The sequence below is a fragment of the Arenimonas sp. genome (assembly GCF_036275555.1).
Lineage (GTDB): Bacteria > Pseudomonadota > Gammaproteobacteria > Xanthomonadales > Xanthomonadaceae > Arenimonas.
Genome location: NZ_DASUDO010000010.1, coordinates 1 through 55702, shown reverse-complemented (window position 1 = coordinate 55702; position 55702 = coordinate 1). Strand labels below are relative to the sequence as shown.

56 protein-coding genes and 1 pseudogene (1 of these 57 cut by a window edge) are annotated in these 55702 nt (G+C 70.2%); 32 read left to right on the top strand and 25 right to left on the bottom strand.

What is annotated here, in order from left to right:
- A protein-coding gene (locus VFV21_RS03415) for a hypothetical protein (RefSeq protein ID WP_329668084.1) crosses the window boundary here: on the top strand, positions 1–121 show its final stretch. The gene continues 698 nt to the left of window position 1, outside the view; only the last 121 of its 819 coding nucleotides appear in the window; its start codon lies beyond the left edge, outside the window; its stop codon occupies positions 119–121.
- 20 nt (positions 122–141) lie between these two features.
- Here VFV21_RS03415 and VFV21_RS03410 read toward each other — a convergent pair whose 3' ends face one another.
- The 7 genes from VFV21_RS03410 to VFV21_RS03380 all read right to left on the bottom strand — a co-directional run bounded on the left by VFV21_RS03410 (position 142) and on the right by VFV21_RS03380 (position 4531).
- Positions 142–948, bottom strand: coding sequence for a hypothetical protein (locus VFV21_RS03410; RefSeq protein ID WP_329668083.1), 807 nt, complete (start codon positions 946–948; stop codon positions 142–144).
- Positions 949–1038: 90 nt separating this feature from the next.
- Positions 1039–1905, bottom strand: coding sequence for a rhodanese-like domain-containing protein (locus VFV21_RS03405; RefSeq protein WP_329668082.1), 867 nt, complete (start codon positions 1903–1905; stop codon positions 1039–1041).
- Between the two features lie 176 nt (positions 1906–2081).
- Positions 2082–2531 carry a 50S ribosomal protein L9 gene (gene rplI / locus VFV21_RS03400; RefSeq protein WP_329668081.1) on the bottom strand — a complete coding sequence of 150 codons (450 nt, stop codon included), beginning with the start codon at positions 2529–2531 and terminating at the stop codon, positions 2082–2084.
- A 101-nt stretch (positions 2532–2632) separates the two neighbouring features.
- Complete coding sequence (gene rpsR, locus VFV21_RS03395; RefSeq protein ID WP_329668080.1) at positions 2633–2863, bottom strand: 30S ribosomal protein S18; 231 nt, start codon at positions 2861–2863, stop codon at positions 2633–2635.
- A 20-nt stretch (positions 2864–2883) separates the two neighbouring features.
- On the bottom strand, positions 2884–3279 hold the full coding sequence (rpsF, locus tag VFV21_RS03390; protein WP_329668079.1) for a 30S ribosomal protein S6: 396 nt from the start codon (positions 3277–3279) through the stop codon (positions 2884–2886).
- A 371-nt stretch (positions 3280–3650) separates the two neighbouring features.
- Positions 3651–4067, bottom strand: a complete 417-nt coding sequence (locus tag VFV21_RS03385; protein WP_329668078.1) for a hypothetical protein — start codon at positions 4065–4067, stop codon at positions 3651–3653.
- A gap of 122 nt (positions 4068–4189) precedes the next feature.
- Complete coding sequence (locus VFV21_RS03380) at positions 4190–4531, bottom strand: iron-sulfur cluster assembly accessory protein (RefSeq protein ID WP_329668077.1); 342 nt, start codon at positions 4529–4531, stop codon at positions 4190–4192.
- A gap of 123 nt (positions 4532–4654) precedes the next feature.
- Between VFV21_RS03380 and asnS the strand changes: the two genes are divergently transcribed.
- The 20 genes from asnS to VFV21_RS03280 all read left to right on the top strand — a co-directional run bounded on the left by asnS (position 4655) and on the right by VFV21_RS03280 (position 23182).
- Complete coding sequence (gene asnS, locus VFV21_RS03375; protein WP_329668076.1) at positions 4655–6055, top strand: asparagine--tRNA ligase; 1401 nt, start codon at positions 4655–4657, stop codon at positions 6053–6055.
- A 3-nt stretch (positions 6056–6058) separates the two neighbouring features.
- Positions 6059–6355, top strand: a complete 297-nt coding sequence (locus VFV21_RS03370) for a hypothetical protein (RefSeq protein WP_329668075.1) — start codon at positions 6059–6061, stop codon at positions 6353–6355.
- 12 nt (positions 6356–6367) lie between these two features.
- Positions 6368–6715, top strand: a complete 348-nt coding sequence (locus tag VFV21_RS03365) for a hypothetical protein (protein WP_329668074.1) — start codon at positions 6368–6370, stop codon at positions 6713–6715.
- Positions 6712–7497 (top strand): SDR family oxidoreductase, encoded by a 786-nt coding sequence (locus tag VFV21_RS03360; protein WP_329668073.1) that lies wholly within the window; start codon positions 6712–6714, stop codon positions 7495–7497. Before VFV21_RS03365 ends, VFV21_RS03360 begins: the two co-directional genes overlap by 4 nt.
- Positions 7498–7508: 11 nt before the next feature.
- Complete coding sequence (locus tag VFV21_RS03355) at positions 7509–7799, top strand: PilZ domain-containing protein (RefSeq protein ID WP_329668072.1); 291 nt, start codon at positions 7509–7511, stop codon at positions 7797–7799.
- A gap of 42 nt (positions 7800–7841) precedes the next feature.
- Positions 7842–8654: an endonuclease VIII gene (gene nei, locus VFV21_RS03350; RefSeq protein WP_329668071.1), complete on the top strand. Its 813-nt coding sequence runs from the start codon at positions 7842–7844 to the stop codon at positions 8652–8654.
- Positions 8655–8780: 126 nt separating this feature from the next.
- The gene (locus tag VFV21_RS03345; protein WP_329668070.1) at positions 8781–10226 is read left to right on the top strand and encodes an aldehyde dehydrogenase; all 1446 of its coding nucleotides are present in this window, start codon (positions 8781–8783) and stop codon (positions 10224–10226) included.
- A gap of 4 nt (positions 10227–10230) precedes the next feature.
- Positions 10231–10893, top strand: a complete 663-nt coding sequence (gene can / locus VFV21_RS03340) for a carbonate dehydratase (protein ID WP_329668069.1) — start codon at positions 10231–10233, stop codon at positions 10891–10893.
- Positions 10890–11324: a RidA family protein gene (locus VFV21_RS03335; protein ID WP_329668068.1), complete on the top strand. Its 435-nt coding sequence runs from the start codon at positions 10890–10892 to the stop codon at positions 11322–11324. The genes can and VFV21_RS03335 overlap by 4 nt, the downstream gene beginning before the upstream one ends.
- The gene (locus VFV21_RS03330; RefSeq protein WP_329668067.1) at positions 11321–11848 is read left to right on the top strand and encodes a 3-hydroxyanthranilate 3,4-dioxygenase; all 528 of its coding nucleotides are present in this window, start codon (positions 11321–11323) and stop codon (positions 11846–11848) included. Before VFV21_RS03335 ends, VFV21_RS03330 begins: the two co-directional genes overlap by 4 nt.
- 3 nt (positions 11849–11851) lie before the next feature.
- The gene (locus VFV21_RS03325) at positions 11852–12811 is read left to right on the top strand and encodes a sodium-dependent bicarbonate transport family permease (RefSeq protein WP_329668066.1); all 960 of its coding nucleotides are present in this window, start codon (positions 11852–11854) and stop codon (positions 12809–12811) included.
- Positions 12812–12835: 24 nt separating this feature from the next.
- A complete protein-coding gene (locus VFV21_RS03320) occupies positions 12836–13843 on the top strand; it encodes an amidohydrolase family protein (protein ID WP_329668065.1) in 1008 nt (335 codons plus the stop codon).
- Entirely contained in the window at positions 13840–15108 is a 1269-nt protein-coding gene (gene kynU / locus VFV21_RS03315) for a kynureninase (RefSeq protein ID WP_329668064.1), read from the top strand. Before VFV21_RS03320 ends, kynU begins: the two co-directional genes overlap by 4 nt.
- Before the next feature lie 2 nt (positions 15109–15110).
- On the top strand, positions 15111–16118 hold the full coding sequence (locus VFV21_RS03310) for a GGDEF domain-containing protein (RefSeq protein WP_329668063.1): 1008 nt from the start codon (positions 15111–15113) through the stop codon (positions 16116–16118).
- An 18-nt stretch (positions 16119–16136) separates the two neighbouring features.
- Positions 16137–17492 carry an NAD(P)/FAD-dependent oxidoreductase gene (locus VFV21_RS03305; RefSeq protein WP_329668062.1) on the top strand — a complete coding sequence of 452 codons (1356 nt, stop codon included), beginning with the start codon at positions 16137–16139 and terminating at the stop codon, positions 17490–17492.
- Positions 17492–18928 (top strand): exodeoxyribonuclease I, encoded by a 1437-nt coding sequence (gene sbcB, locus VFV21_RS03300; protein WP_329668061.1) that lies wholly within the window; start codon positions 17492–17494, stop codon positions 18926–18928. The genes VFV21_RS03305 and sbcB overlap by 1 nt, the downstream gene beginning before the upstream one ends.
- Entirely contained in the window at positions 18925–19608 is a 684-nt protein-coding gene (locus tag VFV21_RS03295) for a DUF2461 domain-containing protein (protein ID WP_329668060.1), read from the top strand. Before sbcB ends, VFV21_RS03295 begins: the two co-directional genes overlap by 4 nt.
- Positions 19609–19848: 240 nt before the next feature.
- Positions 19849–20688: a hypothetical protein gene (locus VFV21_RS03290; RefSeq protein ID WP_329668097.1), complete on the top strand. Its 840-nt coding sequence runs from the start codon at positions 19849–19851 to the stop codon at positions 20686–20688.
- Between the two features lie 3 nt (positions 20689–20691).
- On the top strand, positions 20692–21951 hold the full coding sequence (locus tag VFV21_RS03285; RefSeq protein WP_329668059.1) for a DUF4785 domain-containing protein: 1260 nt from the start codon (positions 20692–20694) through the stop codon (positions 21949–21951).
- 79 nt (positions 21952–22030) lie between these two features.
- Positions 22031–23182, top strand: coding sequence for an MFS transporter (locus tag VFV21_RS03280; RefSeq protein ID WP_329668058.1), 1152 nt, complete (start codon positions 22031–22033; stop codon positions 23180–23182).
- Here the strand turns inward: VFV21_RS03280 and fosX are convergent.
- The 6 genes from fosX to VFV21_RS03250 all read right to left on the bottom strand — a co-directional run bounded on the left by fosX (position 23155) and on the right by VFV21_RS03250 (position 31983).
- Positions 23155–23568, bottom strand: a complete 414-nt coding sequence (gene fosX / locus VFV21_RS03275; RefSeq protein ID WP_329668057.1) for a FosX/FosE/FosI family fosfomycin resistance hydrolase — start codon at positions 23566–23568, stop codon at positions 23155–23157. The genes VFV21_RS03280 and fosX overlap by 28 nt on opposite strands.
- A complete protein-coding gene (locus VFV21_RS03270; RefSeq protein ID WP_329668056.1) occupies positions 23565–23927 on the bottom strand; it encodes a hypothetical protein in 363 nt (120 codons plus the stop codon). The genes fosX and VFV21_RS03270 overlap by 4 nt, the downstream gene beginning before the upstream one ends.
- A gap of 2 nt (positions 23928–23929) precedes the next feature.
- Positions 23930–24856, bottom strand: a complete 927-nt coding sequence (locus VFV21_RS03265; RefSeq protein ID WP_329668055.1) for a 5'-nucleotidase — start codon at positions 24854–24856, stop codon at positions 23930–23932.
- Positions 24857–24859: 3 nt separating this feature from the next.
- Positions 24860–25630: an NAD kinase gene (locus tag VFV21_RS03260; RefSeq protein WP_329668096.1), complete on the bottom strand. Its 771-nt coding sequence runs from the start codon at positions 25628–25630 to the stop codon at positions 24860–24862.
- Between the two features lie 111 nt (positions 25631–25741).
- Positions 25742–30652 (bottom strand): NAD-glutamate dehydrogenase, encoded by a 4911-nt coding sequence (locus VFV21_RS03255; RefSeq protein WP_329668054.1) that lies wholly within the window; start codon positions 30650–30652, stop codon positions 25742–25744.
- A 134-nt stretch (positions 30653–30786) separates the two neighbouring features.
- Entirely contained in the window at positions 30787–31983 is a 1197-nt protein-coding gene (locus VFV21_RS03250; RefSeq protein ID WP_414638467.1) for an acyl-CoA dehydrogenase family protein, read from the bottom strand.
- A 124-nt stretch (positions 31984–32107) separates the two neighbouring features.
- Here VFV21_RS03250 and VFV21_RS03245 point away from each other — a divergent pair.
- From VFV21_RS03245 to VFV21_RS03235, 3 genes and pseudogenes are all read left to right on the top strand, one after another.
- Positions 32108–33034: pseudogene (locus VFV21_RS03245) on the top strand (ArsR/SmtB family transcription factor); the annotation flags it as partial.
- The gene (gene metH, locus VFV21_RS03240) at positions 33034–36792 is read left to right on the top strand and encodes a methionine synthase (protein ID WP_329668052.1); all 3759 of its coding nucleotides are present in this window, start codon (positions 33034–33036) and stop codon (positions 36790–36792) included. The pseudogene VFV21_RS03245 and the gene metH, both read left to right, overlap by 1 nt.
- A 59-nt stretch (positions 36793–36851) precedes the next feature.
- Complete coding sequence (locus VFV21_RS03235) at positions 36852–38501, top strand: hypothetical protein (protein WP_329668051.1); 1650 nt, start codon at positions 36852–36854, stop codon at positions 38499–38501.
- Here the strand turns inward: VFV21_RS03235 and VFV21_RS03230 are convergent.
- The 10 genes from VFV21_RS03230 to VFV21_RS03185 form a co-directional block, all read right to left on the bottom strand.
- The gene (locus tag VFV21_RS03230) at positions 38488–39507 is read right to left on the bottom strand and encodes a hypothetical protein (RefSeq protein ID WP_329668050.1); all 1020 of its coding nucleotides are present in this window, start codon (positions 39505–39507) and stop codon (positions 38488–38490) included. The two genes, VFV21_RS03235 and VFV21_RS03230, sit on opposite strands and share 14 nt — an antisense overlap.
- Entirely contained in the window at positions 39504–40619 is a 1116-nt protein-coding gene (locus tag VFV21_RS03225; protein WP_329668049.1) for a GNAT family N-acetyltransferase, read from the bottom strand. Before VFV21_RS03225 ends, VFV21_RS03230 begins: the two co-directional genes overlap by 4 nt.
- Positions 40616–41827 carry a hypothetical protein gene (locus VFV21_RS03220; protein WP_329668048.1) on the bottom strand — a complete coding sequence of 404 codons (1212 nt, stop codon included), beginning with the start codon at positions 41825–41827 and terminating at the stop codon, positions 40616–40618. The genes VFV21_RS03225 and VFV21_RS03220 overlap by 4 nt, the downstream gene beginning before the upstream one ends.
- Entirely contained in the window at positions 41820–42695 is an 876-nt protein-coding gene (locus VFV21_RS03215) for a ThiF family adenylyltransferase (RefSeq protein ID WP_329668047.1), read from the bottom strand. Before VFV21_RS03215 ends, VFV21_RS03220 begins: the two co-directional genes overlap by 8 nt.
- A 5-nt stretch (positions 42696–42700) precedes the next feature.
- Positions 42701–43621 (bottom strand): hypothetical protein, encoded by a 921-nt coding sequence (locus VFV21_RS03210; RefSeq protein WP_329668046.1) that lies wholly within the window; start codon positions 43619–43621, stop codon positions 42701–42703.
- A gap of 39 nt (positions 43622–43660) precedes the next feature.
- Entirely contained in the window at positions 43661–44473 is an 813-nt protein-coding gene (locus tag VFV21_RS03205; protein WP_329668045.1) for a DUF2058 domain-containing protein, read from the bottom strand.
- A gap of 13 nt (positions 44474–44486) precedes the next feature.
- The gene (locus tag VFV21_RS03200; protein ID WP_329668044.1) at positions 44487–44720 is read right to left on the bottom strand and encodes a SlyX family protein; all 234 of its coding nucleotides are present in this window, start codon (positions 44718–44720) and stop codon (positions 44487–44489) included.
- 10 nt (positions 44721–44730) lie between these two features.
- Positions 44731–46071, bottom strand: a complete 1341-nt coding sequence (locus VFV21_RS03195; protein ID WP_329668043.1) for a UDP-glucose/GDP-mannose dehydrogenase family protein — start codon at positions 46069–46071, stop codon at positions 44731–44733.
- Positions 46072–46154: 83 nt separating this feature from the next.
- Entirely contained in the window at positions 46155–46937 is a 783-nt protein-coding gene (locus VFV21_RS03190) for an FKBP-type peptidyl-prolyl cis-trans isomerase (RefSeq protein WP_329668042.1), read from the bottom strand.
- 96 nt (positions 46938–47033) lie between these two features.
- Positions 47034–47492: a DUF3429 domain-containing protein gene (locus tag VFV21_RS03185; protein ID WP_329668041.1), complete on the bottom strand. Its 459-nt coding sequence runs from the start codon at positions 47490–47492 to the stop codon at positions 47034–47036.
- A 34-nt stretch (positions 47493–47526) separates the two neighbouring features.
- Here VFV21_RS03185 and VFV21_RS03180 point away from each other — a divergent pair, with 34 nt between their 5' ends.
- Positions 47527–48024, top strand: a complete 498-nt coding sequence (locus VFV21_RS03180) for a nuclear transport factor 2 family protein (RefSeq protein WP_329668040.1) — start codon at positions 47527–47529, stop codon at positions 48022–48024.
- 18 nt (positions 48025–48042) lie between these two features.
- Here VFV21_RS03180 and VFV21_RS03175 read toward each other — a convergent pair whose 3' ends face one another.
- Positions 48043–48615 (bottom strand): glutathione peroxidase, encoded by a 573-nt coding sequence (locus tag VFV21_RS03175; protein WP_329668039.1) that lies wholly within the window; start codon positions 48613–48615, stop codon positions 48043–48045.
- Positions 48616–48756: 141 nt separating this feature from the next.
- Between VFV21_RS03175 and VFV21_RS03170 the strand changes: the two genes are divergently transcribed.
- The 5 genes from VFV21_RS03170 (at position 48757) to VFV21_RS03150 (ending at position 51816) form a co-directional block, all read left to right on the top strand.
- Positions 48757–48990 carry a hypothetical protein gene (locus VFV21_RS03170; RefSeq protein WP_034210939.1) on the top strand — a complete coding sequence of 78 codons (234 nt, stop codon included), beginning with the start codon at positions 48757–48759 and terminating at the stop codon, positions 48988–48990.
- Position 48991: 1 nt separating this feature from the next.
- On the top strand, positions 48992–49357 hold the full coding sequence (locus tag VFV21_RS03165) for a GntR family transcriptional regulator (protein ID WP_034210938.1): 366 nt from the start codon (positions 48992–48994) through the stop codon (positions 49355–49357).
- Positions 49357–50214 carry an ABC transporter ATP-binding protein gene (locus VFV21_RS03160; protein WP_329668038.1) on the top strand — a complete coding sequence of 286 codons (858 nt, stop codon included), beginning with the start codon at positions 49357–49359 and terminating at the stop codon, positions 50212–50214. The genes VFV21_RS03165 and VFV21_RS03160 overlap by 1 nt, the downstream gene beginning before the upstream one ends.
- Positions 50211–51164, top strand: a complete 954-nt coding sequence (locus tag VFV21_RS03155; RefSeq protein WP_329668037.1) for an ABC transporter permease — start codon at positions 50211–50213, stop codon at positions 51162–51164. Before VFV21_RS03160 ends, VFV21_RS03155 begins: the two co-directional genes overlap by 4 nt.
- Positions 51165–51225: 61 nt before the next feature.
- Positions 51226–51816, top strand: a complete 591-nt coding sequence (locus VFV21_RS03150; protein WP_329668036.1) for a hypothetical protein — start codon at positions 51226–51228, stop codon at positions 51814–51816.
- Positions 51817–51831: 15 nt separating this feature from the next.
- Here VFV21_RS03150 and VFV21_RS03145 read toward each other — a convergent pair whose 3' ends face one another.
- Positions 51832–53238: a class II fumarate hydratase gene (locus tag VFV21_RS03145; RefSeq protein WP_329668035.1), complete on the bottom strand. Its 1407-nt coding sequence runs from the start codon at positions 53236–53238 to the stop codon at positions 51832–51834.
- A 184-nt stretch (positions 53239–53422) separates the two neighbouring features.
- On the opposite strand from VFV21_RS03145, the gene purB reads away from it, so the two are divergent.
- Entirely contained in the window at positions 53423–54790 is a 1368-nt protein-coding gene (gene purB / locus VFV21_RS03140) for an adenylosuccinate lyase (RefSeq protein WP_329668034.1), read from the top strand.
- A 71-nt stretch (positions 54791–54861) separates the two neighbouring features.
- Positions 54862–55692, top strand: coding sequence for an orotidine-5'-phosphate decarboxylase (gene pyrF, locus VFV21_RS03135; protein WP_329668033.1), 831 nt, complete (start codon positions 54862–54864; stop codon positions 55690–55692).
- Positions 55693–55702: the final 10 nt, after the last annotated feature.

The window sequence follows — 55702 nt, the reverse complement described above, 5'->3', positions numbered from 1 at the left end:
CGGGCAACCGCCCGGGAACGAGCGACGCATCGACATGGCGGAGTTCGACGCAGGCAGTTTCGCCAGGCTGTACCTCGACGAAGCGCAGACCCTGCTGGACTACGAAAGCCTCGACCCCTGAGCCGGGCGCGACCGAAGCCCTCAGCCGGCCTTGCAGGCCTGGCGCAGGCGCTCGAAGGCGCCGAGCAGGCTGTAGGTGTAGTCCGCATAGAAGGAAGCGAACGGCTGTTGGTCGACCGCAGACACCAGGACCGTGGCGGCCTTGGGCGAGTAGTTCGAGCCCACGGCACTCACCTGGCGCCAGTCCACCGTGAACTCGCTCCCCTTCACCTCGGCGATGCTTGAGCGACGGGTGCCCCAGACCTCTTTCACCCGGAACACGCTGAAGCAGCCGGACTGCCGCTCGTAGGTGAGCGTCACCGTGGAATCCAGCGTGGTGATGTCCGCCGAGAAGTTGTCCCCGGGCGTCGACTGCAGGCTCTTCACCGCGAGGTCGACGGTCGGCGGGATCACGCCCGCCGGGCGCCAGCGCGTGCGGTTCAGGAGTGAATCCATCGTGTCGAACGGGCCATTGGGATCGGCGACGTAATCGATGGCCGCCTTGATGTTGGCGACGCTGCAGTCGGGCGGCAATTGCACGGTGGGCCCGTAAAGTGCGTCGAACTGCCCGCGCGACAGCTCCCCGCCGAACTTCTCGTGATATTCCCGGTAGACCTCATCGTCACTGGCCGAGGCCTCGAACTGGTAATGCAGGGGTTCGATGGAAGGATCCCGGCAATCGCGCAACATGCGCTGCACGATGCCCCGGCGCGGGATCGCCTGGCCCGACACTTCGTTCAGCAGCTGCATCTCGCCTTCGGTGAGGCGGGTGAAATCAGGCGGCTCTTGCGCGGCGCCCAGCATCGGCAGCCCCGCCAGCAGCGCGGCCAGCCCCAACAGCTTCTTCATGTTGCCCCCTGTCCAAGCCCCCGCCATTGAAGCCAGCCGCGGGCTTGCAATGCAAGCCCCGGCCACGCACGCCCGCCGATCGCCAACGGGCTAGGGGTACAGGCCTGCGCTGCCCGGCAATTCCAGGCAGATTTCGTCCAGGGGCGCATAGTTCTCGGCGCGGACCTGGGCGAGCTCCTCGGCGGACAACCCGAAGGGATCGAGGTCTTCCGCCTTGCTCGAAATGGCGTCGGTCATCACGTCGAATACCGCGCCGAGCAGCTGCGGCGAGTGCTGCTGTGATATGCGCTCGACGTGTGGCGCGATGAACGTGTCGTAGCCAGCCTCATCCAGCAACCCGGCGGCGGCCAGCACCTGCGACCAGGCAGCGCAGCTGACGACCGAAACGGTGTCGCTGCCCAGCCCATCGAAGCTCATGCCGATCAGCCCTTCCGGCTTGCCGGCATCCCGCCATTCCTTCAGCCCGCCACGCAGCCAGTGCAGGTTCCGATAGCCGGCCTTCGCCGCTCGCTGCAGCAGGTTGAAGGACTGGAAGCACCCGAGGTGATGGCAATAGGCGACGAGGGGACGGTCAAGGTCCCCGGACGTGAGGTAGTCAAGCTGGCTCTTTACGCGCTCGACCCGGCTGGCGTCGTACTCCTCGAACGCCGCGACACCGCCGCCGATGATCGTGACCGAGCGCGGCAGGCCCACGGACTCTCCGAGCTCCATCGCCGAGAGCACCAGCAGTCGATCGCCATAGGCCTGCGAAAGGCACTCGAACTCGCCGACGGAAATCCGCGTGCCGCCGGGGATCGTGGCCGGCGTTTCCCCGGTCTCGCTGGCCCACACGCCACTGACGGCCGGACCCACCGGTGCGGCCGCTTCGCTGCTTCCCGCCCGGCAAAGGCCGTCAATCTCCGCTTTCGCCGGCCCGGGCGAGCCGGCGAGCGCCACCGCCATGATGATCGTGAGCATGTCCCCTCCTGGTTTCCCCTCCGGCCATTGAACGTAATCGCTCCGGGCGATGGCAAGCGCCGCTTGCCCGGCCGGCGGCCGGCCCCGTCGACGGGAGGCCTTGAGGCCCGGCGCCAGGCCGGAAAAGACGAAGGGCGCCGTGAGGCGCCCTTCGGGGACCGCTTGGAGCGCGAAGATCAGGCTTCCGCTTCGATGACGACCTTGACCGTGGTGTGGACGTCGGCGTGCAGGCGCACTTCGATGTCGAACTCGCCGGTGCGGCGCAGCGCGCCTTCCGACATGACCACTTCGCTCTTGTCGAGCTTGTGGCCGGCGGCGGTGAAGGCCTCGGCGACGTCGCGCGGGCCGACCGAGCCGAAGAGCTTGCCTTCGGTGGACGCGTTCGCGGCGATGGTGACCGTGGTGCCCTCGAGCTTGGCCTTGCGGGCTTCGGCGTCGGCGAGGACCTGGTTGGCCTTGGCTTCGTACTCGGCGCGCTTGGCTTCGAACGAGGCGATGTTGGCCTGGGTGGCCGGCACGGCCTTGCCCTGCGGCACCAGGTAGTTGCGGCCGTAACCCGGCTTGACGTCGACCAGGTCGCCCAGGCCGCCGAGGTTCACGACTTTCTGCAGGAGGATCAGTTTCATGCTTGTTGCTCCGTCACGTTAGCGGGGCGCGCGGCCCCGCAACTGTTGGCTGTCCGTTGGGACGGGAGACTGCGGCGCGGGCCCGCGGACGGGCCGGCGGCTCAGTTCTGGTGGTTGTCGGTGTACGGGATCAGGGCGAGCTCGCGGGCGCGCTTGATCGCGGCCTGCAGCTGGCGCTGGTACTTGGCCTTGGTGCCGGTGATGCGGCTCGGCACGATCTTGCCGTTCTCGGTCAGGTACTGGCGCAGGGTGTTGAGATCCTTGTAGTCGATCTCCTTGACGCCATCGGCCGTGAACTTGCAGAACTTGCGGCGGCGGAAAAACTTGCTCATGTTCGGTCTCCGGTCTCGGCTCAGGCGGCGTCGTCGTTGGCGGTGCCAACGCTGTTTTCGTCATCGTCACGGCGCGGGCGGCGCTCGCCCTTCTCGTCCTTGGTCTTCATGATCAGGGACTGCTCGGTGATGGCCTCTTCGCGGGCGATGACCATGTGGCGCAGCACGGCGTCGTTGAAGCGGAAGCCGTCGACGAGCTCGGTGAGCACCTTCTGGCCGCACTCGACGTTCAGGAGCACGTAGTGCGCCTTGACGAGGTTGTCGATGGCGTAGGCCAGCTGGCGGCGGCCCCAGTCTTCGAGGCGGTGGATCTTGCCGTTGTCGGCTTCGATGAGCGACTTGTAGCGCTCGATCATGGCCGGCACCTGCTCGCTCTGGTCCGGATGGACCATGAACACGATTTCATAGTGACGCATGGGTTGTTTCCTTGTGGATGCGGCCGGTGATTCGGCCTGGCAGCCCCCGGCCTCGGATGGAAGGCCATCCGCCGTGGAGCAAGGGTCTCCCCGGGATGGGGAGCCGCGCATTATGCCCGAGCCCGACGCGCAGGCGCAAGCTACTGTCGGACAAGGAATTTGGGGCGCTCAGCCCGACGCGGGCCAGCCCGGGTTCCCGGCCGGGGCCGGGCGGGCCCGGGCCGCCACCGGCCGCGCCGCCACGGGGGGATCGGGCGCAGGCAGGGTGGCGGGGTCCGGGGCCTCGGGGACAAGGGTCCCGCACTGGGCACGTGCCAGGCGGGCCTCGCGATCGGACCGGGTTTCCACCCAGTCCACGCGGCAAAGGGTGGTCACGGGGTCCGCGCGGCGAAGAAGCTCAGCACTTCGGCCTCGGCTTCCGCGTGGCTCATCTGGTAACGCTCCTGCAGCAACCCGGCGAGCTTCTGCACGTGCCCGTCGGTCTCCACCAGGTCGGCCACCGAGGCCCGCGGCCAGACCCGCTTGGCTTCGGCCAGCTGCCGCTTCCAACGGCCGGCGCTGCCCGCCACGCGACGGAGGATGTGCAGGTCAGGGGCCGGCGCCGCCGGCAGTGCCGGGTCGGCGAGGTCGTCGTCCCGGGGGTCGGCCGCGTCGTTGGCATCGGACCCGCCCGGCGCAGCGCGCCAGGCCCAGCCGCGGAGGCTCGCGCGCAGTCCCTCGAACAAGCCGGGGCCCCCGCCGGCGGTGAATCCGTTGCGGCTGGCGCGTGGACCGATCCGGCTACTCATGGCGACCTCGGCTGGTGGCGATACCCGGCGAACCTGGCGCGGGATGCGCACGGATTCCGGGCAAGGCCACGCTGCCAGACAGGGCCCGGCGGGTCGGTGCGGTTTCGAACAGAAGCGCCGGATCAGGCGGCCTGGTCGGCGTCCGTGCTGAAGGATTCGCCGCAGCCGCATTCGGCGGAGACCCGCGGGTTGCGGAACACGAACTGCTGGTTGAGGCCCTGGCTGACGAAGTCGATCTCGGTGCCGTCCACCTGGGGCAGGCTGGCGGCGTCGACCCGGACGGCCACGCCGTCGGTCTCGAACACGCTGTCGTCGGGGCCGGCCGCCTTGGCGATGTCCACCACGTAGGCAAAGCCGGTGCAGCCGGACTTGCGGACGCCGAAGCGCAGGCCGATGCCGCCCGGCGTTTCGGCCAGGTAGCTGCGGACGCGGGCGGCGGCGGCGGGGGTCAGGGTGACGGCCATGGGAAGATCTCGCGGCGAACAGGAATGGGACGGGGGCAGTATACCGGCGCTGCGTGAACCGACGCCTGCGGGTATCCTTGCCGTCTTCCGCAAATTGGCCCGTCCGGGCAGGGATTCAAGAGCATGGCAGTGGTCAGCGTCCAGCAGGCGCTCTCCGGGCAGCACGCCCCGGGCAGCGAAGTCACGGTCCGCGGCTGGGTGCGCACCCGGCGCGATTCCAAGGCCGGCCTCAGCTTCGTCAACGTCAGCGACGGCTCCTGCTTCGACCCGATCCAGGTCGTGGCGCCGGCCGCGCTGGGCAACTACGAGTCCGAGGTCAAGCGCCTTTCGGCCGGCTGCGCGGTGATCGCGCACGGCGTGCTCAAGCCCTCGCAGGGCCAGGGCCAGGCCTTCGAGCTCGAGGCCACCGGCATCGAGGTCGTCGGCTGGGTCGAGGACCCGGAGACCTACCCGATCCAGCCCAAGCCGCATTCGCTCGAGTTCCTGCGCGAAGTGGCGCACCTGCGCCCGCGCACCAACCTGTTCGGCGCGGTCACCCGCATCCGCCACTGCCTGGCCCAGGCCGTGCACCGCTTCTTCCACGAGCAGGGCTTCTACTGGATCAGCACGCCGATCATCACCACGTCCGACGCCGAGGGCGCGGGCCAGATGTTCCGCGTCTCCACGCTGGACATGGCCAACCTGCCCCGCACCGCCAAGGGCGAGGTCGATTTCTCGAAGGACTTCTTCGGCAAGGAGACCTTCCTCACCGTGTCCGGCCAGCTCAACGTGGAGGCCTATTGCCTCGCGCTCAGCAAGGTCTACACCTTCGGCCCGACCTTCCGCGCCGAGAACTCGCACACCACGCGCCACCTGGCCGAGTTCTGGATGATCGAGCCCGAGATCGCCTTCGCCGACCTCAAGGCCGACGCCGACCTGGCCGAAGCCTTCCTGAAGTACCTGTTCAAGGCCGTGCTGGCCGAGCGCGGCGACGACCTGGCCTTCATCGCCGAGCGCGTCGAGAAGACCGCGGTCTCGCGCCTCGAGGCGATGGTGGATTCGCCCTTCGAGCGCATTGATTACACCGACGCGGTGTCGCTGCTGCAAAAGTCCGGCCACAAGTTCGACTTCCCGGTCGAATGGGGCCTGGACCTGCAGACCGAGCACGAGCGCTGGCTCACCGAAGTGCACGTCGGCCGCCCGGTGGTGGTGATGAACTACCCCGAGCAGATCAAGGCCTTCTACATGCGCCTGAACGACGACGGCAAGACCGTGGCCGCGATGGACGTGCTGGCCCCGGGCATCGGCGAGATCATCGGCGGCAGCCAGCGCGAGGAGCGCCTGGACGTGCTGGACGCGCGCATGGCGCAGTTCGGCCTCGACGGCGAACACTACGGCTGGTACCGCGATTTCCGCCGCTACGGCACGGTGCCGCACGCCGGCTTCGGCCTCGGCTTCGAGCGGCTGGTGGTCTACACCTGCGGCCTGGCCAACATCCGCGACGCCATCCCCTACCCGCGCGCACCGGGCCTGGCGACGTTCTGACCGATGGGCACGGGCGCCGGTTCGCTGCTGCTGTTCCTGTTCCTGGGCCTGGCCGGTTCGGCCGCGCCGGCGCACTTCGGCTTCCGCGTGCTGGCGTTCCGGCACCAGCTCGACAAGCAGATCCCGTTCGCGCCGGGCACCGAGGACGGCGGCTGGGGCTACAGCTGGTGGCTGATGCGCTGGCAGCACCGCGCCGCGAACGACAGGAACCTCAATTTCTTCGCCGGCATCACCGCCGGCAGCGGCTGGCTCAGCCTGATCGGCGCGATCGGCGTGCTGGTGCTGGTCGCCCTGCAGTAAAGGACACGAATGATGAGCGAACAAGACGACGCCGACCGCGGCCCGCGCGACTCCGACCAGTGGTGGCTGGCGGCGCTGCCGCGCATGCTGGTGTGGTCGCGGCTGCGCGTGCTCGACAGCGGCGTGGCCGAGGTCTTCGACTGCGATGGCCGCATCAACATCTACGAGAGCGAGGACGTGGCGCGCTCGGCCCTGATGGACGCCGACTTCCGCGCCCTCGACGGCATGGATGCGGAGGATGCCGAGGCCTGGGGACTGGACCTTGAGGAGATCGAACCGCCGCGGGCCGAGGACGACGACAGCCTGCGCGAACTGATGATCCAGCCGCTGAAGAACCCGCTGACCGGGGAAGACCGGTGAGCGAGTCCCTGCGCGGCCGCCACGCCCTGGTCTGCGGCGGCTCCGAGGGCATTGGCCTCGCCGCGGCGCAGGCGCTTGCGGCGCTGGGTGCCGACGTCACCGTGCTGGCGCGACGCCCCGGCCGGCTGGCCGAGGTCGTGGCCACCCTGCCCCGCGCCGAGGGCCAGCAGCATCGCCACGTCGCCGCGGATTCCTCCGACAGCGCCGGCCTGGGCGCCTCGGTGGCCGCGCTGTGCGCGAAATATCCCGTGCACATCCTGGTCAACAACACCGCCGGCCCGCCGGGCGGCCCCGCGCACGCGGCCGCGCCCGAGGACTACCTCGCGGTCTTCCGCCAGCATCTCGTGGCCAACCAGGTGCTGGTGCAGGCCGTGCTGCCGGGCATGCGCGCTGCCGGCTGGGGCCGCATCGTCAACGTCATTTCCACCTCGGTGAAGGAGCCGATCGCCAACCTCGGCGTCTCCAACACCATCCGCGGCGCGGTCGCGTCCTGGGCCAAGACCCTGGCCAGCGAACTCGGCCCGCACGGCATCACCGTCAACAACGTGCTGCCCGGCTACACCCGCACGCAGCGCCTGGACCAGATCCTGGCCGAGCGCGCCGCGGCCACCGGCAAGCCGGCCGACGAGATCGCGCGCGGCATGCTGGCCACGGTGCCGGCGGGCCGCTTCGCCGAGCCTGCGGAAGTCGCCGCGGCCATCGCCTTCCTGGCCGGAAACAGCGCCGGCTACGTTAATGGCATCAACCTGCCGGTCGACGGCGGCCGCACCCGCTCCCTCTGAGGCACCCACGCATGGACGCCAACAACCGCTGGTCCGACCGCGTTCCCTTCGCCGCCCGGGTGATGGTGCTGCACGAGGACCAGGCCTGGGTCGGCGAGGTCAAGGACCTGTCCGAAGGCGGCTGCGGGCTGTTCCGCCCGGCCACCTGCCAGCTCGAGGTCGCGGCCATCGTGCGGCTGGTGTTCTTCGATGTCTCCGGCCCGGCGGTGGTGGTGGACGCCCGCGTGGCCCGGGTCGAGAACGGTTCGCTGGGCTTCGAGTACCACGAAGTGCAGGCCGTGCCGCCGGTGCTCAGGCGCTGAATCCACACGCGGCCTGCACGGGCGCCGCCGCAGGCTGCGCGCATGCCCGAAGGTCCTGAAATCCGCCGCGCCGCCGACCAGCTTGCCAAGGCCGTGGTCGGCCAGCCGCTCACCGACGCGTTCTTCGCGTTCCCCGAACTCAAGCGCTACCAGCGCTCGCTGGTGGACCATCGCATCACCGCGATCGTGCCGCACGGCAAGGCCCTGCTCACGCACTTCGACCACGGGTTGACGCTGTACTCGCACAACCAGCTCTACGGCGTCTGGAAGGTCGCCAAGGCCGGCGAGCGGCCCGACACCACGCGCTCGCTGCGGGTGGCGCTGGAGACGGCGAAGAAGGCGATCCTGCTCTACTCGGCCTCCGAGGTGGAGATGTGGAAGACCGCCGAGCTGCCGAAGCATCCCTTCCTGGCCAAGCTCGGCCCCGACGTGCTGGACCTGTCGCTGGACGAGGCCACCGTGGCCGCCCGGCTGCAGGACCCGCGCTTCGCCGGCCGCGCGCTGGTCGCGCTGCTGCTCGACCAGGCCTTCCTGGCCGGCATGGGCAACTACCTGCGCTCGGAAGTGCTGTTCATGGCCGGCATCGCCCCGAACCGGCGCCCACGCGACCTCGACGAGCACGAGACCGAGGCCCTGGCCCGCGCCCTGCTGGCGGTGCCGCGCGCCAGCTACGCCACCCGCGGCATCCGCCGCGCCAAGGGCATGGCCGAGGACTACCTCACCGACACCCCGCGCGGCTTCCGCTTCGAGGTCTTCGACCGCGAGGGCGAGCCCTGCCGGCAGTGCGGCGACGTCATCGTCCGCCACGAGCTCGGCGGCCGCCGCCTCTACTGGTGCAAGGTCTGCCAATCCTGAGCCGCGCCCTCTGTAGGAGGGACTTCAGTCCCGATGCTTCTCGCCGAAAGGCATCGGGACTGAAGTCCCTCCCACAGGGGAACCTGACCTGTCCGTACGGCCGGCGTGGCGGGTAAGCTTGCGGGCATGGAAATGCGGCTGACCCACCTGATCGACGGAGAGGCCCGCGGCACAGCGGGCGGCGCCGCCCTCGACGTCTTCGAACCGGCCACAGGCCGGGTCTACGCGCACTGTCCCGACGGTTCGGCCGCCGACGTGGAGGCCGCCGTAGCGGCCGCGCGGCGCGCCTTCCCGGCCTGGTCCGCCCTGCCCGCCGCCGACCGCGCCGCCTGGATCAACAAGCTGGCCGACGCGCTCGAAGACCAGCTCGACGAATTCGCCGCCGCGGAATCGCGCGACGTCGGCAAGCCGCTGGCCCTGGCCCGCAACCTCGACATCCCGCGCGCGGTCAGCAACCTGCGTTTCTTCGCGGCCGCCGCCACCCAGTTCGCCAGCGAATCGCACTCCACCCCGGGCGTCGTCAACTACACCCTGCGCCAGCCGCTGGGCGTGGTCGGCGTCATCAGCCCCTGGAACCTGCCGCTGTACCTGTTCACGTGGAAGTTCGCGCCGGCGCTGGCCGCGGGCAACTGCGTGGTCGGCAAGCCCTCGGAAGTGACGCCGGTGACCGCCTGGATGCTGGGCGAACTGGCGCGCGACATCGGCTTCCCGGCGGGCGTGTTCAACATCGTGCAGGGCCGCGGCGCCGTCGCGGGCCAGGCGCTGGTGGACCACCCCGAGGTCAAGGCCATCAGCTTCACCGGCAGCACCGCGGTCGGCGTGCGCATCGCCGAAAGCTGCGCGCGCTCGCTGAAGAAGACCTCGCTGGAGCTGGGCGGCAAGAACGCCACCCTGGTGTTCGCCGACGCGCCAAAGCAGAAGCTGCTCGACACCGTGGTGCGCTCGGCCTTCCTCAACTCCGGGCAGATCTGCCTGTGCGGCTCGCGCCTGCTGGTCGAACGCAGCTACTACGATGAATTCCGCGACGCGCTGGTCGCGCGCGCCAAGGCGCTGGTGATCGGCGACCCGGACCTGGCCGAAACCAACCTCGGCCCGGTCGTCTCGCGCGCTCACCACGAGAAGGTGCTGGGCTGCCTGGCCCTGGCCCGCGAGGAAGGCGGCAAGATGCTGTGCGGCGGCGAGGCCGTGCGGCCCGCGGGCCGCTGCGCCGACGGCTGGTTCATCGCGCCCACGGTCATCGAAGGCCTGGGCCCGCACTGCCGCACCAACACCGAGGAAATCTTCGGGCCGGTGGTTACGCTGCAGCCCTTCGACACCGACGAAGAGGCCCTCGCGCTCGCCAACGCCACGCCCTACGGCCTCTCGGCCAGCGTCTGGACCCAGGACCTGGGCCGCGCGCACCGCCTCGCCGCGGCGCTCGAGGCCGGCGTGGTCTGGGTCAACACCTGGATGAACCGCGACCTGCGCACGCCCTTCGGCGGCGTGAAGCAGTCCGGCATCGGCCGCGAGGGCGGCTGGGAAGCGATGCGCTTCTTCACCGAAGCCAAGAACGTCACGATCGATTTGGGATGACACGATGCCTCTGAAGGAACTGCTGGACCGCAACCGGGAATGGGCCGCGAAGGTGCGCGCCGAGGATCCGCAGTTCTTCAGGCGCCTCTCGCAGCTGCAGGCGCCGAAGTACCTATGGATCGGCTGCTCGGATTCGCGCGTGCCGGCCAACCAGATCACCGGGCTGCAGCCGGGCGAGGTGTTCGTGCACCGCAATGTCGCCAACCTCGTCGTGCACACCGACCTCAACTGCCTGAGCACGATCCAGTTCGCGGTGGACGTACTCAAGGTCGAACACATCCTCGTGGTCGGCCACTACGGCTGCGGCGGCGTGCACGCCTCGCTGACCGGCACGCGCGTGGGCCTGGCCGACAACTGGCTGCGCCACGTCGGCGACGTCGCCACCAAGCACGCGGCGATGCTGGCCGAAGTCGACCTCGAGTCCCTGCGCCACGCCCGCCTGTGCGAGCTGAACGTGGTCGAGCAGGTCGTCAACGTCTGCCAGACCACCATCGTCCAGGACGCCTGGAGCCGCGGCCAGAAGCTCAGCGTGCACGGCTGGGTGTACTCCCTGCTCGACGGCCGCGTGCGCGAACTCGGCATGGGCGTCGACAGCCCCGGCGAGCTGCCCGAAGCCTATGCCCTGGCCATGGAACACATCCGCGGCCGCCTGAAGGACACCCCGTGAGCGAAATCATCCACGCCACCTCGGCGCCGCACCCGGTCGGCCGCTACCCGCACGCCCGCCGGGTCGGCAACCTGCTCTTCCTCTCGGGCATCGGCCCGCGCACGCCGGGCACCAACGCGGTGCCGGGCAACGTCTACGGCGCCAAGGGCGAGCTGGTGGACTACGACATCGTCACCCAGTGCCACTCGGTGTTCGCCAACGTGCGCGCGGTGCTCGAGGCCAGCCACTGCCGCTGGGACTGGCTGGTGGACATCACCGTGTACCTGACCGACATCCAGCGCGACTTCAACGCCTACAACGGCGTCTGGGCCGAATACTTCCCGAACGTGGACAAGGCGCCCTGCCGCACCACGCTGGGCATCACCGCGCTGCCGACGCCGATCGCGATCGAGCTCAAGTGCGTCGCCGCCTTCCCGGAGGCCCACCGGTGATCGGCGGCGCCTTCAACCTGCAGCAGTGGATCGATGCGCACCGGCACCTGCTCAAGCCGCCGGTGGCCAACAAGTGCATCGTCGACGGCGATTTCATCATCATGATCGTCGGCGGCCCGAACGCCCGCACCGACTACCACTGGGACGAAGGCCCGGAATTCTTTTACCAGCTCGAAGGCGAGATGGTGCTGAAGGTGCAGGAAGACGGCCAGGCCCGCGACATCCCGATCAAGGCCGGCGAGGTCTTCTACCTGCCGCCGCGGGTGCCGCACTCGCCGCAGCGCAGCGCCGGCGGCATCGGCCTGGTGATCGAACGCAAGCGGCTGCCGCACGAGAAGGACGGCCTGCTGTGGTTCTGCGAGCAGTGCAACCACAAGCTGTACGAGGAGTTCTTCGTGCTGGAGAACATCGAGACCCAGTTCGGCGCCGTGTTCGACCGCTTCTACGGTTCGCGCGCGCACCGCACCTGCCCCGGCTGCGGCCACCTCAACCCGGCGCCGGCGCGCTACGACGCGGAAGCCTGAGCCATGGCTCCCTCGCTCGACCTGCTCACCGCCAACCTGCTCTCGCCCGTGGTGCTGGCCTTCGCGCTGGGCATGATCGCGCGCGGCCTGCGCAGCGACCTCGAGATCCCGTCGGCGATCCAGTCCTACCTCTCGATCTTCCTGCTGCTGGCGATCGGCCTGAAGGGCGGCGTGGCCCTGCACCAGGGCGCGCCCGACAACCTCTGGCTGCTGCTCGGCGTGACCATCGTCGCCGGCATCGCCACGGCGGCCACGGCCTACCTGCTCGCGCGCACCTGGCTGCGCGACGACGCGCTGCAGGCGGGCGCCATCGCCGCGCACTACGGGTCGGTGTCGGCGGTGACCTTCATCGCCGCGCAGCAGTTCGTCGAACGCACCGGCGACACCTCGCCGGCGGTGCTGGTGGCGCTGGTGGTGGCGCTGGAGATCCCGGCCATCCTGCTCGGCATCGGCCTGGCCCGCGGCGGCGGACGCCCCAGCTGGCACCAGGTGCGCGAAGTGCTGACCGGCCGCACCGCGGTGCTGCTGATCGGCGGCCTGGCCATCGGCGCCATCGCCGGGCGCGACGGCGTGAAGGCCGTGGACGCGATGTACTTCCAGCTGTTCCAGGGCATGCTGATGCTGTTCATGCTCGACATGGGCCTGGTCGCCGCCAGCCAGCTGCGCCAGCTCACCCGCGGCGTCGGGCGGCTGGTGGTGTTCGCCACCGTGCTGCCGCTGGTGCACGGCCTGGCCGGCACCGCCATCGGGCACGCGGTCGGGCTGGGCGTCGCGGGCGCCACCGTGTTCGGCGCCATGCTGGCCAGCGCGTCCTACATCGCCGCGCCGGCCTCGGTGCGGGCCTCGCTGCCGGAGGCCGACGCCGGCCGCTGCATCACGGCCTCGCTGGGCCTGACCTTCCCCTTCAACCTGGCCCTGGGCATCCCGGCCTACGCCGCGTTCGCGCGCTGGCTCGGCGCCTGAGCCCGGCGGGATAGAATCGCCGCCATGCTCAAGATCGACACCCACGCCCACTACCTGCCCCGCACCTGGCCGAACCTGGCCGAGAAGTACGGCGACCCGCGCTTCCCGGTGATCCACCACGAGGACGGGCGCGCGCGCATCTACAAGGACGGCAAGTTCTTCCGCGAGATCTGGTCCAAGACCTGGGACCCGGCCGAGCGCATCGCCGACTACGCGAAGTTCGGCGTGCAGGTGCAGGTGCTGAGCACGGTGCCGGTGATGTTCAGCTACTGGGCCAAGCCGCAGCACGCGCTGGAGCTGCACCAGGCGCTCAACGACCACATGGCCGAGGCCTGCCGCGACCACCGCCGCCACTGCGCGGGCATCGGCACGGTGCCGCTGCAGTCGCCGCGCCTCGCCGTGCAGGAGCTCGAGCGCTGCATCGACCAGCTGGGCCTGCAGGGCGTGCAGATCGGTTCGCACATCGGCGACTGGAACCTGGACGCGCCCGAGCTGCTGCCTTTCTTCGAGGCGGCGCAGGACCTCGGCGCGGCCATCCTGGTGCATCCGTGGGACATGATGGGCAGCGAATCCATGCCCAAGTACTGGATGCCCTGGCTGGTGGGAATGCCGGCCGAGCAGAGCCGCGCGGCCTGCGCGCTGATCTTCGGCGGCGTGCTCGAGCGCTTCCCGCGGCTGAAGGTGTGCCTGGCCCACGGCGGCGGCAGCTTCCCCTACACCATCGGCCGCATCGAGCACGGCTTCAACATGCGCCCCGACCTGGTGGCCACCGACAACCCGCACAACCCGCGCAGCTACCTGCCCAAGCTCTACTTTGATTCGTGGGTGGCCGACAACCGCGCGCTGCGCTACCTGCTCGACACCGTCGGCGTGCCGCGGGTGATGCTGGGCACCGACTACCCGTTCCCGCTGGGCGAGCAGGTGCCGGGCGCCGGCATCGCCGCGCTCGGGCTGGGCGAGGCCGACGAGGCGCGGCTCTACCACGGCACCGCACTGGAATGGCTGGGCCTGCCGCTGTCGAGGTTCGAATGACCCTGGACCTGGCCCACGCGCAGGCGCTCGACGCCGCCGACCCGCTGCGCGAGTTCCGCGCGCGCTTTCATATCCCGCAGCACCATGGCGCCGACCAGGCCTATTTCTGCGGCAACTCGCTGGGCCTGCAGCCGCGCGCGGTGCGCGCCGCGCTGGTGCAGGAGCTCGACGACTGGGCCGCGCTAGGCGTCGAGGCGCATTTCCGCGGCAAGCATCCGTGGATGCCCTACCACGCCGAGGTGCGCGAGGGCCTCGCGTCGCTGGTCGGCGCGCTGCCCTCGGAAGTGGTGGCGATGAACTCGCTGACCGCCAACCTGCATTTCCTGATGGTGAGCTTCTACCGGCCAACGCGCGAGCGCCCGGCGATCCTGATCGAGGCGGGCGCGTTTCCGTCCGACCGCTACGGCGTGGAGTCACAGATCCGCTTCCACGGCTTCGACCCCGCCACCGACCTGATCGAGCTGGCCGCCGACGAGCCGGGCGGCACGATCTCGATGGAAGCCATCGAACGCACGCTGGCCGAGCACGGCCACCGCATCGCGCTGGTGCTGTGGCCGGGCGTGCAGTACCGCACCGGCCAGGCCTTCGACCTCAAGCGCATCGTCGAGCTCGCGCATGCGCGCGGCTGCGTGGTCGGCTTCGACCTCGCCCACGGCGCCGGCAACCTGAAGCTGGCGCTGCACGACAGCGGCGTCGATTTCGCGGCGTGGTGCCACTACAAATACTGCAATGCGGGCCCCGGCGCGGTGGCGGGCGCGTTCGTGCATGAGCGCCATGCCGTGTCCGACCGGCCGCGCTTCGCCGGCTGGTGGGGCCACGACCAGGCCACGCGCTTCAAGATGGGCCCCGAGTTCCGGGCCACGCCCGGCGCGGAGGGCTGGCAGCTGAGCAACCCGCCGATCCTGGCGCTGGCGCCGCTGCGGGTTTCGCTGGAGCTGTTCGCCGAGGCCGGCATGGACCGGCTGCGCGCGAAATCCGAAATGCTGACCGGCCATCTCGAGGCGCTGATCGCCGCGCGCATCGCCAATGTGGTCGAGGTGGTGACGCCCGCCGACCCGGCGCGGCGCGGCTGCCAGCTCTCGCTGCGGGTGCAGGGCGGTCGCGAGCGTGGTCGGGCGCTGTTCGAGTACCTCGAGGCGCGCGGCATCGTCGGCGACTGGCGCGAGCCCGACGTGATCCGCATCTCGCCGGTGCCGCTGTACAACCGCTTCACCGACCTGCACCGCTTCGTGGACGCGGTGGAAAGCTGGCGCGACGGCGGCTGACCGTGCCCAACCTGCGCCGCGACTCGTTCACCCAGCTGCGCGAGCTGATGCGCTGGCGGGTGGCGATGGTGCTGTCGGTGCTGATCTTCGCGCTCATGATCGTGCTGGGCACGATCAACACGCAGCTCGGGCTGGCCGACACGGCCCTGCTGGCCTGGATCTCACTGGCCGTCGCGGGTGGCTGCATCCTGGCGTTGGCGCTCTTGCCCAAGCATCTTGGCGGCACCGTGTTCTTCGTCAGCATCGGCGCGCTGCTGGTGGGCGTGATGGTGTTCGGGCTGCACCACGACCGGCCGATGCAGCACTGGGCCTACATCTTCCCGCCCGTGCTGGTGTTCCTGGTGTCGTCGCGGGTGGCGCTGGCCGGGATGCTGGCCTTCGGCGTCTACGCGTCGGCGATGCTGGCGCCGCTGGTGCCGGCGATCGACGTGGTGCGGTTCTCCAGCGGCTACGGGCTGCTGGTGTGCTTCATGTTCACCTACGCGCTGCTGCAGGAGCGCGCGGCGAAGATGCTGCGCTACCACTCCGACCACGACGCACTGAGCAACTGCCTGAACCGCCGCACCTTCAACGAAGCCGTCGAGCAGCTGGCGGGCAACCGCAGCACCGCGGCCGGCTGCGTGTTCCTGCTGATCGACATCGACCACTTCAAGGCCATCAACGACCGCCACGGGCACCTGGCCGGCGACCGCATCATCACCCTGGTCGCGGCCGAACTGGGCCGGGCGCTGGAGGCCGACATGCCACTGTTCCGCTACGGCGGCGAGGAGTTCTCGGTGCTGCTGGCCGACCACGACCTGGCGCAGGCCACCGCCACCGCCGAGCGCCTGCGCGCCGCGGTGGCGGCCGCCGATTTCCAGGGCGTGCCGGTGACCATCAGCATCGGCCTGGCCGCCTGGCGCCGCGGCGAAGGCAGCATCACCGCCGCGCTCGACCGCGCCGACCGCGCCCTCTACGAAGCCAAGCGCGGCGGCCGCAACCGCGTCGTCGCCGACGCCCCGACCGCCTGAATTCCCGGATACCGCCCCGTGCAGCCCAAACCCCACTCCCCGATCACGATCGCCGGCGCCGGACTGGCCGGCGCCCTGCTGGCCACCCTGCTCGCCCGCCGCGGCTGGGCCGTCGAAGTATTCGAAAAGCGCCCCGACCCGCGCCGCAAGGGCTACGAGGGCGGGCGCTCGATCAACCTTGCGCTGGCCGAGCGTGGCCTCGACGCGCTGCGGCAGGCGGGCCTGCAGGACGTGGTGATGGCGCAGGCGGTGATGATGCGCGGCCGCATGGTGCATCCGCCCGGCGGTGGCGAGCACCTGCAGCGCTACGGGCGCGACGACAGCGAGGTGATCTGGTCGGTGCATCGCGGGCGGCTCAACATCGCCCTGCTCGATGCCGCGGAGGCCGCGGGCGCGAAGATCCACTTCAGCCACCGGCTAGACGGCGTGGACTTCGACGCGCGGCGCGCGCGCTTCGTCAACGACCACGACCGCACCGCGCGCGAGCTCGATTTCGAGGCGCTGCTGGGCTGCGACGGCGCGGGTTCGGGCGTGCGCGAGGCGCTGCGGCCGCGGCTGGACCTGGGCGAGCGCTTCGAGCCGCTCGGCCATGGCTACAAGGAGCTGGAGATCCCGCCGGCGGCGGACGGCGGCTTCCGCATCGAGCCCAACGCGCTGCACATCTGGCCGCGCGGCGGCTACATGTGCATCGCCCTGCCCAACACCGAACAGACCTTCACGGTGACGCTGTTCCTGCCGATGCAGGGCGATCCGAGCTTCGCCACCCTGCCCGACCTGGCCGCGGCGCGCGATTTCTTCGCCCGCGACTTCGCCGATGCGCTGCCGCTGCTGCCCGACTTCGACGCCGACTGGACCGACAACCCGGTCAGCGGCCTGGGCACGCTGAGCCTCAAGCGCTGGCACCTGGACGGCCGCGCGGTGCTGCTGGGCGACGCCGCGCACGCGATGGTGCCTTTCCACGGGCAGGGCATGAACTGCGCGTTCGAGGATTGCATCGCGCTGGACCGGCACATCGCCGCGGCCGCAGATTTCGAGACCGCGTTCGCGGGCTTCGAGGCCGAGCGCCGCCCGAACGCCGATGCGATCCAGGCCATGGCGCTGGAGAACTACGTCGAGATGCGCGACCGCGTGGACGACGCCGACTACCTGCTGCAGCGCAAGCTGGAGGTGACGCTGGCCGAGCGGCACCCGGGCCACTTCGTGCCGCGCTATTCGATGGTGAGCTTCACCACGATTCCCTACGCCACGGCGTTCGAGCGCGGCAAGGTGCAGCGGCAGATCCTGGTCGAGGCCACGCGCGGCCGCGCCTCGCTGGACGAGGTCGACTTCGCCGCCGCCGATGCGCTGGTGCACGAGAGGCTGGCGCCGCTCTGATGGCCGCCAGCTTCCTCTGGTACGACCTCGAGACCTTCGGCCGCGACCCGCGGCGCACGCGCATCGCCCAGTTCGCGGCGATCCGCACCGACCACGAGCTCAATCCCGTGGGCGAGCCGATCAGCCTGTTCTGCCAGCCGGCCGACGACCTGCTGCCTTCGCCCGGCGCGACGATGATCACCGGCATCACGCCGCAGCAGGCCAAGGCCGACGGGCTGCCCGAGGCCGCGTTCATGGCGCGGCTGGCCGACGAGTTCATGCAGCCGCAGACCTGCGCGGTGGGCTACAACTCGATCCGCTTCGACGACGAGTTCGTGCGCTTCGGGCTGTACCGCAATTTCCACGATGCCTACGAGCGCGAGTGGCGCAACGGCAACTCGCGCTGGGACCTGCTGGACGTGCTGCGCCTGGCCGAGGCCCTGCGCCCCGAAGGCCTGGAATGGCCGCTGCGCGAGGACGGCGCGCCCAGCTTCAAGCTCGAACACCTGGCGGCCGCCAACGGCGTGCGCGAGGGCGACGCCCACGAGGCGCTGAGCGACGTGCGCGCGCTGATCGGCCTGGCCCGCAAGTTCAAGGCGGCCCAGCCCAAGCTCTGGGACTACGCCTTCGCCCTGCGCGACAAGCGCAAGGTGGCCGCGCTGATGGACGTGGCGAACCTGACGCCGCTGCTGCACATCTCCTCGCGCTACCCGGCCAGCCGGCACTGTGCCGCGCTGGTGGCGCCGATCGCGCGGCACCCGAAGATCGAGTCGCGCATCCTGGTGTGCGGGCTGGACGAGGAGCCGGATGCGCTGCTGGCCCTCGAACCCGACGAGATCGCGGACCGCCTGTACACGCCCGCCGCCGACCTGCCCGAGGGCGAGCGCCGCATTCCGCTCAAGGAAGTGCACACCAACAAGTGCCCGATCCTGCTGCCGCTGGAGCACCTGCGCGCCGCCGACTTCCAGCGGCTGGGCATCGACCGCGACGCTTGCCTGGCCCGCGCCGAGCGGCTGCGCAGCGCGCCCGGGCTGGCCGAGAAGGTGCGCCGCGTGTTCGCCATCGAGACCGCGCGCGAGCCGGCCGACGCCGATGCCGCGCTTTACGACGGCTTCCCGTCCGACGCCGACAAGCGCCTGTTCCCGCGCGTGCGCAGCGCCTCGCCGGCCGAATTGCCTGACCTGGGCCCGCGCTTCGACGACCCGCGCTTCGCCGAACTGCTGTTCCGCTACCAGGCCCGCAACTGGCCCGACACGCTGGACGCCGCCGGTCGCGCCCGCTGGGACGCCTACCGTCGCACCCGCCTGGGCAGCGCCAGCGGTCTGTCGGAATACGATTTCACGAGTTATTACGCCGAAATCGAGACACTGCGCGCCACCACGGAGCCCGGCCCCAAGCAGGCCTGGCTCGACGCCCTGCAGGACTGGGGGCAAACCCTGGAACGCGAACTGGCATGAGCACCTACTTCAGCGACAAGACCTTCAAGTTCCTGCGCGCGCTGGCGCGCAACAACAGCCGCGAGTGGTTCAACGACCACCGCAAGGACTACGAGCAGCACCTGAAGGAACCCTTCCAGGCCCTGATCACCGACCTGGCGCCGGACCTGCTGATGATCAGCCCGCACTACCGCGCCGACCCGCGCGGCACCGGCGGCTCGCTGTTCCGCATCAACCGCGACACCCGCTTCTCGAACGACAAGACCCCGTACAAGACCTGGGGCGGCGCGCGCTTCTTTCACGCCCGCAGCAAGCAGGTGGCGGCACCGTCGTTCTACCTGCACATCCAGCCCGGCGGCTGCTTCCTCGGCGGCGGCATCTGGCACCCCGAGCCGGACATCCAGCGCAAGATCCGCAACTTCCTGGTCGACAATCCGGCCGGCTGGCAGGCCGTGGTGCAGAAGCCCGCCTTCAAGCGCCGCTTCACGATGTGGGGCGACGCCCTGACCCGCCCACCGCGCGGCTTCCCCGCCGACCATCCGCTGATCGAAGACATCAAGCGCAAGGACTTCACCGCCGGCGAAGCGCTGGAGGACGAGGTGGTGCTTGGCCCGCGGCTTCGCCAGGCCATCGTCTCCGGATTCACCGGCGTAGCCCCGCTCGTTGACTACCTCTGCGCCTCCCTCGACCTCGAGTTCTGAAAAAAGGGGGGCAGAGTGATGTTCTGTTTTAAACAGAAAATCACTCTGACCCCTTTTTTTAAACCTCCGCTGCGGCGGTGCAGCAACGAAATGTGTTGACCTTCACGTTTTCAGGCGGGCATGGTCGGTGTCCATACGCCGGCGCAGGGGAGCACCGGTTCAACCGGACGTGGCCACCCAGGGAAGGGGGAATCGCGTTTCGCATCGAGTTCCTGGGGAGGGATCGTGCGCTATCTACTCATGGCTGCCCTGGCGGCCGCTTCAAGCCTGTGCGAGGCCAATACCGGCGTCGCTTTCGTCCACGGCACCGGCAAGCAGACCAATGCCGCCGCCGATTACTGGCAGTCGCCCTTCATCAACAACGTTCGCGGCGGGCTGGTCGATCCGAACAACTACGTCGTCATCAACTGCGACTTCGAGAAGTACATGTGGGACAACGCGGCCGCCGGGTGCCTGGCCGGCCAGCTGACCACCTTCATCAACAACCGCGGCATCACCCGGCTGATCGTGATCACGCACAGCAACGGCGGCAACGTGATGCGCTGGATCCTGTCGAACCCGACCTGGGACAGCCGCTACCCGAACATCATCGCCAAGACCGTGCGCGTGAATGCGCTGGCGCCCTCGTCCGCCGGCACGCCGCTGGCCGATGCGGTGATCGCCGGCAACGTGTTCGAGAGCGCGCTGGGCTGGCTGCTGGGCTACAAGAACGACGCCGTGCGCATGCAGCAGACCAGCTGGATGGCGAGCTACAACGCGAACTGGCTGCTCGGCACCGCCGGCCGCCCCGCCCTGCCCAAGACCTTCCGCAGCGTGGTGGGCACCGACGTCGATTCGGCGATCTGGGACGGCGACAGCTACTGCGGCGGCTACGCCGAGAACGTCGGCCTGGAGACGACGCAGAACTGGCTGAATTCGTGCTCCGACGGCTTCCTCAACTGCTCCAGCCAGTCGGCTGCGGGCTACGTGTGGTTCCAGGACAAGAGCCGCATGGCGGGCTCCGAGCCGCTGTCGCACAACCAGAGCCGCCGCGCGTGCTTTGGCCTCGACACCATCCTGCGCAACGACATGAGGTCCTGAGCCATGAAGAAGACCCTGTTGTTCTGCCTGATGTCCCTTTCCCTGTCGGCCCAGGCCGCGAACCTGCTGCCGCCGGGCAGCCGCGACCAGGCGCCGTCGCGCCTGGTGTCGGCACCTGCGCCGGCCGGTGACTTCGAACGCAAGCCGGTGGCCTTCGCCTGGGCGCTGGACCCCTGGGCCGAGCTCGAAGCGCCCGCGCCCTTCGTGGCCGAGAGCCGCGAGTACTGGGCGCTGGCCGAAGCCAGCGAGATGCAGGCCGGCCTGAGCATCGACACCACCGCGCCGGGCGCGCTGATCCGCGTCAGCCCCGCCGCGGGCAGCGAGGCGGTCGAGCCCGGCCAGCTGCGCATGCTGCGCAACGGCAAGGCCATCGCCGAGCCGGAAACCTTCGCGCGCCGCGCCAATGCCGCGCAGCTCAAGGCCGCGGGCATGGAGGTGCCGGACGGCTCCGCCATCGTCCAGCTCGCCCCCGAGCAGGGCAAGGGCCGCTTCCAGGTGCAGCTGGCCGAGGCCAAGGGCCGGTACCTGGTGCACGTGTTCGAGCCCAACAGCGAGTACGTGCTCAAGGCCCAGGCCGGTCGTCGCAGCGTACTGGCCGGCGACACCCTCGAGGTGTCGGCGGACCTGGCGAACGGGGCGTCGAAAATGGCCGGTGGCGAAGTCGGCGGTTCGCTCATCTCGCCGTCGGGACGCAGCTACGACCTCGCCTTCCGAAACGGCAAGGCGCAGATCCAGGTGCCCGACGAAGCCGGCACCGCGCCGGGCCTGTGGGAAGTGCACCTCTCGTCGGCCAGCCTCGACCAGGGCGCCAGCATCCAGCGCGATGCCCGCACCGCGGTGGAAGTGACGCGGCCGACCGCGCGCCTGGGCGGCGGCTACCGCTTCGACGCGGCGGCGGTGCGCTTCGAGCTGCCGGTGCAGGTGGCCGCGGCGGGTCGCTACGAGCTGCGCGGCACGCTGTTCGCGACCGGGCCTGATGGCGTGGCGCGGCCGGTGGCGCAGGCGCATTCGGCCAACTGGTTCGAGCCGGGCGCGCGCCAGCTGCCGCTGGCCTTCGGCCGCGGCAACGTGCCCAGCGGGTTCGGCGCACCCTACGAGCTGCGCTTCGTCGAGCTCAAGGACCAGGCCCGGATGGGCACGCTGGAAACCCGCGAGCTGGCCGTGCGCGGCGCGGGCGCCACGCCCGCCCCGCGCGCCGTGCGCCCGCGGGACACGGCGGCGCCGGGTCGCGGCACGGTAGGTCGGGAAACCAGCATCCGCTAGTTCCGCACCTGCGCCAAAGCGGCGATGATGACGGCCGGGCCCTTGGGTCCGGCCGTTTTCTTTCCTGGCGCCGCCCTGCATGGACGCGAGTCTTCGTCGGTTCTCGATCTTCTATTTCTGCTATTACGCCGCGCTGGGTGCCTACACGCCGTACGTCGGGCGCTGGGTGGATGCGCTGGGCCACGGCGGCTACGTGGTCGGCGGCATGCTGGGGCTGTGGTACGGCACGCGCATCATCGCGCCGCCGGCGTGGGCCGCGCTGACGAACCGCAGCGAACGGCCCGGCCACTGGTTCGTCGCCGGCTGCGCGCTGACGCTGCTGTGCTTCTCGGCCTTCGTGTTCACCGGCAGCGCCTGGGCACTGCTGGCGGTGATGGCGGTGTTCGGCCTGTTCTACAACGCGGTGATGCCGCAGTTCGAGGCGATGACGCTGACCGCGCTGGGGCCGCGGGCCGACCATTACGGCCGGCTGCGCGTCTGGGGCTCGATCGGCTTCCTGATCGTGGCCGGCACCTATGGCGCGCTGCTTGATCGCGTCGGCGCCGAGCACTTCGCGTGGGTGACACTGCCGCTGTTCGTGCTGATGGTGGCCGCCGCCTGGCCGCACCGCCACGACCGGCAGGTCGAGCATGCGCCCACCGCCGCCGACGCCGGCCACCTGTGGAAACGCCCCGGCGTACGCCGCTTCCTGCTGGTGGCGCTGCTGATGCAGGCCAGCTTCGGGCCGTTCTATGTGTTCTACACCCTGCACCTGCAGGCGGCCGGGCATTCCGGCGCCACGGTGGGCGGGCTGTGGGCGCTGGGCGTGCTGATCGAGATCGCGATGTTCTGGAAAGCGCCCAAGCTGATCGCCCGCTTCGGCGCGAGCCGGTTGCTGATGGTGTGCCTGGCCGTGACCGTGCTGCGCTGGATCGTCACCGCGCTGTACGCCGAATCCCTGCCGATCATGGCGCTGGCCCAGGCCACGCATGCGCTCAGCTTCGCCACCTTCTACGCCTGCTGCATGCGCCTGATGGCCGACTTCTTCCCCGGCCGCCGCGCCGGCGCCGGCCAGAGCCTGTTCTTCGGCTTCAGCCAGGGCGTGGGCGGGGTGCTGGGCGCGGGGCTGGCGGCGGTGGCGTGGGAACGCAGCGGCGGCGAGCTGGCGTTCCTGGTGGGTGCGGGCGTGGCAGCGGTGGCGTGGGTGGTCTACGCGCTGCGGCGTCAGTCGGTGTCCGTGGAAGCGCCGTAGCGGGCAAGCCGCTGCGCCAGCGTTCCGGTGTGCAGCTCGAACAGGTGGTTGTCGAAGTCGTGGACGTAGAGCGACTGGCCCTCGCCTTCCACGCGCGGCCGGGGGGGGCGGATATCGACCCCCAAGGCCTCAAGGCGAGCCTGGTGCTTGGGAAGATCGGCCTCATCCACCTCGAAGGCAACGTGCTGGTAGGAACGCTCCGCCGGCGACTCGCCCTCCATTGCCGCCAGCCAAGTCCCACCCAGCAGGAAGAATTTCTCCCGCGACAGCGAGAATTCGCGGCCAGCGCTGTCGTACACCTCGCGTGCACCCAGACCTTGGCACAGGAACGTTGCCATCCGCTCCAGGTCGCGGACGATGAATGTGATGTGGCTGATTCCCTTCATGGCGATTGGCTCCACCTGGCAAGCGCCGCTGCGAATGTCGGACGCAGAACCCAGGTGATTTCGCCCGTGGATTCATCCACCCCGAAGGTGCAAAAACAGGTAATTCCCTGCGCATCTGGTGCGACGTCCAGGTATTCACGAATCAGCGACCCGACACCACCGTAGATATTGGAGGCGCGATCGCTCCAGCCCATCGCCAGAGACATTTCTCTCGCCGTCATGGACATCCCGGGACAGTTCATGTGGGTTCGAAGCATTTCGCGCTGGACCTCAGTGAGCCGCTCGCCCACCTTCGCCAGAATGCGATCAAAATCATTGAGAGTGGCCTGATCTGGAGTCCTCATGGTGCCGATGGCCAAGGCTAACCCTCGTTGGTGACGCCGAACGGCACGTGCCCGGTGGCCACGTGCTGGCTGGCGTTCTCGATGTTGTGGCGCGAATCGTCGAAGAAGATGTCGGCGCCGAAGGCCTGCAGGAACGGGCCCTTGTTGCGGCCGCCGAGGAACATGGCTTCGTCAAGGCGTACGCCCCACTCGCGCAGGGTCAGGATCACGCGCTCGTGGGCGGGGGCCGAGCGGGCGGTGACGAGCGCGGTGCGGATCGGCGAATCCTCGCCCGGCGGGAAGGCCAGCTGCAGTTCGTGCAGGGCCGCCAGGAAGCCGCGGAAGGGGCCGCCGGACAGTGGCTCATTCACCCGCGTGGATTCGTTGTCGTGGAAGGCCGCGAGGCCCTCGGTCTGCGACACGCGCTCGGACTCGTCGCCGAAGATCACCGCGTCGCCGTCGAAGGCGATGCGCAGCTGCGGGTGGGCGGGCTCGTAGGCCTTGGCCGGCAGGATGGTGGCGGCGGCGAAGCCGTGCTCGAGCGCGCTGCGCACCGAGGCCGGGTTGGCCGACAGGAACAGCTGGGCGCCGAAGGGCTTGATGTAGGGCCAGGTCTCGGCGCCGCTGGTGAACACGGCGCGGACGATGCCAAGGCCGTAGTGCCGGATCGAATTGAAGATGCGCAGGCCGGTATCGGAGGAATTGCGCGAGAGCAGCACCACTTCGACCCGCGGCGCTTCGGGCGGCGCGCCGGCGTTGAGCGCCAGCAGCTTCTGCACCAGCGGGAAGGCGATGCCGGGCGCCAGCACGTCCTTCTCGCGGCTGCGCTGGAACTCGGCGTAGGCCTCGAGCCCGCTGGCCTGGAACAGCGCGTGGCTGTCCTCGAGGTCGAACAGTGCGCGCGCGGTGATGGCGACGACCAGGCGGTCGGCGGGGCGGGCGGGCGGCGCGGACAGGGGACTCATCGCTCAGGTCAGGAACTGTTCGTTGAGGATGCGTTCTTCCAGGTTGTGCTCGCGGTCGAACAGCAACGTGACCTGGTGCTGGCGCGATTCAAGGATGCTGACCTCCGCCACGTCGCGCACCTCGTGCGAGTCGGCGGTGGCGCTGACCGGGCGCTTGTAGCCATCCAGCACCTCCAGCCGCACCTCGGTATCGGCCCGCAGCAGCGCGCCGCGCCAGCGCCGCGGGCGGAAGGCGGCGATCGGCGTCAGCGCGATCACCTGCGAGCCCAGCGGCAGGATCGGGCCATGCGCGGAGAAGTTGTAGGCGGTGCTGCCCGCGGGCGTGGCCACGAGGGCGCCGTCGCACACCAGCTCCTCCAGCCGCACTTGGCCGTTGAGGTGCACGCGCAGGTGCGCGGCCTGGCGCGTCTGGCGCAGCAGCGAGACTTCGTTGTAGGCCAGCGAGTTCACGGTGGCGCCGGATTCGGTGGTGGCGCGCATCTCCAGCGGATGCAGCACCGTGGCCTCGGCTGCGTGCAGGCGCTCGACCAGGCTCTCGGGCCGGTGCTGGTTCATCAGGAAGCCGACGGTGCCGAGCTTCATGCCGTAAACGGGGATGCCCAGCGGGCCGTGCCGGTGCAGGGTCTGCAGCATGAAGCCGTCGCCGCCGAGGGCGCAGATGACGTCTGCCTCAGCGGGCGCGGCCTGGCCATGCGCGGCCGTGAGTTTGGCCAGGGCGGCCTGGGCTTCCGGCGACGGGCTGGCCAGGAAGGCGATGCGCGGATGGGCGGGCAAGGACATGCCCGAAGCTTACGGCATGTCTTGTGACTGTAGGAGGGCCTTCAGGCCCGAAGCTTTTCGGCTGAGAGCTTCGGGCCTGAAGGCCCTCCTACAAAGGGGCCGTAGTCAGCGGGCGCCGGCGGCGACGACCTGGGCCAGGCGGCGCACGGCCACCGACAGCGTCGGGTAGTCGAGGCCGCGCAGGTTCCGCATGTCGGCGAACATGGCCATGGTGTACTTCAGCGTGGCGTCGTCGCGGGCCAGCCAGGCCTCGACCAGGGCCTGCGGCTTGGCGCCGGCACCGGCCGCGCCGAGCACCTGCGCCACCAGCGCACGCTGCTGCGCCTGCAGCTCGTCGCGCAGCACACCGCGGGCCTGGGCGTGCCAGCGGCCCTCGACCGGCAGCGCTTCCACGCTGTCCATCAGCCACTTGGTGTGCAGCGCGTCGGAGAGGTTGAAGTAGGCCGCGGCCACGTCCACCACCGGCAGGCGCTGCTCGATCGCCACCTCGACGATGTCCAGCGCGTAGGCCAGGAACGGCAGGCTGGCGAAGGACTGGGCCAGGTCTTCCGGGAAGCCCAGCTGCTGCCAGTGCGCAACGTCGGCCAGCAGCTCGGCGCGGGCCTCGGCCGGCAGCAGGCCGGCCAGCGAGGCGCGCAGCGCCGCCACGCCACCGGCGTAGCGCTCGACCTTCTCGGCGATATTGAGGTTCTCGCCCGGGCGGTTGAGCAGCCACCGGGTCATGTTGCGCTGCAGGTGCCAGATGCTGGTGAGGGCGTCGAGCTGGGCGGCTTCGGGCACCTTCAGGTCGAGCGCGTCGATGCGCGCCCACAGCTCGCGCGCCTCCAGCACTTCGCGGCTGATGGTGAAGGCCTTGGCGATCTGCGCCGGGCTCTCGCCGGTGTCTTCCTGCATGCGCAGGATGAAGGTCGAGCCCATGCGGTTCACGGTGGAGTTGGTGACCGCCGTGGCGATGATCTCGCGGCGCAGGCGGTGGTTCTCCATGTCCTGCGCGTACTTCTCCTGCAGGGCATTGGGGAAGTAGCGCACCAGCTCCTTCGACAGGTACGGGTCTTCCGGCACGTCCGAGTCGAGCATCTGGTTGAACACGACGATCTTGTCGTAGCTCAGCAGCACCGACAGCTCGGGGCGGGTGAGGCCCTGGCCGCGCGCCTTGCGGTCGTTGAGCTCGGCGTCGCTGGGCAGGAACTCGATGGCGCGGTCGAGCAGGCCTTCGCCCTCGAGCGTGCGGATGAAGTGGCCGAACGAGCCCAGGCGCGACGCGCTCATCCGCTCCATCAGGCTGATGGCCTGGTTCTGGCGGTAGTTGTCGTTGATCACCAGTTCGCCGACCTCGTCGGTCATGCTCGCCAGCAGGGCGTTGCGCTGTTCCTGGCTCAGCTCGCCGCGCTTGACCGGCGCCGAGAGCAGGATCTTGATGTTGACCTCGTGGTCGGAGGTGTCCACGCCGGCCGAGTTGTCGATGAAGTCGGTGTTGACCAGCACGCCGGCCCAGGCCGCCTCTATGCGGCCCTTCTGGGTCATGCCCAGGTTGCCGCCCTCGCCCACCGCCTTGCAGCGCAGCTCGTTGCCGTTGACGCGCAGGCCGTTGTTGGCGCGGTCGCCCGCGTCGGCGTGGGTCTCGGACGAAGCCTTGACGTAGGTGCCGATGCCGCCGTTCCAGAGCAGGTCCACCGGCGCCTTGAGGATGGCGTTCATCAGCTCGTTGGGGCTGAGCTGCTCGGTGCCGGCCGGCAGGTCGAGCGCCTCGCGCACCTGCGGCGTGATCGCGATCGACTTGGCCGAGCGCGGGTGCACGCCGCCGCCCTCGGAGATCAGCGAACGGTCGTAGTCGTCCCAGCTCGAACGCGGCAGCTTGAACATGCGCTCGCGCTCGACGTAGCTGCGCGCCGAATCCGGGTTCGGGTCGAGGAAGATGTGGCGGTGGTCGAAGGCCGCCACCAGGCGGATGTGCTTCGAGAGCAGCATGCCGTTGCCGAACACGTCGCCCGACATGTCGCCGATGCCGACGCAGGTGAAGTCCTGCGACTGGCTGTCGATGCCCAGCGCGCGGAAGTGGCGCTTGACCGACTCCCACGCACCCTTGGCGGTGATGCCCATGCCCTTGTGGTCATAGCCCACCGAACCGCCGGACGCGAACGCATCGCCCAGCCAGAAGCCATGCTCGGCCGAGATGCCGTTGGCGATGTCGGAAAAGGTGGCGGTGCCCTTGTCGGCCGCGACCACCAGGTACGGGTCGTCGCCGTCGTGGCGCACCACGTCGACCGGATGCACCACTTCGCCGTCCACCAGGTTGTCGGTGATGTCGAGCAGGCCGTTGATGAAGCGCTTGTAGCAGGCGATGCCCTCGGCCAGCTGCGCGTCGCGGTCGCCGCCCACCGGCGGGCGCTTGACCACGAAGCCGCCCTTCGAGCCCACGGGCACGATGACGGTGTTCTTGACCATCTGCGCCTTGACCAGGCCCAGCACTTCCGTGCGGAAGTCCTCGCGGCGGTCGGACCAGCGCAGGCCGCCGCGGGCCACCGGCCCGAAGCGCAGGTGCACGCCCTCGACGAACGGCGAGTAGACGAAGATCTCGCGGTACGGCCGCGGCTTGGGCAGCTCCGGCACCTTGGCCGGGTCGAACTTGAAGCTGATGTAGTCGCGGTGCGTGCCGCCCTTCTTCTGGTAGAAGTTGGTGCGCAGCGTGGCGTTGATCAGGCTCATGTAGCCGCGCAGGATGCGGTCGTCGTCGATGCTCGAGACCACGGTGTCGAGCAGGATCTCGAGCGCGTCGGCGCAGGCGTCGATCTGGGCGGTGCGGTCGAGCGCACGCGCCGCGGCGATTTCCTGCGGGATCGTGTCGAGCGCCTGGCGGCGCTCCTTCGGCAGCAGCCAGGCGATCTGGTCGTGCAGGGCCTGCTGGCCGGCGGCATCGAGCGGCTGCTCGCGGCCCGGCTCGAAGCGCGCGGCGAACAGTTCGTACAGGAGGCGCGCGATCACCGGGTAACGCTGCAGCGTCTCTTCCATGTACGGCTGCGAGAACGGCACGCCGGTCTGCAGGGCGTACTTGGTGTAGCCGCGCAGCATGGCGATGTCGCGCCATTCCAGGCGGGCGCTGGGCAGCAGGCGGTTGAACCCGTCGTTCTCGGCGGCGCCGCGCCAGACTTCGGCGAAGGCCTCCTCGAAGGGCTTGCGGGCCGCTTCCACGTCGATCTCGCCGTGCAGCGGCTGCACCTCGAAGTCCTGGATGGACAGGCGCTCGCCGTCGACGTCGATGACGTACGGGTGCTCGGTGAGGATGCGCAGGCCGAGGTTCTCCATCACCGGCAGCACGTCCGACAGCGCGATGTCGCTGCTGCGGCGGATCAGCTTGAAGCCGAGCTTCTCGCCCACCCGGTAGAACGACACGCGCTGGTCGTCGGGACCGGCGAGTTCAGCCGCCTGCACCACGTCGGCGGCGGCGATCTGCGGGCTGACCTTCTCGACGTAGCCGGCGGGCAGGCTGCGCCCGTAGCGCTGGAACAGGCGCAGGCCCTGCTCCTCGCCCAGGTCGCGGACCAGCGTCTCGCGCAGCTCGTCGTGCCAGTCGCGGACGATGCGGGCCAGCTCGGCCTCGAGCTTGTCCTGCTCGAAGGCGACCTTGCAGCCGGCCTTCGGGCGGATCACCAGGTGCAGCTGCGCCAGCGGCGACTCGCCGATCTGCACGCTGTGGTCGAGGCGCTCGCCCTGCAGCTCGGCCATCAGCAGCGCTTCGATGCGCTGGCGGATGCCGGTGTTGAAGCGGTCGCGCGGGATGTAGACCAGGGCCGAGAAGAAGCGGCCATAACGGTCGCGGCGCAGGAACAGGCGGGTGCGCGCGCGCTCCTGCAGGCCCAGGATGCCCATCGCGGTGCGCTGCAGCTCTTCGGCGCTGGACTGGAACAGCTCGTCGCGCGGCAGGGTCTCGAGGATGTGGCGCAGGGCCTTGCCGCTGTGGCTGTTGGGCGCCAGGTCGGACGAGGCCATCACGAACTCGTGGCGCTGGCGCACCAGCGGGATTTCCCACGGGCGGCGGTTGTAGGCGCTGGAGGTGTAGAGGCCGAGGAAGCGGTGCTCGCGCACGGCGCGGCCGCTCTCGTCGAACACCAGCACGCCGATGTAGTCCATGTAGCCCGGGCGGTGCACGGTGGCGCGGGCGTTGGTCTTGGTGAGGATCAGCGCGTCGAGGGTCTGGCCCGGGGCCAGGTCGGCCGCCGCGAGGCCTTCCACCGGGCGCGGCTGCACCAGGTGGTCCTTGCCGCGCAGCAGGCCCAGGCCGCTGCCCTGCACCGCCGCCAGCTTGCGGTCGGTGACTTCGTATTCGCGGTAGCCCAGGAAGGTGAAGTGGTTGTCGGCGGCCCAGCGCAGGAAGGCCTGCGCCTCGGCGCGGCCGGCGGCATCCACCGGCATCGGGCTGGTCTCGAGCCCGTCGGCGATGCGCACCATCGTGTCGCGCATCACCTGCCAGTCGGTCACCGCCTCGCGCACGTCCGACAGCGCGGCCAGCAGGGCCTTCTCGATCGCCTGCAGGGTGTCGGCATCGGCCTGGCGGTCGATCTCGAGGTACATCATGGATTCGGGCAGGCCCTGGCCCACGTCCTGCAGCTGGCCGGCGGCGTCACGCGCCACGTTGAAGACCGGGTGCGCGATCTGGTGCAGCGAGGCACCGAACTGCGCCAGCGCCATCCGCACCGAATCGACCAGGAACGGCATGTCGTCGTTGACGATGCGCACCACGGTGTGGGTGCTGTCGAAGCCGTCGGTGGCGAGGCTGGGGTTGAACACCTGCAGCTTGGGCGCGCCGGCCTTGCGCTGGCGGCAGAAGCCGAGGAAGGACTGCGCCACCTGGGCCCAGTCGCGCGCGGGGCGGCCCGCCAGTTCGTCCTCGGGCAGGCGCGCGAAGAAGCCGCGGGTGAAGCGCTCCAGCAGGGCCTTTTCGGCGACCGGCAGGCCCGCCGGAAGGGCCGCGATGACGGCGTCGAGGGTGTCGGCGGAAGCCAGGGCGTGGGCGTTCATTGACCGCGTTCTCGCAGGGCGTGATTAAAGTGCGAAATTGTAGCCCTGCCCCACGGTTCCGGCCAGCTGAAAAACAGGCAAAAAGAAGCCCCGCTTCAGCGGGGCTTCGGGTACGGCGGCGTACGGATCGCGCTTCAGCGCAGGCCGGTCTCGTTGCGGGCGATGACCAGGCGCTGGATTTCGCTGGTGCCCTCGTAGATCTCGGTGATCTTGGCGTCGCGGAAGTAGCGCTCGAGCGGCATTTCCTTCGAGTAGCCCATGCCGCCGTGGATCTGCAGCGCCTGGTGGGTGATGTACATCGCGGCTTCGGACGCGGTGAGCTTGGCCACCGAGGCTTCGGTGCTGAAGCGGCCGCCGGTCTTGTCGGCCTCGGCCTTGGCCCAGGCGGCGCGCAGGGTCAGGATCTCGGCGGCGTCGAGGCGGCACTTCATGTCGGCGATCTTGGCCTGGATCATCTGGAACGAGCCGATCGGCTGGCCGAAGCTCTTGCGCTCCTTCACGTAGGCCACGGCGGCCTTGTAGGCGGCCTTGGCCAGGCCCACGGCCTGCGAGGCGATGCCGATGCGGCCGGCGTCGAGCACGCCCATCGCGATCTTGAAGCCCTCGCCGTCCTGGCCGACGACTTCATCCGGCGTGGCCACGTAGTCCTGGAACTCGATCTCGCAGGTGGCCGAGGCGCGGATGCCGAGCTTGGGCTCGGTCTTGCCGCGGTGGAAGCCGGGCTTGGCGGTGTCGACCATGAAGGCCGTGATGCCCTTCGCGCCCTTGGACGGGTCGGTGATGGCGAACAGGATGATGTACTTGGCGACCGGGCCGGAGGTGATCCAGCTCTTCTTGCCGTTGATGACGTAGCTGCCGTCGGCCTGCTTGACGGCCTTGCAGCGCATCGCGGTGGCGTCGGAGCCCGACTGCGGCTCGGTGAGCGCGAAGGCGCCGATTTCCTTGCCTTCGGCGATCGCGCGCACGTACTTCTGCTTCTGCGCCTCGGTGCCGAACTTCAGGATGCCGTTGCAGAACAGCGAATTGTTCACCGAGACGATGGTGGAGTGGGCGCAGTCGGCCTCGGCGATCTCGATCATGGCCAGCACGTAGCTGATCGGGTCCATGCCGGCGCCGCCGTACTCGGCCGGCACTTCGATGCCCATCAGGCCGTTCTCGCCCAGCGTGCGGATGTTTTCCAGCGGGAACTCGCCGGTGCGGTCGTGGTGCTCCGCGCTCGGGGCGATCTTCTCCTGCGAGATGCGCCGGGCCACGTCCTGGATCATCAGCTGCTCTTCGGTGAATCGGAAGTCCACGGCGGTTCCTCGGAGGTTGTGCGGAAAGACGCCAATTGTAGCGGCTGGCGCCGGCCCACGCAGGTACACGGCGCGTGAAGCGCGACGCGGTTCGCCTTGACGCCCCCGGTTAGCCGGCCTAACCTTCCATATCTTTGAATCCGGATGAAAGGATAAAGCCATGGACCTCGACGCCTGGTCGGCCTGCCTCAAGGTCCTGGCCGATCCGACCCGGGTCCGGCTGCTGGCCCTGCTCGAGCGCGAGGAGCTGACCGTCGCCGAGCTGTCCGGTATCACCCGACTGGCCCAGCCCCGCGTCTCCACCCACCTGGCCCGGCTGAAGGAGGCCGACCTGGTGCGCGACCGCCGCGCGGGCGTATCGGCCTACTACCGCTTCAACGCCGAATCACTGGACCCGGCCGAAGGCCGCCTGTGGGAGGCGCTGCGCGACAGCACCGACGACCCGCTGCTGCGCCAGGACGCCGACCGCCTGCCCGCCATCCTCGCCGCCCGCGCGGCCGACCAGAACTGGGCCGACTCGGTGGCCGGCGACATGGAGCGCCACTACTCGCCCGGCCGCACCTGGGAAGCCCTGGCCCGCTCCACCCTGCCCCTGCTCGAACCCGGCGACGTGCTCGACGTGGCCTCGGGCGACGGCGTGCTGGGCGAGCTGCTGGCGCCGCACGCCCGCCGCTACGTCTGCGTCGATTCCAGCGCCCGCGTGGTCGGCGCGGCCCGCGAGCGGCTGCGCAAGTACCGCCACGTCGAGGTACTGGAAGGCGACATGCAGGCGCTGGAGTTCCCGGCCGCGCAGTTCGACCTGGTGCTGCTGATGCACGCCCTGACCTATGCCACCAAGCCCGGCCAGGCCATCGCCGAGGCGGCGCGCGTCCTGCGGCGCGGCGGCCGGCTGGTCGCGACCTGCCTGGGCAAGCACGAGCACCAGGCCGCGGTGACGCCCTATGGGCACGTCAACCTCGGCTTCACCGTGAAAGACCTGCGCCGCTATGCCGAGAAGGCCGGCCTCGAGGTCACGGTCTGCGAGCCCGTGACCCGCGAGAAGCGTCCTCCCCATTTCGAAGTTCTGACCCTGCTGGCCCGCAAACCGTGAAGACCCTGCCCTGGCACCACCCCGCCCGCACCGAACGCCTGCTGGCCGCGCTGGCCGAACGCATCCTGGTGATCGACGGCGCGATGGGCACGATGATCCAGCGCCATTCGCTGGACGAAGCGGCCTATCGCGGCGAACGCTTCGCCCAGGGCTGGGACGGGCTGCGGTTCTCCGACGGCCACCAGCACGGCCCGGACTGCGGATGCGGCTCGGACCTGAAGGGCAACAACGACCTGCTCACGCTCACGCAGCCCCAGGTGATCGCGGGCGTGCACCGCGCCTACCTCGCGGCGGGCGCCGACATCCTCGAGACCAACACCTTCAACTCCACCGAAGTGTCGCAGGCCGACTACAAGCTCGAGCACCTGGTGGCCGAACTCAACCGCGAGGGCGCCCGCCTGGCCCGCGCCTGCTGCGACGAGTTCGAAGCCGCCGACCCGTCGCGCCCGCGCTTCGTCGCCGGCGTGCTCGGGCCGACCAGCCGCACCGCCTCGATCAGCCCGAAGGTGGAGGACGCCGGCTACCGCAACATCCATTTCGACGACCTGGTGGCCAACTACATCGAAGCCGCGCGCGGCCTGGTCGAGGGCGGCGCCGACATCCTGATGGTCGAGACGGTGTTCGACACGCTCAATGCCAAGGCGGCGCTGTACGCGCTCGAGGAGCTGTTCGAGGAACTCGGCGCGCGCCTGCCGGTGATGGTGTCGGGCACCATCACCGACCGCAGCGGCCGCACGCTGTCGGGCCAGACCGCCGAGGCCTTCTGGTACTCGCTGCGCCACGCCCGCCCGCTGTCGATCGGCCTGAACTGCGCACTCGGCGCGCGCGACCTGCGCGCGCATATCGACATGCTGTCGCAGGTGGCCGACACCCACGTCAGCTGCCACCCGAACGCCGGCCTGCCCAACGCCTTCGGCGGCTACGACGAGGGCCCGGAGGAAACCGCGGGCGTGCTGCGCGAGTTCGCCGAGGCCGGGCTGCTGAACCTGGTCGGCGGCTGCTGCGGCACCACGCCCGAGCACATCGCGGCGATCGCGAAGGCCGTGGCCGGGCTGCCGCCGCGCCCGATCCCGTCGATCGCGCCCTACACGCGCCTGGCCGGGCTCGAGCCCTTCGTGATCACGCCCGACACCAACTTCGTCAACGTCGGCGAGCGCACCAACGTCACCGGCTCGATCCAGTTCAAGAAGCTGATCCTCGAGGGCCGCTACGACGAAGCCCTGGCCGTGGCCCGCCAGCAGGTCGAGAACGGCGCCCAGGTCATCGACGTCAACATGGACGAGGGCATGCTGGACGCGGAGGCCGCGATGGCCCGCTTCCTCAACCTGATCGCCGCCGAGCCCGACATTGCCCGGGTGCCGGTGATGATCGACAGCTCGAAGTGGAGCGTGATCGAGGCCGGCCTGAAGTGCGTGCAGGGCAAGGCCATCGTCAACTCCATCTCGATGAAGGAAGGCGAGGCCGCCTTCCTCGAACACGCCGCCAAGGTGCGCCGCCATGGCGCCGCGGTGGTGGTGATGGCCTTCGACGAGGTCGGCCAGGCCGACACTTTCGCGCGCAAGGTCGAGATCTGCTCGCGCGCTTACAAGCTGCTGGTCGAGGACGCGGGCTTCCCGCCCGAGGACATCATCTTCGACCCGAACATCTTCGCCATCGCCACCGGCATCGAGGAGCACGACGGCTACGCAGTCGCCTTCATCGAGGCGACGGCGGAACTGAAGGCGCGCTTCCCGCTCAGCCACGTCTCCGGCGGCGTGTCGAACGTGTCGTTCTCGTTCCGCGGCAACAACGCGGTGCGCGAGGCGATCCACGCGGTGTTCCTGTACCACGCCATCCGCTCCGGCATGGACATGGGCATCGTCAACGCCGGCGCGCTGGCGCTGTACGACGACATCGAGCCGGCGCTGCGCGAGGCGGTCGAGGACGTGGTGCTCAACCGGCGCAGCGATGCCACGGAGCGCCTGCTGACGGAAGCCGAGAAGCACAAATCGAAGAAGGGCGAGGTCCGCACCGAGGACCTGGCCTGGCGCGAGGCGCCGGTGGCCGAGCGCATCAAGCACGCGCTGGTGCACGGCATCGACAAGTTCGTCGAGGCCGACACCGAGGAGGCCCGCCAGGCCGCTGCCCGGCCGCTGGATGTCATCGAAGGCCCGCTGATGGCCGGCATGAACGTGGTCGGCGACCTGTTCGGCGCCGGCAAGATGTTCCTGCCGCAGGTGGTGAAGTCGGCGCGGGTGATGAAGAAGGCCGTGGCCATCCTGATCCCCTACATCGAGGCCGAGAAAGCCCTCAACGGCGACGCCGGCAAGCCCAAGGGCAAGGTGCTGATGGCCACGGTGAAGGGCGACGTGCACGACATCGGCAAGAACATCGTCGGCGTGGTGCTGGCCTGCAACAACTTCGACGTGGTGGACCTGGGCGTGATGGTGCCGGCGCAGGTGATCCTGGACCGCGCCCGCGAGGAGAAGGCCGACATCATCGGCCTCTCCGGCCTGATCACGCCCTCGCTGGAGGAAATGAGCCACGTCGCCAGGGAAATGAAGCGGCAGGGCTTCGACATCCCGCTGCTCATCGGCGGCGCCACCACCTCGCGCGCGCACACCGCGCTCAAGATCGACCCGCACTACGCCTCGCCCGTGGTCTGGGTGAAGGACGCCTCGCGCGCGGTCGGCGTCACCCAGTCGCTGCTGAGCGCGGACCTGCGCGCGCCCTTCGTGGCCGCGAACGAGGCCGACTACGCCGAGGTCCGCACCCGCCACGCCAACAAGGGCGATGCCAAGCCGCTGATGCCGCTCGAGCGCGCCCGCGGCAAGAAGTTCGACGGCGGCTGGGCGGACTACGTGCCGCCTGCCCCGCTCAAGCCGGGCCTCACCGTGTTCGACGATTACCCGCTGGCGGACCTGGTCGAGGTGATCGACTGGACGCCCTTCTTCCAGACCTGGGAGCTGGCCGGCCGCTACCCGGCCATCCTCGACGACGCGGTCGTCGGCGCGCAGGCGCGCGAGCTGTACCGCGACGCGCGCGCGATGCTCGACCGCATCGTCCGCGAGAAATGGCTGACAGCGAAGGCCGTGGTCGGCCTGTGGCCGGCCAATGCGGTCGGCGACGACATCCACCTGCACGCCGACGGTGGCGACGCGGTGCTGCACTGCCTGCGCCAGCAGGCGGAGAAACCCGACGACCGGGCCAATTTCTGCCTGGCCGATTTCGTGGCGCCGCGCGACAGCGGCCGCCAGGACTGGGTGGGCGCCTTCGCGGTCACCGCGGGCCTGGGCATCGAGCCGCATGTCGCGCGCTTCGAGGCCGGGCACGACGACTACAACTCGATCATGGTGAAAGCCCTGGCCGACCGCCTGGCCGAGGCCTTCGCCGAGCGCCTGCACCAGAAGGTGCGCACCGAACTCTGGGGCTATGCGCCGGACGAGGCGCTGGACAACGAGGCGCTGGTGCGCGAGCAGTACCGCGGCATCCGCCCGGCCCCCGGTTACCCCGCCTGCCCCGAGCACAGCGAGAAGGCGACGATCTTCCGGCTGCTGGAAGCGGAGAAGCACACCGGGCTGACGCTGACCGAGAGCTTCGCGATGTACCCGGCGGCGGCCGTGAGCGGGCTGTACTTCGCCCACCCGGGCAGCCAGTACTTCGTGGTCGGCCGCCTCTCGCGCGAGCAGGTCGCCGACTACGCCCGCCGCAAGGGCGTGCCGCTGGCCCAGGCCGAGCGCTGGCTGGCCTCGAACCTCGACTACGATCCCGAGTGAGTGCGGCCAGGCCTTAGAATCGGGTGGCCGCAGCCTGCGGCCCCGTCCGGACGCCTGCCATGCCCCTGAATCGCGCGCTTTTCCTGGCCCTGCTCGTCGGCGTCGTGACTGGCTGCCAGTTCGATGCGCGCGGCCGCTCCGCCGAGATGGCGGCGTTCGAGCAGGCCCAGCGCGAGGGCGGCAGCGCCGGGGCGGACGAAGTGGGCGCCACCCGCTTCCTGTTCGACGACTTCAACGGCCTGAGCACCCATACGCTCGAATCGAGTGCGGTGCCGTGGAAGATCGCGGCCACGGCGCTGGTGCTGCACCAGCACCCCGGCGAGCCGCCGACCCAGGCGAAGCTGCTGGCTCAGCTGCAGCGGCACGGGCTGTTCGTACCCACCGCCGTGGCCAACTGGCCCACCGAAGATTCCCCCGCCTTTGCCCGGCCGATGGGCCTGGTGTCCGGACCCGTCGGCCGCCGGTTGCCGCCGTTCGAACTCGAGGTCGCCACCATCGGCTGCGCCAGCTGCCACGCTGGCGCGATTTACGACGCCAACGGCCAGCCGACGCGCGTGGCCTGGCTGGGACTGCCCAACACCTCGCTGGACCTGGACGGTTATGCCGACGCCGTGCTCGACGCGCTGCGCGCCCATCGCGACCGCCGCGACGAGGTCATGGACGCCATCCCGACGCTGTTCCCCGGCACGAGCAAGCGCGAGCTCGGCACCCTGCGCCGCTTCGTGTGGCCCAAGCTGACCGACCGGCTGGCCGTGCTGGGCGACGGCGATGCGCTGCCGTTCCGCAACGGGGGACCGGGCCGCAGCAACGGCATCGACGCGCTGCGCTTCCGGCTGGGCGCGCCGGTGCAGGCCGCGGGCGATGCCGCCACCGTCAGCATCCCCGGCCTGGCCGACCGTGCGCTGCGCAGCGCGCTGCTCGCCGACGGCTTGTACGCGCCCGCGGACGCGGCGCGACTGCGTCCGCTGGAACGCAGCGGCGATCACCCCAGCGCCGCCGACCAGGCGCGGATCGTCGGGTTCTTCACCGTCAGCACGATGGGCGTTCCGCACGCCGAGGCGCCCGAGGCGATGCCGCGGGTGGCCGAAGCGCTCGCCTTCCTAGATCGCCACGCTGCGTCGCCGCCCTTCCCGGGCCCGATCGACGGCGCGCTCGCGGCTCGCGGCAGCGAGGTGTACGCGCAGCGTTGCGCGCAGTGCCACGGCGATTACGCCGAAGCCAAGGGCCGGCCGACGCTGCGGCGCTTCCCGAACCGGCTGTCGCCGCTGGCCGAAATCGGCTCCGACCCGGGCCGCGCCGCGGCGGTGGACGCGGACCTGCTCGATCGCATCCGCGCTTCGACCCTTGGCGACTACCTCGCGGCGGAAGCCACGCGCGGCTACGTCGCGCCCGTGCTCGGCGGCGTCTGGGCGACGGCGCCCTACCTGCACAATGGCTCGGTGCCGACGCTGTGGCACCTGCTCAATCCGGGCGAGCGCCCGGCGCGTTTCCAGGTCGGCGGGCATGCGCTGGACCTGCAGCGGGTGGGCATCGCCGGCGTCGCCGAAGGCAGCGACTGGCGCTATCGCGACGGGTACCGCCCGTGGTCGGACCCGCAGTGGTTCGACACCGCCCTGCCCGGCCGCAGCCGCGCGGGCCACGAGGCGGAAGTGGCCGGCCTCGACGAGGACGCGCAGGCGGCGCTGCTCGAATACCTCAAGCGGCTTTAGCCGCCACCTCGAGCAGCTCGGCCGCCGGCAGCCGCGCGCTGGCCGGCGGCGCGGCGGGCGCGACGCCCACGCGCATGACGTTGACCGCGCGGCGCCCCGCGGGCACGGCCTTCAGCGCCGCCAGCGCATCGCGCCCGCGCGACGTATCGACCAGGGCCGACATCGGCACCGCGGCGAACCCGGCGGCGGCCAGCGCCAGCCAGAACCGGTACCAGCGGCGCCCGGCCTCGAAATCATCCACGCCGTCCGTCACGGCCAGCACCGCGATCGCGGTGGCCGTGCGTGTCTTGCGCGCTTCGTCCACGAGCAGGCCGCCGAGTCCCAGGCGGGCGACCATCGCGGCGACCGCAGGACGCATCAGCACGCGCCCGCCGAGGGCCTCGAGCGGCGACAGCCCGAGGCAGGCGGCATCGAGGCCATCGCGCGTCGCCAGCGGATGGCGGCGCGACAGGCGCAGCCAGGCGTGCAGCTCGGCGCCGATGGACCGGTCGCGCAGCAGGTCGATGCTGGCGGCCTGGTGCGCGGCGGCGAAGCCTTCGAGGGCGGAACCATCCGCGCGCAGGGCGATGCCGGCATGGGCGGCGAACACGGCTTCGAGGCGCGCTTCCGCGTCAGCGGAGGCCGCGACGAAGGCTTGCCGGCAAGAGCGGCGCGAGTCGACCCAGGCCGCGAGCGGATCGGCGACGGCGCCCGGCGCGAGCGCGGCGCGGGCGCGGCGTCGTGGCGTCGGCGGGGGCGGATAGGCCGCCGCGTCCCGCTCGGGCTCACCCAGCTGCCAGCCGTCGGCGCCTGCCGCGAGCCGCAGGCCTTCCCAGGCCATGCCCAGGCCGATGCTGGCGTCGCGGCCCACCGGATCGCCGGCCGCCAGCCAGCGCGTCGGGTCTTCCCAGAGTTCGAGGTAGGCGCCCGCGAGGCGCCAGCGGGCCGGCTGCACGTTGTGTGCACTCGGCGCGCGGGCGGACTGCGAGACCCATTGCGTTACGCGGTCGACGCCGGGGGCGATCATGGCAGGGACTTTCCGAACAGATGCAGGCGATGGAGCGGGCGCGCGCCGAGTTTCTCCAGCTGGCGGAGACTGGCGGCATTGCCGTCCGACACCCAGCTCACGCCAAGCCTGGCATACCCGCCCGCGCGCAGCCCGGCGAACAAGCGGTGCAGCATCACGCCGTTGACGCCCTGCCCGTGGTGGCTGCGCCGCACCGAATAGAACACGATCGCGGCCCGGTCCGGCCGGCGGTGGCGCAGGAAGTGGCACGGCGCGCGCCAGCCGATGCGGTAGCCCATCGCATGCATCATCGGGTTGAGGTCCGGCAGGCACAGCAGCACGCCCACCGGTTCGCCGCGGTGGCGCGCCACGCAGCCCAGCCGCGGATCCATCACCAGCGCCATGCCCTTGCTGGCGAACAGGAACTCGGCTTCGGTCAGCGGCACGAACATCGGGTTGTCGGCGAAACCGTCGTTGAGCACCGCGCAGGCGGCCCGCAGCGCGTCGTCCAGTCGCCAGCGCCGGAGAGGCTCGAAGGACCAGTCGGGGTCGGCCAGCAGCGCCCGCTGCCGCGGCCCCAACAGCGCCTCCTCGGCGACACCGGCGACATCGACTTCAAACGTGCGCATCGGGTACGAGGGCGTGAACCCGCAGGCGGCCAGCAGGCCCGGCAGGTAGGCCGGCGACCAGTCCTGGTAGGTGTAGGGCGCGTGCTCGTGGCCTTCGGTCAACGTGCCGATCATCTGGGTGATGGTCAGGTTGAAGCTGCCCACCAGCTCATCGCAGCCGCGCGCGCCGACCCAGGCCGCGCAGGCATCTAGCAGCGCGCGCGCGACCGCGGCATCGTCGACGCAGTCGAGCATGCCGAAACTGCCGCGGCGCCAGCCGTGGAGGCGATTGGACGCATCGTGGACCGAGGCGACGACGCGCCCGACCACCGCGCCGTCCCGGTGCGCGGTGAACCACGTGAGCCGCGCGCGCCCGTCCTGCAGGAGCGGATTGCGGGCGGGATCCAGCGCGGCGCGCAGGTCGGGCTCCAGCGGCGACGCAATCCGGGCGTCCGGGCCGTACACGGCGAAGGGCGCGGCGAAGAAGGCCGCGAAGTCGCCCTCGACGATCCGCACCGCGCTCATCCGCGCGCCGCCAGCGAGCGGCCCAGGCGCTGGACCACCGCGGCCCGGAGGTGGGCCAGGCTGCCGGCCGACGACGCCGCCAGGTCGACCAGCAGCACCAGCGGCGGGTCGGCGCGCAGCGGCAGCGCGTGGTTCATGTCGTGCCGCTCGAGCAGGTCGCGCCACTGCTCGCCGGCTTCCGCGAGGGCGGCATCGGGCGAAGCCGCCGCGGCGCGGGCACGCGCCAGCGACACCGGCGCATCGGCCAGTCGTCCGAGCACGCCGGGGTCGTAGCCGGCAAGATCGGGGCCCTGCAGGCGGAGGTGCTTGCGCATCGGCAAATAGTCGCCAAGTGCGCCGAGCAGGCGCTCGAGGTCGTCCAGCGGCGCGGCGCGCAGCCAGCGCAGGAACTGGCCCTCCGCGCTTGCCAGCGACAGGGCCCGGCTGCTGGTGACGATGGCCGCCAGCATCAGCATGGCGATCGCCGCGGGCCAGGCCGCGATGGCATGCCGCCACAGCGCCTCACCGCCGAAGCCCATCACCCAGGCGAAGGCGAGCGCCAGCGCCAGGCCCTGGACCGCCCAGGCGAACAGTCGACCGACCAGTTCGCGCAGCAGGCTCAGCCGCGCCTCGGCCGCCAGCATCACGTGGATGAAGAGCATCGCCGCGAGGCTGCCCAGGCGCACTGGGGGCCATCCCAGCAAGGTCCGGAAATCGCTGACGATCAGCGGTGCCGCGATCAGCGCCACCAGCACCAGCACGCGCGCCAGGCGCCGCTGCTCGACGCCGAGGTCGCGGTCGGTGGCGCGCAGCAACAGCAGCGCGTTGCAGGCCATCACCGCCGCGAACGCGCCGGCGAACGCCACCGTCCACGCCTGCCCCTGCGCCAGCGGGGTGACCAGGTTCACGGTGAAGAAACCGGCGGACACGCCCAGCGCCAGCCCCTTGAGCCAGAGCGGGTGGTGCCGGCGCAGCAGGCGCTCGCAAAAGATCGTGGTGGCCAGCGGCAGCCAGGTGGCGACCGCGAAGGTCAGTCGCCCCAGCCAGGGCGCGACCTGCAGCCAGTCAAAGCCGCGCAGCGCCAGCAGGAGCCCCATCAGCACCACCAGGGCCAGCGCGGCCCGGCCGCCTGCGGGGGATTCCGCCCGCCAGAGGAAGCGCAGGTAGGGAACGCAGGCGAGCGCCGCGATCCAGGTGAGCGCAACGTCGCTGGCGAGCGCGTCAGTCATTCATCAGCCTCGCCATGAACCGCCGGACCAGCCAGCGGCGCACCGCGGCGACCGGCGCCGGATAGGGCCGCTCGACCCGCATCGTCCACGGATTGAAGAAGTAGCCGCGCGCATCCGCGGCCGGCCGCCGGCCCAGCAGCTGCTTGGCGACCTCGAAGGCCATCAGGTTGCCGGTGGCGATCACCATCGGCGCGAACGACATGCGCTTGCGGGTGCCGGCGATGAGCGCCTTGGCGACGCCGAGGTCGATGTGCCTGGCGGAGCTCGAGTGCACCATCACGTACTCCACCTCGCGCTCGAAGCAGGCGCGCAGCATCGCGTCGTCGAAGTCGTCAGGCCTCACGCCGAGCGTCGGGTAGCCCAGCCGCTGCTCGGGCCGCGGGTCGCCCGGCCCCACCACGATCACCGAGGGCAGCGGCGACGTGTATGCATCGATCACGGTGGCGCCGTGGCGCGCCGCGGCGCGGTACAGCCGCACGCCCATCGCGATGTCGTCCATGCCGTTGACCACCACCGGGTGCGTCGCCAGCAGCTCGTCGAGCCGGCTGGCCCATTCCCGGCCCAGCACCTGCAGCTCAAGGCCCGGGTTGATGCGGCGCAGCGCCGCGGCGGTGGCCTGCGCCTTGTCCTGACCCACGGTGTCCAGGGTCGCGAACACCTGGCGGTTGAGGTTGGAGACCTCGAAGGTGTCGATGTCGGCCAGGGTCAGCGCACCCACGCCCATCCGGGCCAGGGCCTGCACCGCCGCGCCGCCCATGCCGCCGACGCCGATCACCAGCACGCGGGCGGCGCGCAGCCGCGCCTGTTCGTCGGCGTTGATGAAGCCGAGGTTGCGGTCGGTGAATTCGGCGTAGTCGAAGGCGTGCATCGGGCTTACTCCTCGCCGCGCGGGCGCAGCGCGCCCATCGCGACCTGCGGGTCGAGCCAGTGCAGCAGCGGCAGCAGCACCTGGCCCAGCATCAGGAACAACAAGCGGAACGACAGTGCCGGCAGCGAGTGGCGCGGCACGTCGCGCAGCAGGTAGCGGCGCGCGGCCGGCAGGTCGAAGCGCGCCACCTGCAGGAAATCATCGCCGCGGCCGTAGTCGAGGCTGTCGCGGCAGAGTTCGTTGGCGCGCTCGTCGCGGTGTTTCTGGGCCTGGTCGAAGGTCTTCTTCAGGTTGTCCGAGCCGCCGGTGTAGGCGTCGGTGATCACGAAGCGCGCCTCGTCGAAGCCGGCCTCCGGGCCCACGCCGAACACGGCCCGGTGCCGGCGCATGATTTCCCGGGCCACGCTCAGGTGGTCGAAGCTGCGGCGGACGCTGGCGAAGGGATTGGGCCAGGCCGTGACGAAGGCCTCGGCGACCTTGCCGATGATCGCGGGCACCTGGGTGACATTGCTGATCCACAGCGGCCGCAGGCCGCGGCGCACGAAGATCAGCATGCAGGTCAGGCCGTACAGCACCCACGACAGCCCTTGCGTGCGGAACGCCGGATCCACCACCACCAGGCCCAGGTGCAGCGCACGCGCCGGCACGCCTCGCAGCTCCAGGTCCATGTAGGACAGCGCGTTGAACGCGACCGGCTGGCCGGTCTTCGCGTCCGACAGGATCGTGATCACGGCCTGCCGCAGGCGCTCGGGATCGCCGGTGACGATGCCGTAGTCGAGGTCATGGCCGATGCCGCGGCGCACGATGCCGCGCAGCTGTCCAAGCAAGGCCTCGAGCTCGTCCGGCGCCATCCACAGGCCGGGCTGTTCGATGACCCGCACCTGAACCCCGCCCCGCACCTTCCAACGCAGGTCGAGGTGGCGCATGCGGCGGGTCAGCCTCCCCAGGCCAGCCACGGGGCGCGGTTACCAGACCAGGTCGTCGGGGACCTGGTACAGCGGGTCCGCGTAAGGGTCCTCGCCCGCGGGCGCATTGGGGTCCACGCGCAGGGCCACGGCCGGGGCGAACACCTTCTCGGCTTCATCGAGCAGCGCCGCGGTGACCAGCAGGTAACGGCCGTCGAGCTGCAGCACGCCCAGCTCGCCGGCGTTGAGCTGCTTGAGCTGGGCCGCGGTGACGTGGATGCGCTTGATCTTGCCGCCGTACGGGAAATGCCGGGCGATGTCGGCCTCCTTGTCGTTCAGGCCCTGGTCCTTCACCAGCTCGGCGAGCCTGGCCTTGGCCTCGCGGCGGAGGCGCGCCTCTTCCTGCTTCAGGCGCTCGGCCTCGATGCGCTCTTCCTTTTCCTTCTGCGCGCGGATGGCGTAGGCCTTGGCCAGGTCGATCTCTTCCTGGCTGCGCGGCTTGCCGCCGCGGCGTCCCTCCCCGGGCTTGCCCGGCGGGCGCGGGCCACGCGACTCGCCGGGCTTCGCGCCCGGGCGCGGGCCACGGGATTCCCCGGGCTTGGCGTCAGCGCGCGGACCGCGGGACTCACCCGGCTTCGCACCGGGACGCGGGCCACGCGACTCACCGGGCTTGCCGTCGGAACGCGGACCGCGAGACTCGCCGGGCTTGCCGCCGGTGCGCTCGCCGCGGCGATCGTTGGGCCGGCCGCCCGGCCGTCCCTTGCCTCCCTCGCCCGGGCGGCCGCCGCCGTCGGGCTTGCGCTCCGGGCGCGCCTCCGGCTCGGGCGCCTTGAAGCCCAGGCCCATCAGTTTCTCGCGCAGCGAATTGCTCATGCGTGGATCGTACTCAGTAGTGGGGCGGCGGCGGCTCGGCGCCGGGGTCGGCGTACAGCAGGCCGCGCAGTTGCTTGAGGTCGCCCAGCGCGCGGACCAACTGCTCGCTGGCGCGCGCGGTTTCCATCCGGGTTTCGGCCAGCGCGTCGCTCAGTTCGGACAGCGCCAGCTCCTGGAAGGCGATGCGCGACTCCAGTTCGGCGATGCGGTCCTCAAGCTCAGGGCCGCCGGCAGGCGTGTGGGACATGGCGGTGGTCTCAGTCGTGCCGCAGGGTGCGGCCGCGTCCGATGCCATAGTAGGCCAGGCCGGCTTCCTCGACGGCATCGGGCGAAAACAGGTTGCGTCCGTCGAAAACCACCCGCGCCCGCAGGCGCCCGGCCATGGCCTGGAAATCTGGGCTGTTGAAGGCCTTCCACTCGGTCACCAGCACCAGCGCGTCGGCGCCTTCGAGCGCGGCGTCGGGGCTGTCGCAGAACACCAAGTCGTCGCGCTCGCCGAAGATCCGCGCGGCCTCGTCCATGGCCTCGGGGTCGTGCGCCCGCACGCGCGCGCCGGCCGCCCACAGCTGCGCCAGCAGCGTGCGGCTGGGCGCTTCGCGCATGTCGTCGGTGTTGGGCTTGAAGGCCAGGCCCCAGACCGCGATGGTCTTGCCGGCCACGTCGCCGCCGAAATGGCGCGAGATGAGTTCGAACAGCTTGCCCTTCTGGGCGTCGTTCACCGCCTCGACCGCGGCCAGGATGCGCGCGGGGTAATCGTGCTGGCGCGCGATGCGCTCGAGCGCCTGCACGTCCTTGGGGAAGCAGGAGCCGCCGTAGCCCGGGCCCGGGTAGATGAAGTGGTGGCCGATGCGCGGGTCGGAGCCGATGCCATGGCGCACCATCTCGATGTCGGCCCCCACCCGCTCGGCGATGTTGGCCATCTCGTTCATGAAGCTGATCTTGGTGGCCAGCATGGCGTTGGCCGCGTACTTGGTCAGCTCGGCCGAGCGCTCGTCCATCACCACCACGCGGTCGTGGCTGCGGTTGAAGGGCGCGTACAGGCGCCGCAGCTGTTCGACGGCCCGGGGGCTGCGCGAGCCGACGATGATGCGGTCGGGGCGCATGCAGTCGTTGACCGCCGCGCCCTCCTTCAGGAATTCCGGGTTGGACGCCACCTCGAAGGCGACGTCGGCGCCGCGGGCCGCCAGCGCGGCGGCAATGGTGGCGCGCACCTTGTCGGCGGTGCCCACGGGCACGGTCGACTTGTTGACGACCACGGCCGGGCGCGAGAGGTGCTCGCCGATGCTGCGGGCGACGGCCAGCACGTACTGGAGGTCGGCACTGCCGTCCTCGTCGGGCGGCGTGCCAACGGCAATGAAGATCGTGTCGCCGTGCGCGATCGCGGCGGCGGCGTCGGTGGTGAACCGGAGGCGGCCGGCGCCATGGTTGGCGCGGACCATGGGCTCGAGGCCCGGTTCGTAGATGGGGATGACGCCGCGGTTGAGGCCCTCGACCTTGGCCTGGTCGATATCCACGCAGACCACGTGGTTGCCCACCTCGGCCAGGCAGGTGCCCGTGACCAGGCCGACGTAGCCGGTGCCGAAAACAGTGACTCGCATGCCTTTCCCCTACGGTGCCCGGCGGGGCCGGGACCGGGTGTCGCGCGGCCGGTGGCCGGCCGCGCGATTTTCCACGGACATCGTTACTTGACGATTTCCAGCAGCTCGACCTCGAAGGTCAGCATCGAGTTCGGCGGGATCGGGCCGCCGCCGCTCTCGCCGTAGGCCAGCGAGGCCGGGATCCAGAACGTGTACTTGCTGCCGACCTTCATCAGCGCCACGCCCTCGGACCAGCCCGGGATGACCTGGTTGAGGCCGAACTCGGCCGGCTCGCCGCGATCGTAGGAGCTGTCGAACACGGTGCCGTCGAGCAGCGTGCCCTTGTAGTGCACCTTCACCACGTCGGTGGCGGCCGGCTGGGCGCCGTTGCCCGCGCGCACCACTTCGTACTGCAGGCCGGACTCGGTGGTCTGCACGCCCGGCTTGTCCTTGTTGGCGGCCAGGAACTCGTTGCCCTTGGCCAGGTTCTCGACCGCGGCGGCCTCGGCCTTGGCGGCGGCCTGCTCCTGCATCTTGGTGGTGAACGCCTGCTGCACCTGCACCATCTGCTCGTCGGTGAGCTTCGGGGCCTCGCCGTTGAAGTGGGCGACCATCGCGTCGGTCATCACTTCGATGTCGAGGCTGTCCTTGATCGGCGCCAGCGACTTGGCCATGTCCAGGCCGATCATGTAGCTGACCTGCTTCTTCTCGGTCTCCTGGCCTTCGATGCCGGCGACCACGGCCGGCGCCTCGGCGCCCGCGTCGCCTTCGGCGGCTTCGGTGGTGGCGGTTTCGGACTTCTCTTCGGCTTCGGGCTTGCAGGCGCTGAGGGAGAGCACCAGGCTGGCGAGGACCAGCGGCGCGGCGTAACGCAGGGCGGAATTCATTGCGGAAGGACTCCTGAGGGGGCGGGCCGGAACGGCGCGTCGCGCGCTATTGTCGCGGCGCACGGGCCGGACGGCAATGCACCGGGCCGGAATCGTTCAGCCGGGCCCGACCACCAGCGCCACCAGCGCGAGCGCGTGGCAGGCCACCACCGCCAGCCCGAGGCCCAGCCGAAGCCGCCGGAACGCGGTCGGAGCCGGCAGCGCGTCGCCACGCGCGTCCCAGGCGCCCGCGAGCACGAAGCCCGCCGCCAGCGCCACCAGCGCCGGCTCCAGCGACAGCAGGCACCAGGCCGCCCAGGCCCAGAGGCTCGGTACCACGGCGCGCGCGTATTGCCAGGTGCCCGCGCCCGCCGCCAGCGCCCGGCCCCAGCGCACGCCACCCAGGAAGGAGAGGATCGCCACCGAGTACGGCAGGAAGGCCGACAGCGCCTGCGCCCGCCATTCCGGCGAAAAGCCCGCCAGGGCCAGGACCAGGAATGGGATCACGCCGGCCCAGCCCAGGACCAGGGCGCCTGGCGCCATCGGCGGCGTGGCATCGTTGCGTGCTTCGGTCATGCTGTCCTCACCTGCGCCAGAGTGGAATGCCGCCATGGAAACGCTTGAAAAATTAAAGCAGATTCGCGCCCGCCACCCTGCCCCGCCCGCCGGCAGCGCGGCGGAAGCGCAGGCGCTGGCCCGCTTCGCTCAGTTCTTTTCCAGCTTCGCGCCCGACCGCGTCGACAAGCTCGTGCCGCAGACCTACGCCCCGGACGTGTACTTCAACGATACGCTCAAGGCCGTGGAAGGTCGCGACGCGCTGTCGCACTACCTGCGCGAAAGCGCCGAGGCCGTGGAGGCCTGCCGCGTCGAGATCCACGAAACCACGCGCACCGCGAACGATGAGCATCTGGTGCGCTGGTCGATGATGATCCGCTTCAGGAAATTCCGGCGCGGCGTCAACACCTGGACGGTCGGCATGAGCCACCTGCGCTTCGACGCCGAGGGCCGCGTGGTCTACCACCAGGACTACTGGAACGCGGCCGACGGTCTTTTCCAGCACATCCCGGTGCTGGGCACGCTGATCAACGCGATCAAGCGCCGGCTCTGAAGCCGGCGCCGTCGCGCCTCAGGCCTTGGGCGCCGGTTTCGCAGGCGCCGGCGTGGCGAGCAGCTTCTCGATCTCGGCTACCAGCTTCGGATCATCCGGCTTGGTGCGGCTGCCGAAACTGGCCACGACCTTGCCCTCGCGATCGATCAGGTACTTGTGGAAGTTCCAGCCCGGCGCTTCGCCGGTGGCCGCGGCAAGCTCCGCATACAGCGGCGTGGCGCCGCTGCCGCGCACCTGCACCTTCTCGAACATCGGGAACTTCACGCCATAGGTAAGCGTGCAGAATTCCTGGATCTCCTCCTCGCTGCCCGGCTCCTGCCCCATGAAATCGTTGGACGGGAAGCCCAGCACCGCGAAGCCCTGGTCCTTGTACTTGGCGTACATCGCCTCGAGGCCTTCGTACTGCGGCGTAAAGCCGCACTTGCTGGCGGTGTTGACCACGAGCAGCACCTGCCCGCCGTAAGCCTGCTGCAGGTTCACCGTTTCCTTGCCCGCCAGCTGGCGGAAGCTGCGGTCCAGCAGCTTTTCGCCCGCCAGCGCGGGGGTGGCGGCCAGCAGGCCCGCCATCGCGACACTTGCCCAGATCTTCATTCGACGCCCTCCCCCGGGGCCATCCCGGGTCTATGCCATCAGTTTGGGCGCTTTCACGTGCAGGGGGTGTTGACAGGTCTTTTTATAGTGTTATAGTTACCTACAACACCTATCCAATACGTCACCAAGACGGGAGGCGCCATGTACGCCAAGTTCAAGACCAACCTGATCGGACTGACCGTAGCCCTGGGCTTCGTCCTGGCCGGCTATGCCCTGGGCGAGCCGCCGATGGCCAGCCAGGCCCTCGCTTCCCCGGAAGCCGGCCTGGCCCAGGCCGACGAGGCCGCCGGCAAGGCCCGCCGCGGCGCCCTCAAGCGCCACCTGGCCATGCCCTACGTGTCGCTGGCCGCGCTGCTGCCGCGCCGGGAGTCCTGAGATGAATATCGCCTGGAATGACAGCGCGCCGATCTACCGGCAGCTCAAGGACAAGGTGGTGGCCATGATGCTCGACGGCGACCTCAAGGCGGGCGAGGCCCTGCCCTCGGTGCGCCAGATCGCCGCCGAGTACCAGCTCAATCCGATCACCGTCTCCCGCGCCTACCAGGAGCTGGCGGACGAAGAACTCGTGGAAAAACGAAGGGGACTTGGCATGTACGTGACCGAAGGGGCGCGCGAGAAACTCCTGGCCTCCGAGCGGGACCGCTTCCTGAAGGAAGAGTGGCCGCTGGTGGTCGAGCGCATCCAGCGCCTGGGGCTGGACTTCCAGAAGCTGGTGGACCGCGCCGACAAGGAGAACAAGTGATGAGCGCCGTGATTTCCGCCCGTAACCTCAGCAAGCGCTACAAGGGCAAGCCGGCCGTCGATGGCATCAGCTTCGACATTCCGGCCGGCCGCATCGTCGGCCTGATCGGTCCGAACGGCTCCGGCAAGACGACCACGCTGAAGGCAGCCCTGGGCCTGGTGCCCTTCGAGGGCGAGCTGAAGGTGCTCGGCAAGGACCCGCGCGGCGAGCGCGACGCGCTGATGCAGGAAGTCTGCTTCATTGCCGACGTGGCGGTGCTGCCGCGCTGGCTGAAGGTCAAGGATGCCGTGGACTTCGTCGCCGGCGTGCACCCCCGCTTCGACCGCAAGAAGGCCGAGGCCTACCTGGCGCACACGAAGCTGGCCCCGAACATGCGGGTCAAGGAAATGTCCAAGGGCATGATCGTGCAGCTGCACCTGGCGCTGGTGATGGCGATCGACGCCAAGCTGCTGGTGCTGGACGAGCCGACCCTGGGCCTGGACATCCTCTACCGCAAGCAGTTCTACCAGAACCTGCTCGAGGACTACTTCGACGAACAGAAGACGATCGTCGTCACCACCCACCAGGTCGAGGAGATCGAACACATCCTCACCGACCTGATGTTCATCCGCGACGGCAGGATCGTCATGTCCGCGACGATGGACGAAGTGGGCGAGCGCTTCACCGAGGTCATGGTCGGCGCCGACAAGGCCGAGGCCGCCCGCGCGCTCAAGCCGATCGATGAACGACAGGTGTTCGGCAAGTCGGTGATGCTGTTCGACGGCATCCCGCGCAGCCAGCTCGCCCAGTACGGCGAGACCCGCAACCCCGGCATCGCCGACCTGTTCGTCGCCACCATGAAGGGAACCTACGCATGAACACTTTCAAATGGCTGCTCAAGCGCGAATATTGGGAAAACCGCGGTGGCTTCCTCTGGGCGCCCATCGTCGTCGGCGGCATCGCCGTGCTGTTCTCGGTCATCGCCACGATCGCCGGTGCCATTCTGGCCAATGAACACCGGGACAAGGTGAACCAGATCGCCAGCCCCGCCGAAGCGGCGGAGCACGCGGCCCAACTGGGCGGCGTGGGCGACGCGATCCTCACCGGCGGCGTCGGCATCGCGCTGTCCGTGATGGCCTTCGTGCTGTTCTTCTACGCGCTGGGCTCGCTCTACGACGATCGCCGCGACCGCAGCATCCTGTTCTGGAAGTCGATGCCGATCACCGACGCCCAGATGGTGCTTTCCAAGGCGGCCTGGGCCCTGCTGCTCGCCCCGCTGCTGGCGGTGGGCATCGGCCTGGTCATCGGCGTGGTGCTCTGGATCGTGATGTTGATCGGCGCCGCGGCGTCCGGCGTGCCGGGCTCCACCGACGTGGTCACCCATTCCCATCCGTTCCGCGTCCTGGCCACGGTGGCGGCCGCCCTGCCGGTGCAGATGCTGTGGTCGCTGCCCACCGTCGGCTGGCTGATGTTCTGCTCGGCCTGGGCGCGCCGCCTGCCCTTCCTGTGGGCTACCGCGGTCCCGGTGCTGACCTGCGCGATGATCAGCTTCACCGACATCTTCCCCGGCATCGAGATCCCGCACGACAACCTCTGGTACACGCTGGCTTACCGCGGCCTGCTCAGCATCGCCCCGGGCGCCTGGATCCCGACCATTGCCCAGGAACCGACCGGCCCGTTCGATGGCCCCAAGGACATCGCCGGACTCGTGGACATCACCAGCAGCTGGGCCGCGTTTGGCCATGCCGACATCTGGATCGGCGCTGCGATCGGTGCCCTGCTGATCTACGCCGCCGTCTACTTCCGCCGCAACCGCGACGAAGGTTGATGCGATCAACCCCGGGCGGGAGGCCTCGGCCTCCCGCCCGTTTTCCATCCCGGAGAACGCCATGTCCCGCTTGATTGCACAGCCCCTCCTGCTTGCCGCCCTCCTCGCGACCGCCGCCTGCTCGGGCAAGGACGAGGCCCCCGCCGCCGAGGGGAGCGACGGATTCGCCGGCCTGGCCGACAAGGCCGTCAGCGAGATCCGCGAAGAATTCGCCAAGGAAGACATGGACCTCGGCCGAGGCCGCGACGACGAGCCTGCGGCCAAGCTCAGCCCGCAAGGCGACCTGATCATCGGCGGCGAGAAGGTCCCCATGGACGACGGGCAGCGCGAGATTGCCCTCGCCTACCGCAATGCCTTGGCCCAGGTTGCGGAGACGGGCGCCCGGATCGGCCTGCAGGGTGCGGCACTGGCCGGCGATGCGCTCAAGCTGGCCGCCGCCAGCGCGCTCAGCGGCGACGGCACGACCGTCGAAGAACAGCTCAAGGGCCAGACCGCCGAGCTCGAAGCCGAGGCCAAGGCCCTCTGCGGGCTGCTGCCCGACCTGTACGCACGCCAGCAGCGCTTCGCGGAAGCCGTGCCGGCATTCGCGCCTTACGCCAACATGGACGAAGCCGACATCGAGAAGTGCGGCGACGGCAAGTACACGCCGTGACCGCGGCGGGCCGGTTCAGCCGGCCCCGCCCCCCGGCTTGCCGTGGATGCCGCCGCGGGCGAGCAGCGCCGGATCCAGCATCTTCCTGAGCAATTTGTCGTCCAGCCCGGTGGCTTCGCGCGCCACCTCGAGCACCGGGCGTCCCTCGCGGTAGGCCTGCTTCGCGATGGCGGCGGCCTTTTCGTAACCGATCACCGGATTGAGCGCGGTCACCAGGATCGGGTTGCGCGCCAGCGCCTCGTCCAGCCGCGCCTTGCGCACCGTGAACCCGGCGATGGCCGCGTCGGCCAGATGCCTGGCGCCGTTCGCCAGCAGGCCGATGGACTGCAGCAGGTTGTGCGCCACCACCGGCAGCATGACGTTGAGCTGGAAGTTGCCGCTGGCCCCCGCGATCGTGATCGTGGCGTGGTTGCCCATGACCTGGGCGCAGGCCATGCACACCGCTTCCGGGATCACCGGATTGACCTTGCCCGGCATGATCGAACTGCCCGGCTGGAGCGTCGGCAGCTCGATCTCGCCCAGGCCGGCCAGCGGGCCGGAGTTCATCCAGCGCAGGTCGTTGCCGATCTTCATCAGCGCCACGGCCAGCACGTTGAGCTGGCCGGAGAGCTCCACCGCCGCGTCCTGGCTGGCGATGCCCTCGAACAGGTTGCCAGCCTGCACGAAGCGCGCGCCCGAGCGCGAGGATAGCGCCGCCGCCACCTTCTTCCCGAAGCGCGCGTCGGCATTGATGCCGGTCCCCACCGCGGTGCCGCCGATCGGCAGCCGCTGCAGCCGTTTGAGACTGTCCTCGATGCGCTCGATGGCGCTGGCGAGCTGGGCCGACCACGCGCCCAGCTCCTGCGCCAGGGTCAGCGGCATCGCGTCCATCAGGTGGGTGCGGCCGGTCTTGACTACCTTGCCCAGCCTCCGGGCGCGCCGGTCGATGGTCGAACGCAGGTGCTTCAGCGCCGGCAGCAGCTGCTCGCGGCAGGCGAGCGCGGCGGCGACCTGGATAGCAGTCGGCACCACGTCGTTCGAGCTCTGCCCCATGTTGACCTGGTCGTTGGCGTGCACGGGCTTGCCGAGGCGCCGCGTGGCCAGGCTGGCGATGACCTCGTTGGCATTCATGTTGCTCGAGGTGCCGGAACCGGTCTGGAACACATCCACCGGGAACTGGCCGTCGAGGTCACCCGCGGCCACCTGCCCCGCGGCGTCCGCGATCGCGGCGGCCATGCCCTTGGGAAGATGGCCGAGGGCGGCGTTGGCGTCCGCGGCCGCGGCCTTGACCAGCCCGAGCGCACGGATGAAATCGCGGGGCATGCGCAGGCCGGAGATCGCGAAGTTCTGCACGGCGCGCTGGGTCTGGGCGCCGTACAGTGCCTCGGCCGGGACCTGCAGTTCGCCCAGGCTGTCCTTCTCGGTGCGGGTCCCTCGGGTCATGGCGCGCTCCCTCCATTCCAGTCCCGAGCATAGCGCGCCGCCTGTGGGAGGGACTTCAGTCCCGATGCCCTTGGCCATGAAGCATCGGGACTGAAGTCCCTCCTGCCGAAGCAGGCGGGGTTGAAGGCCATGGCAGGGGGGAGCGGGTAGAATGGCGCCCTTCCCCGCCTTGCCGAGCCAGACGATGTCCGACCCCGCCCTCACCGCCCTGTCGCCGCTCGACGGCCGCTACGCCGCCAAGGCCGAGGCCCTGCGGCCGATCTTCTCGGAGTACGGCCTGGTCAAGGCCCGGGTGCGGGTCGAGGTGGAGTGGCTGCTGGCGCTGGCCGCCGAGCCGGGCATCGTCGAACTGCCCGCGTTCGGCGACGCCGCCGCGGGGCGCTTGCGCGCGCTGGCCGAAGGCTTCTCGGTCGCCGACGCGGCCCGGGTCAAGGAAATCGAGCGCACCACCAACCACGACGTCAAGGCGGTCGAGTACTTCATCAAGGAGCGGCTCAAGGACGACGCCGAGCTGGGTCCGGCGCTGGAGTTCGTGCACTTCGCCTGCACCAGCGAGGACATCAACAACCTCAGCTACGCGCTGATGCTGCACGAGGCCTACACCACCGTCATCGCCCCGAAGACCTGGGACGTGGTCGAGAAGCTGCGCGCGATGGCGCACGAGCACGCGGCGCTGCCGATGCTCTCGCGGACCCATGGCCAGACCGCCTCGCCGACCACCGTGGGCAAGGAAATCGCCAACGTCGTGGCGCGCCTGCAGCGCCAGGTGGCGGTGATGCACGGCATCGAGTTCCCCGGCAAGATCAACGGCGCGGTCGGCAACTACAACGCGCACGTGGTGGCCTACCCGGAAGTGGACTGGCCGGCGCTGGCGCAGCGCTTCGTCGAGTCGCTGGGCCTGGACTTCAACCCCTACACCACCCAGATCGAACCGCACGACGGCATCGCCGAGCTCTGCGACGCCCAGCGCCGCATCAACACCGTGCTGGTGGACCTGTGCCGCGACGTCTGGGGCTACATCTCGCTGGGCTACTTCAAGCAGGCCGTGAAGGCCGGCGAAGTGGGCAGCTCGACCATGCCGCACAAGGTCAACCCGATCGACTTCGAGAACGCCGAGGGCAACTTCGGCCTGGCCAACGCGCTGCTGGCGCACCTGAGCCAGAAGCTGCCGATCAGCCGCTGGCAGCGTGACCTGACCGACAGCACCGTGCTGCGCAACATGGGCGTGGCCCTGGGCTACGCGGTGCTGGGCCTGGACAGCCTGGCCAAGGGCCTGGGCAAGCTGGAGCTGAACGCCGCCGCGCTGGCCGCCGACCTGGACAACGCCTGGGAGGTGATGGCCGAGGCGATCCAGACCGTGATGCGCCGCCACGGCCTGCCCGAGCCCTACGAGCAGCTGAAAGCCTTTACCCGCGGCCAGCCGATGACGGCCGAGCTGATGCAGGGCTTCATCGCCAAGCTGGCGCTGCCCGAGTCCGAGAAGACCCGCCTGCTGGCGATGACCCCGGCCAGCTACACCGGCCTGGCCGAGGCGCTGGCCCGGCGGGTCTGACGCGCTGCCCGCCTGCCCGCCCGCCGCCCGCCCGAACCTCCGCCCACCCGCCCCGCCGCAGGACCCGCCCGATGCGCTTCACCGACCGCCTGGCCGCCGCCCAGACCCGGGCCGATTCGATGCTCTGCGTCGGCCTCGACCCCGAGCCGTCGAAGTTCCCCGGCGCCTGGAAGAACGACCCCGGCCGCATCCACGACTTCTGCGCCGCGATCATCGACGCCACGAAAGACGTCGTCTGCGCCTACAAGCCGCAGATCGCCTACTTCGCCGCCCACCGCGCCGAGGACCAGCTCGAGTGGCTGATGGCCTACATCCGCCGCGTGGCGCCCGATGTGCCGGTGATCCTGGACGCCAAGCGCGGCGACATCGGCGCCACCGCCGAGCAGTACGCCCGCGAGGCCTTCGAGCGCTACCAGGCCGATGCGGTGACCCTGTCGCCCTTCATGGGCTTCGACTCGATCGAGCCCTACCTGCGCTGGGACGGCCGCGGCCTGATCCTGCTGTGCCGCACCAGCAACCCCGGCGGCAGCGACCTGCAGGCCCAGCGCCTGGAAGACGGCTCGCTGCTGTACGAGCGCATCGCGAAGCTCGCCGCCGGCGACTGGAACCGCAACGGCCAACTCGGCCTGGTGGTCGGCGCCACCTTCCCGGCCGAGATCGCGCGGGTGCGCGCGCTCGCGCCCACGCTGCCGCTGCTGATCCCCGGTGTCGGCGCGCAGGGCGGCGATGCCGAGGCCACCGTGAAGGCGGGCCTGGTGCGTGATGCCGCCGGCCGCACCACGGGGCCGATCGTCGTGAACTCGTCGCGCGCGGTGCTGTACGCCTCGTCGGGCGAGGACTTCGCGAGCGCCGCGCGGGCCTCCGCGCTGGCCACGCGCCGCCAGCTCAACGCCGCGCGCTGAGCCTCGCCAG

What these genes read in the sequence shown, in the direction of transcription:
- VFV21_RS03235 (WP_329668051.1), top strand. Translation starts at nt 36,852, where the DNA reads ATGCCCCTGAATCGCGCGCTTTTCCTGGCCCTGCTCGTCGGCGTCGTG.
- VFV21_RS03190 (WP_329668042.1), bottom strand. Translation starts at nt 46,937, where the DNA reads ATGAATTCCGCCCTGCGTTACGCCGCGCCGCTGGTCCTCGCCAGCCTG.
- VFV21_RS03385 (WP_329668078.1), bottom strand. Translation starts at nt 4,067, where the DNA reads ATGAGTAGCCGGATCGGTCCACGCGCCAGCCGCAACGGATTCACCGCC.
- nei (WP_329668071.1), top strand. Translation starts at nt 7,842, where the DNA reads ATGCCCGAAGGTCCTGAAATCCGCCGCGCCGCCGACCAGCTTGCCAAG.
- VFV21_RS03210 (WP_329668046.1), bottom strand. Translation starts at nt 43,621, where the DNA reads ATGCGCCACCTCGACCTGCGTTGGAAGGTGCGGGGCGGGGTTCAGGTG.
- VFV21_RS03160 (WP_329668038.1), top strand. Translation starts at nt 49,357, where the DNA reads ATGAGCGCCGTGATTTCCGCCCGTAACCTCAGCAAGCGCTACAAGGGC.
- kynU (WP_329668064.1), top strand. Translation starts at nt 13,840, where the DNA reads ATGACCCTGGACCTGGCCCACGCGCAGGCGCTCGACGCCGCCGACCCG.
- VFV21_RS03175 (WP_329668039.1), bottom strand. Translation starts at nt 48,615, where the DNA reads ATGAAGATCTGGGCAAGTGTCGCGATGGCGGGCCTGCTGGCCGCCACC.
- can (WP_329668069.1), top strand. Translation starts at nt 10,231, where the DNA reads ATGCCTCTGAAGGAACTGCTGGACCGCAACCGGGAATGGGCCGCGAAG.
- VFV21_RS03345 (WP_329668070.1), top strand. Translation starts at nt 8,781, where the DNA reads ATGGAAATGCGGCTGACCCACCTGATCGACGGAGAGGCCCGCGGCACA.
- VFV21_RS03195 (WP_329668043.1), bottom strand. Translation starts at nt 46,071, where the DNA reads ATGCGAGTCACTGTTTTCGGCACCGGCTACGTCGGCCTGGTCACGGGC.
- VFV21_RS03280 (WP_329668058.1), top strand. Translation starts at nt 22,031, where the DNA reads ATGGACGCGAGTCTTCGTCGGTTCTCGATCTTCTATTTCTGCTATTAC.
- VFV21_RS03370 (WP_329668075.1), top strand. Translation starts at nt 6,059, where the DNA reads ATGGGCACGGGCGCCGGTTCGCTGCTGCTGTTCCTGTTCCTGGGCCTG.
- VFV21_RS03145 (WP_329668035.1), bottom strand. Translation starts at nt 53,238, where the DNA reads ATGACCCGAGGGACCCGCACCGAGAAGGACAGCCTGGGCGAACTGCAG.
- purB (WP_329668034.1), top strand. Translation starts at nt 53,423, where the DNA reads ATGTCCGACCCCGCCCTCACCGCCCTGTCGCCGCTCGACGGCCGCTAC.
- VFV21_RS03295 (WP_329668060.1), top strand. Translation starts at nt 18,925, where the DNA reads ATGAGCACCTACTTCAGCGACAAGACCTTCAAGTTCCTGCGCGCGCTG.
- rpsR (WP_329668080.1), bottom strand. Translation starts at nt 2,863, where the DNA reads ATGAGCAAGTTTTTCCGCCGCCGCAAGTTCTGCAAGTTCACGGCCGAT.
- VFV21_RS03320 (WP_329668065.1), top strand. Translation starts at nt 12,836, where the DNA reads ATGCTCAAGATCGACACCCACGCCCACTACCTGCCCCGCACCTGGCCG.
- VFV21_RS03215 (WP_329668047.1), bottom strand. Translation starts at nt 42,695, where the DNA reads ATGCACGCCTTCGACTACGCCGAATTCACCGACCGCAACCTCGGCTTC.
- VFV21_RS03205 (WP_329668045.1), bottom strand. Translation starts at nt 44,473, where the DNA reads ATGAGCAATTCGCTGCGCGAGAAACTGATGGGCCTGGGCTTCAAGGCG.
- VFV21_RS03230 (WP_329668050.1), bottom strand. Translation starts at nt 39,507, where the DNA reads ATGATCGCCCCCGGCGTCGACCGCGTAACGCAATGGGTCTCGCAGTCC.
- VFV21_RS03380 (WP_329668077.1), bottom strand. Translation starts at nt 4,531, where the DNA reads ATGGCCGTCACCCTGACCCCCGCCGCCGCCGCCCGCGTCCGCAGCTAC.
- VFV21_RS03170 (WP_034210939.1), top strand. Translation starts at nt 48,757, where the DNA reads ATGTACGCCAAGTTCAAGACCAACCTGATCGGACTGACCGTAGCCCTG.
- VFV21_RS03365 (WP_329668074.1), top strand. Translation starts at nt 6,368, where the DNA reads ATGAGCGAACAAGACGACGCCGACCGCGGCCCGCGCGACTCCGACCAG.
- VFV21_RS03155 (WP_329668037.1), top strand. Translation starts at nt 50,211, where the DNA reads ATGAACACTTTCAAATGGCTGCTCAAGCGCGAATATTGGGAAAACCGC.
- VFV21_RS03200 (WP_329668044.1), bottom strand. Translation starts at nt 44,720, where the DNA reads ATGTCCCACACGCCTGCCGGCGGCCCTGAGCTTGAGGACCGCATCGCC.
- VFV21_RS03255 (WP_329668054.1), bottom strand. Translation starts at nt 30,652, where the DNA reads ATGAACGCCCACGCCCTGGCTTCCGCCGACACCCTCGACGCCGTCATC.
- VFV21_RS03180 (WP_329668040.1), top strand. Translation starts at nt 47,527, where the DNA reads ATGGAAACGCTTGAAAAATTAAAGCAGATTCGCGCCCGCCACCCTGCC.
- VFV21_RS03265 (WP_329668055.1), bottom strand. Translation starts at nt 24,856, where the DNA reads ATGAGTCCCCTGTCCGCGCCGCCCGCCCGCCCCGCCGACCGCCTGGTC.
- asnS (WP_329668076.1), top strand. Translation starts at nt 4,655, where the DNA reads ATGGCAGTGGTCAGCGTCCAGCAGGCGCTCTCCGGGCAGCACGCCCCG.
- sbcB (WP_329668061.1), top strand. Translation starts at nt 17,492, where the DNA reads ATGGCCGCCAGCTTCCTCTGGTACGACCTCGAGACCTTCGGCCGCGAC.
- VFV21_RS03405 (WP_329668082.1), bottom strand. Translation starts at nt 1,905, where the DNA reads ATGCTCACGATCATCATGGCGGTGGCGCTCGCCGGCTCGCCCGGGCCG.
- rpsF (WP_329668079.1), bottom strand. Translation starts at nt 3,279, where the DNA reads ATGCGTCACTATGAAATCGTGTTCATGGTCCATCCGGACCAGAGCGAG.
- VFV21_RS03285 (WP_329668059.1), top strand. Translation starts at nt 20,692, where the DNA reads ATGAAGAAGACCCTGTTGTTCTGCCTGATGTCCCTTTCCCTGTCGGCC.
- VFV21_RS03165 (WP_034210938.1), top strand. Translation starts at nt 48,992, where the DNA reads ATGAATATCGCCTGGAATGACAGCGCGCCGATCTACCGGCAGCTCAAG.
- VFV21_RS03410 (WP_329668083.1), bottom strand. Translation starts at nt 948, where the DNA reads ATGAAGAAGCTGTTGGGGCTGGCCGCGCTGCTGGCGGGGCTGCCGATG.
- VFV21_RS03225 (WP_329668049.1), bottom strand. Translation starts at nt 40,619, where the DNA reads ATGAGCGCGGTGCGGATCGTCGAGGGCGACTTCGCGGCCTTCTTCGCC.
- VFV21_RS03355 (WP_329668072.1), top strand. Translation starts at nt 7,509, where the DNA reads ATGGACGCCAACAACCGCTGGTCCGACCGCGTTCCCTTCGCCGCCCGG.
- fosX (WP_329668057.1), bottom strand. Translation starts at nt 23,568, where the DNA reads ATGAAGGGAATCAGCCACATCACATTCATCGTCCGCGACCTGGAGCGG.
- VFV21_RS03185 (WP_329668041.1), bottom strand. Translation starts at nt 47,492, where the DNA reads ATGACCGAAGCACGCAACGATGCCACGCCGCCGATGGCGCCAGGCGCC.
- VFV21_RS03150 (WP_329668036.1), top strand. Translation starts at nt 51,226, where the DNA reads ATGTCCCGCTTGATTGCACAGCCCCTCCTGCTTGCCGCCCTCCTCGCG.
- VFV21_RS03220 (WP_329668048.1), bottom strand. Translation starts at nt 41,827, where the DNA reads ATGACTGACGCGCTCGCCAGCGACGTTGCGCTCACCTGGATCGCGGCG.
- VFV21_RS03290 (WP_329668097.1), top strand. Translation starts at nt 19,849, where the DNA reads ATGGCTGCCCTGGCGGCCGCTTCAAGCCTGTGCGAGGCCAATACCGGC.
- rplI (WP_329668081.1), bottom strand. Translation starts at nt 2,531, where the DNA reads ATGAAACTGATCCTCCTGCAGAAAGTCGTGAACCTCGGCGGCCTGGGC.
- pyrF (WP_329668033.1), top strand. Translation starts at nt 54,862, where the DNA reads ATGCGCTTCACCGACCGCCTGGCCGCCGCCCAGACCCGGGCCGATTCG.
- VFV21_RS03325 (WP_329668066.1), top strand. Translation starts at nt 11,852, where the DNA reads ATGGCTCCCTCGCTCGACCTGCTCACCGCCAACCTGCTCTCGCCCGTG.